53 protein-coding genes (2 of these 53 only partly in view) are annotated in these 55,978 nt (G+C 69.0%); 24 read left to right on the top strand and 29 right to left on the bottom strand.

The genetic code is table 11. The features are described 5' to 3' along the window. The 13 genes from AC07SQ_RS14990 to ssb form a co-directional block, all read right to left on the bottom strand. Positions 1 to 897, bottom strand: partial view of a VanW family protein gene (locus AC07SQ_RS14990; RefSeq protein ID WP_495273079.1) — the 5' end (the start) only. The gene continues 897 nt to the left of window position 1, outside the view; only the first 897 of its 1,794 coding nucleotides appear in the window; it begins with the start codon at positions 895 to 897; its stop codon lies beyond the left edge, outside the window. Further along, positions 894 to 1,499 carry a DUF6891 domain-containing protein gene (locus AC07SQ_RS14985; RefSeq protein WP_495273078.1) on the bottom strand — a complete coding sequence of 202 codons (606 nt, stop codon included), beginning with the start codon at positions 1,497 to 1,499 and terminating at the stop codon, positions 894 to 896. Before AC07SQ_RS14985 ends, AC07SQ_RS14990 begins: the two co-directional genes overlap by 4 nt. A gap of 301 nt (positions 1,500 to 1,800) precedes the next feature. Further along, on the bottom strand, positions 1,801 to 2,181 hold the full coding sequence (locus AC07SQ_RS14980; RefSeq protein ID WP_062480474.1) for a hypothetical protein: 381 nt from the start codon (positions 2,179 to 2,181) through the stop codon (positions 1,801 to 1,803). Positions 2,182 to 2,428: 247 nt separating this feature from the next. After that, positions 2,429 to 3,913, bottom strand: a complete 1,485-nt coding sequence (pdxR, locus tag AC07SQ_RS14975) for a MocR-like pyridoxine biosynthesis transcription factor PdxR (protein ID WP_495273077.1) — start codon at positions 3,911 to 3,913, stop codon at positions 2,429 to 2,431. 71 nt (positions 3,914 to 3,984) lie between these two features. Continuing rightward, positions 3,985 to 4,785, bottom strand: a complete 801-nt coding sequence (locus AC07SQ_RS14970) for an inositol monophosphatase family protein (protein WP_218005417.1) — start codon at positions 4,783 to 4,785, stop codon at positions 3,985 to 3,987. 13 nt (positions 4,786 to 4,798) lie between these two features. Beyond that, positions 4,799 to 5,518, bottom strand: coding sequence for an ABC transporter permease (locus AC07SQ_RS14965; protein ID WP_062480468.1), 720 nt, complete (start codon positions 5,516 to 5,518; stop codon positions 4,799 to 4,801). 2 nt (positions 5,519 to 5,520) lie between these two features. Next, the gene (locus AC07SQ_RS14960) at positions 5,521 to 6,213 is read right to left on the bottom strand and encodes an ABC transporter permease (RefSeq protein WP_062480466.1); all 693 of its coding nucleotides are present in this window, start codon (positions 6,211 to 6,213) and stop codon (positions 5,521 to 5,523) included. Positions 6,214 to 6,257: 44 nt separating this feature from the next. Continuing rightward, on the bottom strand, positions 6,258 to 7,046 hold the full coding sequence (locus tag AC07SQ_RS14955; RefSeq protein ID WP_495273076.1) for a transporter substrate-binding domain-containing protein: 789 nt from the start codon (positions 7,044 to 7,046) through the stop codon (positions 6,258 to 6,260). A 33-nt stretch (positions 7,047 to 7,079) separates the two neighbouring features. Further along, complete coding sequence (locus tag AC07SQ_RS14950) at positions 7,080 to 7,868, bottom strand: ABC transporter ATP-binding protein (protein ID WP_070063414.1); 789 nt, start codon at positions 7,866 to 7,868, stop codon at positions 7,080 to 7,082. A 33-nt stretch (positions 7,869 to 7,901) separates the two neighbouring features. Next, positions 7,902 to 8,681: an SDR family oxidoreductase gene (locus AC07SQ_RS14945; protein WP_070063415.1), complete on the bottom strand. Its 780-nt coding sequence runs from the start codon at positions 8,679 to 8,681 to the stop codon at positions 7,902 to 7,904. A gap of 14 nt (positions 8,682 to 8,695) precedes the next feature. Next, positions 8,696 to 9,466, bottom strand: coding sequence for a 2-keto-4-pentenoate hydratase (locus tag AC07SQ_RS14940; protein ID WP_495273075.1), 771 nt, complete (start codon positions 9,464 to 9,466; stop codon positions 8,696 to 8,698). 7 nt (positions 9,467 to 9,473) lie between these two features. Continuing rightward, positions 9,474 to 10,673, bottom strand: coding sequence for a pyridoxal phosphate-dependent aminotransferase (locus tag AC07SQ_RS14935; protein ID WP_495273074.1), 1,200 nt, complete (start codon positions 10,671 to 10,673; stop codon positions 9,474 to 9,476). A 359-nt stretch (positions 10,674 to 11,032) separates the two neighbouring features. Next, positions 11,033 to 11,581, bottom strand: coding sequence for a single-stranded DNA-binding protein (ssb, locus tag AC07SQ_RS14930; RefSeq protein WP_495273073.1), 549 nt, complete (start codon positions 11,579 to 11,581; stop codon positions 11,033 to 11,035). A 184-nt stretch (positions 11,582 to 11,765) separates the two neighbouring features. Here ssb and uvrA point away from each other — a divergent pair, with 184 nt between their 5' ends. Beyond that, a complete protein-coding gene (gene uvrA, locus AC07SQ_RS14925; protein WP_495273072.1) occupies positions 11,766 to 14,822 on the top strand; it encodes an excinuclease ABC subunit UvrA in 3,057 nt (1,018 codons plus the stop codon). 46 nt (positions 14,823 to 14,868) lie between these two features. Beyond that, positions 14,869 to 15,765, top strand: coding sequence for a DMT family transporter (locus AC07SQ_RS14920; protein ID WP_495273071.1), 897 nt, complete (start codon positions 14,869 to 14,871; stop codon positions 15,763 to 15,765). A gap of 2 nt (positions 15,766 to 15,767) precedes the next feature. Here AC07SQ_RS14920 and AC07SQ_RS14915 read toward each other — a convergent pair whose 3' ends face one another. From AC07SQ_RS14915 to AC07SQ_RS14905, 3 genes are read right to left on the bottom strand one after another with little or no spacing between them, the layout of a single operon-like run. Then, positions 15,768 to 16,535, bottom strand: coding sequence for a GntR family transcriptional regulator (locus AC07SQ_RS14915; RefSeq protein WP_172438465.1), 768 nt, complete (start codon positions 16,533 to 16,535; stop codon positions 15,768 to 15,770). Between the two features lies 1 nt (position 16,536). Next, a complete protein-coding gene (locus AC07SQ_RS14910) occupies positions 16,537 to 18,306 on the bottom strand; it encodes a glycerol-3-phosphate dehydrogenase/oxidase (RefSeq protein WP_495273070.1) in 1,770 nt (589 codons plus the stop codon). Continuing rightward, a complete protein-coding gene (locus tag AC07SQ_RS14905) occupies positions 18,303 to 19,790 on the bottom strand; it encodes an FGGY family carbohydrate kinase (RefSeq protein WP_495273069.1) in 1,488 nt (495 codons plus the stop codon). The genes AC07SQ_RS14910 and AC07SQ_RS14905 overlap by 4 nt, the downstream gene beginning before the upstream one ends. Before the next feature lie 180 nt (positions 19,791 to 19,970). Here AC07SQ_RS14905 and AC07SQ_RS14900 point away from each other — a divergent pair, with 180 nt between their 5' ends. The 12 genes from AC07SQ_RS14900 to AC07SQ_RS14845 all read left to right on the top strand — a co-directional run bounded on the left by AC07SQ_RS14900 (position 19,971) and on the right by AC07SQ_RS14845 (position 35,570). Next, positions 19,971 to 21,017 carry a substrate-binding domain-containing protein gene (locus AC07SQ_RS14900; RefSeq protein WP_056584185.1) on the top strand — a complete coding sequence of 349 codons (1,047 nt, stop codon included), beginning with the start codon at positions 19,971 to 19,973 and terminating at the stop codon, positions 21,015 to 21,017. After that, on the top strand, positions 21,014 to 22,549 hold the full coding sequence (locus AC07SQ_RS14895; RefSeq protein WP_495273068.1) for a sugar ABC transporter ATP-binding protein: 1,536 nt from the start codon (positions 21,014 to 21,016) through the stop codon (positions 22,547 to 22,549). The genes AC07SQ_RS14900 and AC07SQ_RS14895 overlap by 4 nt, the downstream gene beginning before the upstream one ends. Continuing rightward, positions 22,546 to 23,586, top strand: coding sequence for an ABC transporter permease (locus tag AC07SQ_RS14890; RefSeq protein ID WP_070063424.1), 1,041 nt, complete (start codon positions 22,546 to 22,548; stop codon positions 23,584 to 23,586). The genes AC07SQ_RS14895 and AC07SQ_RS14890 overlap by 4 nt, the downstream gene beginning before the upstream one ends. Continuing rightward, a complete protein-coding gene (locus tag AC07SQ_RS14885) occupies positions 23,583 to 24,581 on the top strand; it encodes an aldo/keto reductase (protein WP_495273067.1) in 999 nt (332 codons plus the stop codon). The genes AC07SQ_RS14890 and AC07SQ_RS14885 overlap by 4 nt, the downstream gene beginning before the upstream one ends. A gap of 50 nt (positions 24,582 to 24,631) precedes the next feature. Further along, entirely contained in the window at positions 24,632 to 25,483 is an 852-nt protein-coding gene (locus AC07SQ_RS14880; RefSeq protein ID WP_070063426.1) for a class I fructose-bisphosphate aldolase, read from the top strand. Between the two features lie 217 nt (positions 25,484 to 25,700). Further along, entirely contained in the window at positions 25,701 to 30,422 is a 4,722-nt protein-coding gene (locus AC07SQ_RS14875) for an Ig-like domain-containing protein (RefSeq protein ID WP_495273066.1), read from the top strand. A gap of 145 nt (positions 30,423 to 30,567) precedes the next feature. Beyond that, positions 30,568 to 30,807 (top strand): F0F1 ATP synthase subunit C, encoded by a 240-nt coding sequence (gene atpE / locus AC07SQ_RS14870; RefSeq protein ID WP_062476044.1) that lies wholly within the window; start codon positions 30,568 to 30,570, stop codon positions 30,805 to 30,807. 157 nt (positions 30,808 to 30,964) lie between these two features. Next, positions 30,965 to 32,170, top strand: a complete 1,206-nt coding sequence (locus AC07SQ_RS14865; protein WP_495273065.1) for an ABC transporter substrate-binding protein — start codon at positions 30,965 to 30,967, stop codon at positions 32,168 to 32,170. A gap of 16 nt (positions 32,171 to 32,186) precedes the next feature. Further along, positions 32,187 to 33,107, top strand: coding sequence for a branched-chain amino acid ABC transporter permease (locus AC07SQ_RS14860; RefSeq protein ID WP_062476050.1), 921 nt, complete (start codon positions 32,187 to 32,189; stop codon positions 33,105 to 33,107). Beyond that, positions 33,104 to 34,093: a branched-chain amino acid ABC transporter permease gene (locus tag AC07SQ_RS14855; RefSeq protein WP_095950698.1), complete on the top strand. Its 990-nt coding sequence runs from the start codon at positions 33,104 to 33,106 to the stop codon at positions 34,091 to 34,093. Before AC07SQ_RS14860 ends, AC07SQ_RS14855 begins: the two co-directional genes overlap by 4 nt. Next, positions 34,090 to 34,845 (top strand): ABC transporter ATP-binding protein, encoded by a 756-nt coding sequence (locus AC07SQ_RS14850; RefSeq protein WP_159273561.1) that lies wholly within the window; start codon positions 34,090 to 34,092, stop codon positions 34,843 to 34,845. The genes AC07SQ_RS14855 and AC07SQ_RS14850 overlap by 4 nt, the downstream gene beginning before the upstream one ends. After that, the gene (locus AC07SQ_RS14845; protein ID WP_070063431.1) at positions 34,842 to 35,570 is read left to right on the top strand and encodes an ABC transporter ATP-binding protein; all 729 of its coding nucleotides are present in this window, start codon (positions 34,842 to 34,844) and stop codon (positions 35,568 to 35,570) included. The genes AC07SQ_RS14850 and AC07SQ_RS14845 overlap by 4 nt, the downstream gene beginning before the upstream one ends. A 22-nt stretch (positions 35,571 to 35,592) precedes the next feature. Here the strand turns inward: AC07SQ_RS14845 and AC07SQ_RS14840 are convergent, their stop codons facing one another. From AC07SQ_RS14840 to gtdA, 12 genes are all read right to left on the bottom strand, one after another. After that, complete coding sequence (locus AC07SQ_RS14840; RefSeq protein WP_495273064.1) at positions 35,593 to 36,201, bottom strand: class I SAM-dependent methyltransferase; 609 nt, start codon at positions 36,199 to 36,201, stop codon at positions 35,593 to 35,595. A 17-nt stretch (positions 36,202 to 36,218) separates the two neighbouring features. After that, positions 36,219 to 36,923 (bottom strand): SDR family oxidoreductase, encoded by a 705-nt coding sequence (locus AC07SQ_RS14835; RefSeq protein ID WP_495273063.1) that lies wholly within the window; start codon positions 36,921 to 36,923, stop codon positions 36,219 to 36,221. A 33-nt stretch (positions 36,924 to 36,956) separates the two neighbouring features. Next, positions 36,957 to 37,595 (bottom strand): SMI1/KNR4 family protein, encoded by a 639-nt coding sequence (locus AC07SQ_RS14830; RefSeq protein ID WP_495273062.1) that lies wholly within the window; start codon positions 37,593 to 37,595, stop codon positions 36,957 to 36,959. 3 nt (positions 37,596 to 37,598) lie between these two features. Then, entirely contained in the window at positions 37,599 to 38,207 is a 609-nt protein-coding gene (locus AC07SQ_RS14825; protein ID WP_307589813.1) for a glutathione S-transferase, read from the bottom strand. Between the two features lie 43 nt (positions 38,208 to 38,250). After that, complete coding sequence (locus tag AC07SQ_RS14820) at positions 38,251 to 39,165, bottom strand: acyl-CoA thioesterase (protein WP_062476073.1); 915 nt, start codon at positions 39,163 to 39,165, stop codon at positions 38,251 to 38,253. A 95-nt stretch (positions 39,166 to 39,260) separates the two neighbouring features. After that, complete coding sequence (locus AC07SQ_RS14815; protein WP_390347192.1) at positions 39,261 to 39,956, bottom strand: hypothetical protein; 696 nt, start codon at positions 39,954 to 39,956, stop codon at positions 39,261 to 39,263. Between the two features lie 215 nt (positions 39,957 to 40,171). Continuing rightward, positions 40,172 to 41,533, bottom strand: a complete 1,362-nt coding sequence (locus tag AC07SQ_RS14810) for an FAD-dependent oxidoreductase (RefSeq protein ID WP_495273061.1) — start codon at positions 41,531 to 41,533, stop codon at positions 40,172 to 40,174. Further along, a complete protein-coding gene (locus tag AC07SQ_RS14805) occupies positions 41,533 to 42,510 on the bottom strand; it encodes a Bug family tripartite tricarboxylate transporter substrate binding protein (RefSeq protein ID WP_495273060.1) in 978 nt (325 codons plus the stop codon). Before AC07SQ_RS14805 ends, AC07SQ_RS14810 begins: the two co-directional genes overlap by 1 nt. A gap of 85 nt (positions 42,511 to 42,595) precedes the next feature. Next, positions 42,596 to 43,576, bottom strand: a complete 981-nt coding sequence (locus AC07SQ_RS14800) for a Bug family tripartite tricarboxylate transporter substrate binding protein (RefSeq protein WP_095743264.1) — start codon at positions 43,574 to 43,576, stop codon at positions 42,596 to 42,598. Between the two features lie 55 nt (positions 43,577 to 43,631). After that, positions 43,632 to 44,846, bottom strand: coding sequence for a 3-hydroxybenzoate 6-monooxygenase (locus AC07SQ_RS14795; RefSeq protein WP_495273059.1), 1,215 nt, complete (start codon positions 44,844 to 44,846; stop codon positions 43,632 to 43,634). A 16-nt stretch (positions 44,847 to 44,862) separates the two neighbouring features. Further along, positions 44,863 to 45,567 carry a fumarylacetoacetate hydrolase family protein gene (locus tag AC07SQ_RS14790; RefSeq protein ID WP_495273058.1) on the bottom strand — a complete coding sequence of 235 codons (705 nt, stop codon included), beginning with the start codon at positions 45,565 to 45,567 and terminating at the stop codon, positions 44,863 to 44,865. A gap of 72 nt (positions 45,568 to 45,639) precedes the next feature. After that, positions 45,640 to 46,722: a gentisate 1,2-dioxygenase gene (gtdA, locus tag AC07SQ_RS14785; protein WP_495273057.1), complete on the bottom strand. Its 1,083-nt coding sequence runs from the start codon at positions 46,720 to 46,722 to the stop codon at positions 45,640 to 45,642. Positions 46,723 to 46,859: 137 nt separating this feature from the next. Between gtdA and AC07SQ_RS14780 the strand changes: the two genes are divergently transcribed. The 6 genes from AC07SQ_RS14780 (at position 46,860) to AC07SQ_RS14755 (ending at position 50,885) form a co-directional block, all read left to right on the top strand. After that, positions 46,860 to 47,756, top strand: coding sequence for a LysR family transcriptional regulator (locus tag AC07SQ_RS14780; protein ID WP_062476092.1), 897 nt, complete (start codon positions 46,860 to 46,862; stop codon positions 47,754 to 47,756). 85 nt (positions 47,757 to 47,841) lie between these two features. Then, positions 47,842 to 48,291: an acyl-CoA thioesterase gene (locus tag AC07SQ_RS14775; RefSeq protein ID WP_062476095.1), complete on the top strand. Its 450-nt coding sequence runs from the start codon at positions 47,842 to 47,844 to the stop codon at positions 48,289 to 48,291. An 88-nt stretch (positions 48,292 to 48,379) separates the two neighbouring features. Next, entirely contained in the window at positions 48,380 to 48,856 is a 477-nt protein-coding gene (locus AC07SQ_RS14770; RefSeq protein ID WP_495273056.1) for a phasin family protein, read from the top strand. Positions 48,857 to 48,982: 126 nt separating this feature from the next. After that, positions 48,983 to 49,690, top strand: a complete 708-nt coding sequence (locus AC07SQ_RS14765) for a TetR/AcrR family transcriptional regulator (RefSeq protein WP_495273055.1) — start codon at positions 48,983 to 48,985, stop codon at positions 49,688 to 49,690. Between the two features lie 7 nt (positions 49,691 to 49,697). Then, complete coding sequence (locus AC07SQ_RS14760) at positions 49,698 to 50,546, top strand: tetratricopeptide repeat protein (RefSeq protein WP_172438466.1); 849 nt, start codon at positions 49,698 to 49,700, stop codon at positions 50,544 to 50,546. Between the two features lie 81 nt (positions 50,547 to 50,627). Beyond that, a complete protein-coding gene (locus AC07SQ_RS14755) occupies positions 50,628 to 50,885 on the top strand; it encodes an acyl-CoA-binding protein (RefSeq protein WP_062476104.1) in 258 nt (85 codons plus the stop codon). Positions 50,886 to 50,889: 4 nt separating this feature from the next. On the opposite strand, the gene AC07SQ_RS14750 is transcribed toward AC07SQ_RS14755, so the two are convergent. Then, complete coding sequence (locus AC07SQ_RS14750; RefSeq protein ID WP_495273054.1) at positions 50,890 to 52,128, bottom strand: CaiB/BaiF CoA transferase family protein; 1,239 nt, start codon at positions 52,126 to 52,128, stop codon at positions 50,890 to 50,892. 307 nt (positions 52,129 to 52,435) lie between these two features. Here AC07SQ_RS14750 and AC07SQ_RS14745 point away from each other — a divergent pair, with 307 nt between their 5' ends. From AC07SQ_RS14745 to AC07SQ_RS14730, 4 genes are all read left to right on the top strand, one after another. Beyond that, entirely contained in the window at positions 52,436 to 53,329 is an 894-nt protein-coding gene (locus AC07SQ_RS14745) for a helix-turn-helix domain-containing protein (protein WP_062476111.1), read from the top strand. A 121-nt stretch (positions 53,330 to 53,450) separates the two neighbouring features. Then, positions 53,451 to 54,371, top strand: coding sequence for an ABC transporter substrate-binding protein (locus AC07SQ_RS14740; protein WP_495273053.1), 921 nt, complete (start codon positions 53,451 to 53,453; stop codon positions 54,369 to 54,371). 49 nt (positions 54,372 to 54,420) lie between these two features. Next, positions 54,421 to 55,938 carry a sugar ABC transporter ATP-binding protein gene (locus tag AC07SQ_RS14735; RefSeq protein WP_495273160.1) on the top strand — a complete coding sequence of 506 codons (1,518 nt, stop codon included), beginning with the start codon at positions 54,421 to 54,423 and terminating at the stop codon, positions 55,936 to 55,938. Continuing rightward, positions 55,935 to 55,978: the 5' end (the start) of an ABC transporter permease gene (locus AC07SQ_RS14730; protein ID WP_495273052.1), read on the top strand. 937 nt of this gene lie beyond the right edge of the window; only the first 44 of its 981 coding nucleotides appear in the window; the start codon lies at positions 55,935 to 55,937; the stop codon falls past the right edge of the window. The genes AC07SQ_RS14735 and AC07SQ_RS14730 overlap by 4 nt, the downstream gene beginning before the upstream one ends.

Genomic DNA, 55,978 nt, shown 5'->3' with positions numbered 1-55,978 from the left:
GGAAGGCACGCGCCAGAACGCGAGCCGCAGTGGCACGGGCTGCATGCGCTGCGCCTGCGGATGCGCCTCGCGCAGGTGGCGTGCGAACTCCGGCGTCCAGCCATCGACGAGCACGGCGGTGCGCCCTTCGGCGCCGACATCGACCGGCGGACGGTGGCGAAAGCACGCCGTCTGGTCGCAGCTCAGGCAGCCGCGCGCCAGCGGCAGCGCGGTGGGCGTGTCGTCGTTCGTGCGCCGCAGCGTGACGGGCTCGGCCGGCACCGCCCGCGGCGTGCGCGCGCGGATGCGCACCACGAGCTCCGTATCGGTCAGCGCCACTTCGAGCCGCCAGGCGTGCCGGGCGCGCAGCTTGACGTCGACGTAGTTCCAGAACACCGTCGCATCGACGGCGTCGCTGTCCGGCATGTCGGCCTGCTCGATGCGTGCCGTGTGGCCGTGGCGCTCGACCAGTTCAAGCCCCGCGCGCACGGCCACCGTGGCGAGCGCGTTCGACAGCTGGCACAGCCCGCCGGCCAGCGTCGGCACCACGCAACCGCCGCGCACCTCGCGCCCGACCACGAAGCCGCGCCCGGCACCCGGTCGCCCCAGCTGGCGCCAGAAGCTCAGCACCTCGCCGGCCGGCACCTCGATGGCGTCGAAGGCCGGCCGCGCCACGCGCAGGTTGTGCACCTTGCCGGCAACCAAGGGGAATTCATCGGGCCGGCCGTCGGACCACAAGGGGGTTCGGTACTGCGCGAGCACCGGCGCATCGGCCAGTGCGTGTTGGCCTGTGGGCCAGCGCCGGGCCGAGGGCCGCAGGGTTTCGCGCAGGGCGTGGGCCGTGGCGAGCAGCCGCGAGCGCAGCCAGAAGTCGATCGCGTCGATGCGGCGCGGCGGCTGCCAGGCCTGCGCACTCACGCGGTGGGGCCTCGCTTGCGCCATTGGCCGAGGTCGGCTTCGATGCGCTCGTTGATGTTGCCGCTCCATTGCGCGCCGAAGCCGGCGTCGCGCAGCAGCTCGACGATGCGGCGGCCGACCACGACGGTGTTGGCTTCGCGCTGCGCGATCTCGGGGATCATGCCGCCGCTGAAGGCGAGGTACAGGCGGCCGTTGCGCACGGCGCCGTCCAGGTCCTGTGCGTGATAGAAGCAGCAGCCGCGGATGCCGGACTCGAGCCGGCCCGCCGCACGCCACTGCTCGCGCACGTCGTCGTGCCCGTCGGACAGCGTGTTGCCCGCGCGGTGCAGGGCAATGATCTTTTCGCTGCGCAGTTGCGCGAACACGGCCTCGAGCCGGTCGTACTCGGTCTGCGCGGGCCACTGCGCCTCGGCGGCGCGCTTGGCGGCGCAGGCGCGCGTGGTTTCGGCCTTGATCCAGGCGCGGTCCTCGGGCGTGAGCTCATCCGGATCGAGGTACTCGTCGGTGATCATCCAGCCGATGTCGGCATCGGCATGGAAGCCGCTCCACACCAGGTCGTGGATGCGTCCGCGCGTGTCTTCGGGGTCGAGAGTGAGGGCCATGCGTAGTGGGTCGTCGCTTGGTTGGCGACGGATCGTGCTTTCATTTTTCGCGGTCGGAACGACGCTCGATTCTCGCGTGTCCGCACCACGGCGATGCGTTAATGCGAAAGCATGCGCTCTGGCGGCCATCCCTCCCGCGCCCAAATCATGAGGGATGCGCAAGGCCAAGGCAATGTGACTTTCGGCCAAGAATTCACGGTCATGGCCCATGAAAAAAGCCGACCCTGCGTTGGCAGGGCCGGCTTTTCATGAAGACCTGGAACCTTCGCCGATCCCGTCGGCGAAGCGTTCTGGCTGTTGCTTACAGCGGCAGTGCGTCGCCGTGGGCGGCAGCGCGGGCTGCGGCACGAACCGCAGCGCGGTCGACGGTGCTGGCGACGATCGGGGCCACGCCCGACGAAGCGCCTTCGGCGTACGGGTCGGCGCTGTGTGCGGCGGCGACAGCGTCGGCACGCACGGCAGCGCGGCTGGCGGTCGACACGATCACTTGTGCGGGGCCTGCGTTGGCGCCGGTGGCGTAGGGGTTGGCGCTGTGTGCGGCCACGACGGCTTGGGCAGCAACGTCGGCGCGGCTGGCGGCCGAGGTCAGTTGATGCACGCCTTCATAGCTTTCGGCATGGGCGGCGCCGGCAACGGCCATCAGGGCAACAGCAACGGCGGAGAGGATCTTCGAGGCGGTCATTTGGATTTCTTCCTTCTTCAATTCAGTTCAAGTTCTTGCTTCGGATGTCGAACCGGTCTTGGGTGGGTCACCGCCCCTCTGTTCTTTTTCGGAGGGCGGCCACCTCGCTCGGGGCCCTGTTCACCCAGATCAGCTTTGAGGGCTGGTCCGTGAGATGAATTGTGCGCCTCGATCTAGGTAAAAACCCGTAGCAAAACGAACCGCGGTGTTCACGGATTCGAAACAATTGAAGGGCAGTGAGCGAGCCTCAGGCGTTCGCGACCGCACTGCCGAAGAGCGCCAACGCCGGGGCGATCCGCTCGGCGGGCGTGTTGCCGAACCCGAAGACGAAGCCGGTGCGGACCTGCTCGCTCAGGCAGTAGGCGGAGATCGCGGGCACGTCGATGCGGTGCGCCAGCAGCGCCTGGGAGACCGCCGCATCGTCGATCGGCGTGCGCGAGATGGCCGACAGGTGCAGCCCCGAGCCGGTGGTCGACAGCTCGAAATCGCGCCCCACCAGCGTCCTGAAGCAGTGCTCCATGAGCTGCGCGCGTTCGCGATAGCGCACGCCCATGCGCCGGATGTGGGCCGCCAGTTGCCCGCTCGCCATGAAGTCGGCCACCACGCCCTGGGTCGGCATGGAGGCCTTGAACGAGAAGATCTGCGTGGCGCAGGCGAAAGCGTCCGCCAGGTCGGGCGGGACCACCAGGTAGGCCAGGTTGAGCGCGGGCGAGATGGAACGGTTGAAGTTCCCGATGTAGATCACCCGCCCCCCGTGGTCCAGCGCCGCCAGCGGAGGCAGCGGCCTGCCGCGGAAATGGAAGGCGTTGTTGAAGTCGTACTCGATCACCCAGGCATTGCGCTCGTGCGCCCACTGCAGGAGCGAGAGGCGCCGCTCCAGCGGCATCGTGCTGCCGAAGGGGAACTGGTTAGTGGGTGACGCCACGATCAGCCGCGCGTCGGGCGCATGGCTGTCGAACCGGCTGCTGTCCAGGCCCTGCAGGTCGATGGGCACGGGCACCAGGTCCGCGCCGAAGCCCAACAAGGCGGCAAGCCGCGTGATGTAGCCCGGGTCTTCCACGATGATGCGATCGCCGTGGTCGGTCAGCACCTGGCCTGCCAGCACGAAGCCCTGCGTCGTGCCGTCGACCACGAGCACCTGGTCCGGCAGGCAGGAAATGCCGTGTGCCTCGCCCACATAGTCCGCGATCTGCTGGCGCAGTTCGGGCAGCCCCATCGGCGAGCCGTAGCCCAGCTCCGCGGCCGGCGCCGAGCGCCAGTACTGCGAGGAGACCTTGGCGAACTGCTCGAAGGGCAGCTGGTCGAGCGCGGGCACGGTCGGGCTGAGGTCGAACGTGGCATTGCGCTCGGGCGGCAGCGCCAGTTCGGACATCGCCTGCGCGCGCCGCGAGATGTGCCGGGGTGCCGGCGCGGCGACAGGGGCGTTCGACGGTGCCCCGGCCGGCGCGCTGCGCTCCTCGGGCAGCACGGCGGCAATGTAGGTGCCCGCCCCGACGCGGCCGCTGACATAGCCCTCGGCCAGCAGCCGTTCGTAGACCAGGACCACGGTGTTGCGCGACACGCCGAGTTCCGCGGCCAGCTGGCGGGTGGGCGGCAGCCGCGAGTTCTTGGAGATCCGCCCCTGCACGATGGCCTGGCGGATCTGCTCGAACACCTGGACGTGCAGCGGATCGGAGCCGCTGCGGTCCAGCGAGAGCGAACTCCAGGTCGGGTAGTTGAAGTGCCGCGGCATACGAGATCTCCATGCCGCCCATGCCGGACAGGGCTGCGGCGGCCTTCGAATATACGGCCCGTTCGCCCGCGCTAGGCGCCCGCAAGCATGCGCAGGACCTCCTCGTGGCGGCGGGGGTTGCCCGACGCGACCAGCCGATTGCCGGAATGGATGGTGAGCGGACGCCCCTCCCAATCGGTGATGACGCCGCCGGCGCCCTCGATCACCGGCACCAGCGCGCAGTAGTCGACCTCGCGGTGGCGGCCGCAGTCGATGCCGATGTCGATCGTTCCGTTGGCGATGCAGCCGTACGCATAGCAGCTCGATCCGTACACGCACCATTTGGCGGCGCTGCGCAGCGTCTCGAACGCCTCGCGCTCGCGCGGCCCGAAGGGCTCCGGGTTGCTGCACGACACCAGCGCATCGGCCAGCGACGGGCACTCGCGGCTGCGGATGCGCTGGCCATTGAAGGTGGACGGCTGGCCCTGCGCCCCGGCCCATCGGTCGTTGGTGATGGGGTGGTCGATCACGCCGATGATCGGCGTGCCGTGGCGCGCCAGCGAAATCAGCGTCCCGTAGATGGGAATGCCCGTGATGAAGGCCTTGGTGCCGTCGATCGGGTCGAGCACCCAGACGTACTCGGCATCGAGGTCCTGGCCCTCGAACTCCTCACCGAGGATGCCGTGCGAGGGATAGCGGTGGCGGATCAGCGTGCGCAGCGTCTGCTCGACATGCTTGTCCACGACAGTGACGGGGCTGTCGTCCTCCTTGGACTCGAAGCCCCTGCGGCTGTACAGGTTCTCGCGCAGGATGGCGCCGCTGGCGTCGGCCAGCCCATGGGCGAAGGCGAGGAATTCGGCCATCGCCGACTCTGGAACGGAAGAAGTGGACACGCGGTCTCCTGGATCAAGTGGGCATGGGCCCGGTGCCGTGCTGCGCCGGCAAGTGGCGAAGATGGCGAGACATGCGGTGCTCCAGCCGCCGCACCAGGTGGTTGGCGGCGAACGCGAAGGCAAGGTAGATCAACCCGGCCGCAATGAAGATCTCGTAGGGGGCGAAGGTGCGCGCCACCAGGGTGTTGGCCACGCCCGTCAGCTCCGAGAGCGTGATGGCGCTGGCCAGCGAGGTGCGCTTGATCGTCTTGATCACCTCGTTGCCGTAGGCCGGCAGCGCCAGCAGCATCGCCCGCGGCAGGATGACGTGGCGGTACAGCGCACCGAAAGACAGCCCGAAGGCCTGCCCGGCCTCGACCTCCCCGTGCGGCACCGCCTGGATCGCCCCGCGGAAGATGTGCACGGCGTAGGCCGTCGTGTTCAGCACGAAGGTGATGACGGCGCACCAGTACGGCTTGCGCAGGTAGGGCCAGGCCCAGCTGTCGCGCACCGCATCGATCTGGGCAATGCCGTAGTACACGATGAAGATCTGCACCAGCAGCGGCGTGCCCCGGAAGACCTGCGAGAACACCTCGACGGGCCAGCGCAGCCACCAGGCCTTCTGGACGCGCACGATGGCCAGCGGCACCGCCAGCAGCGTCGCGAGCACCATCGTGATCGCGAAGAGTTCCAGCGTGAGCAGCGCGCCCTGCCAGAGCACCGGAAGGCTCTCGACAATGAGTTCGACATCCATGGTCAGGCCGTCCTTTCGCCACGGGCGCCGCGGCGCTCGAGCTGATGCAGCACGAGCGAACTCAGCACGGTCAGCGTGAGGTAGATGGCGCCGGCGCTGAGGTAGAAGAACAGGGCGCGGCGCGTGTCGCTGGTGGCCAGTTCGGAGGCCTTCATCAGCTCGCTCAGTCCCACGATGGAGATCAGCGAGGTGTCCTTGAGCGTCGAGATCCAGATGTTGCCCAGGCCCGGCAGCGCCAGCCGCAGCATCTGCGGGCACTGGATCACGAAGAAGATCTGCAGGGTGCCCATGCCCACGGCCATGCCGGCCTCCACCTGCCCGCGGGGAATGGCCGTGAGCGCGCCGCGAAACACCTCCGAGGCGTAGCCGCCGAAGATCAGTGCCAGTGCAAACACACCCGCCGGATACGGCGGGATCTCGACCATGCCCGCGTCGGGCCTGACCAGCGCGAGCAGCCGGCTCAAGACCACCGTGCTGCCGAAGTACACCATCAGGATCAGCAGCAGTTGCGGGATGCCCCGTATCGCCGTGATGTAGGCCTCGGCCAGCCAGCGCACCGCCTTGAAGCGGGACAGGCACGCCGCCGCGCCCAGAAGCCCCAGCGCGATGCCGAACACCGACGACACCAGCGCCACCTCCACGGTCGTCCAGGCGCCCTGCGCGATGGTCGGCCCCCAGCCGTTGAACATGTCCATGGTGTCGTCAGAAATCGGTGAGCGGATTCGGTGGCGCGACGGCGTCAGTGCCAGACCGCGGGCAGCACACTGAAGCTCCAGTACTTCTGGTTGATCGCCTTGAAGGTCCCGTCGGCAAACATGCCCTTGAGCGCCGCGTTGATCTCGTCGCGCAGCGCCGTGGCCCCCTTGGGCAAGCCGACGGCCACGCCTTCGCCCAGGTACTTAGGCGCCTCGATCTCAGGACTGACGAACTCGTAGTTGCGCCCTTCCGGCTTCTCCAGGAAGTCGGTGCGAACCTTCATCGGACTCACGAGCATGAGGTCGATGCGGCCGGCCACGAGGTCCAGCAGCATGTTCTCGGCCGAGTCGTAGCGCGTGATCTCGACGCCGGAGAACTCGCCCGCAAGGTAGCTGTCGTTCGTGGTGGCCCGCTGCACGCCCACCACCTTGCCCTTGAGCGCGCCCGCGTTGGGCGTGTTGTCGGGCTTCATTGGGAGCAGCCCCCCGTTCTTGCGGCCCACGAAGCGCGCCGTGGAGGCCCGGTACGGAACGGAGAAGTCGATGCTCTTCTTGCGCGCCTCGGTGATCGACAGGCTCGACGTGACGACGTCGATCTTCCTGGAAAGCAGCGCGGGAATCAGGCCGTCGAACCCCAGGCAGACGAACTGCACGTTGGCGTTCATCCGCCGCCCGATCTCGCGGGCGATGTCGATCTCGAAGCCCTTCAGCTCGCCCGACGCATCGCGGTAGTTGAAGGGCGGATAGGTGCACTGCACCCCGGCCTTGATCTCGCGGCCCATGGCGGCGACGGAGCACGCGGCCAGCAGGCCTGCGAACAACCATTTTTTCATTTCGTCTCCAGTTCTTGGTTCGTGATGTCGTGGCTACAGAACGCTGTCGAGGAACTTGCGGCAGCGCTCGCTGCGCGGGTTGCCGAACACGTCGGCAGGCGCCCCGCGTTCCTCGATCTTTCCCTTGTGCAGGAAGGCGACCTCGGTCGAGACCTCGCGTGCGAACGCCATCTCGTGGGTGACCATCACCATGGTGCGCCCCTCCTCGGCCAGCAGGCGGATCACCTTCAGCACCTCGCCCACGAGCTCGGGGTCGAGCGCGGACGTGGGCTCGTCGAACAGCAGCAGCTTGGGCTCCATGGCCAGCGCGCGGGCGATCGCGCAGCGCTGCTGCTGGCCGCCGGAGATGTGGGCCGGATAGTGCCGAAGCCGGTCGCCGAGCCCGACCTTCGCCAGCAGCGCTTCGGCCCGCTCCGTCGCTTCGCGGCGCGACAACCCCAGCACCTTCATGGGCGGCATGGCCACGTTCTCCAGCACGGTCATGTGGCTCCACAGGTTGAAGTTCTGGAACACCATGCCGATGCCCGCGCGCAACCGGTTCACCTGGCTCTTGCTGGCAGGGCTCGCCTGCCCTGCCGACGACCGGCGCATGCGGATCTCCTCGCCATCGATGGCGACGGTGCCGGCGTCGGGCACTTCGAGCAGGTTGAGGCAGCGCAGGAAGGTGCTCTTGCCCGAACCGCTGGCACCGATGAGGGTGACCACGTCGTGCTCGTGGGCGCACAGGTCGATGCCGCGCAGCACGTCCAGCGCGCCGAAGCGTTTCTCGATGCCGGTGGCAGACACGATCTGCCTGCCCTGTTGTCGTTGGGGGTCGCTCAAGTGAGTTCCTTTTGAACGGTGCTGGCGCTTCGCCTAGAAGGTGCCGGGATAGGCCCCGCCGTCAAGCAGCAGATTCTGTGCGTTGATGTAGCCGGCATGGGCGCTGCACAGGAAGGCGCAGGCACGGCCGAACTCCATCGGATCGCCGAAGCGCGCGGCCGGGCTGCGGCCCTGCCATTCGGTCTGCTCGGCCTCGAACGATCGCCCCGACCCGGCCGCGGCAGCCTCCACCGTGGCGCGCAGGCGGTCGGTGGCGAACGAACCGGGCAACAGGTTGTTGATGGTGACGTTGCGATGCGCCGTGCGCCGCGCCAGGCCTGCCACGAAACCGGTGAGCCCGCTGCGCGCGCCGTTGGACAGGCCCAGGATGTCGATGGGCGCCTTCACCGAGGACGAGGTGATGTTGACGATGCGGCCGAAGCCGCGATCCATCATGCCGTCCACCGTCGCCTTGATCAGCTCGATGGGCGTCAGCATGTTGGCGTTGAGCGCCACCATCCAGTCGTCGCACGTCCATTGGCGGAAGTCGCCCGGCTTGGGGCCTGCGGCATTGGTCACCAGGATGTCCGGCGCGGGGCAGGCCTCGAGGACGAGCGCCCGCCCCTGCACCGTGGTGACGTCGGCGGCCACCGTGCGCACGTGCACGCCGGTGGCTTCGCGAATTTCATTGGCGGTGGCCTCGAGCGCCTGCGCGCCGCGCGCCACGATGGTGAGCGATGCGCCGTCTTCCGCCAGCGCGAACGCGCACGCCCGGCCCAGCCCCTTGCTCGCGGCGCACACCAGCGCCGTCTTGCCCTTGATACCCAGATCCATGGAGACCCCTTGCCTCAGATGAAGTTCGCGGCGACCGTGCCGAAGCGGTCGAACGAGGAATGCACCCGCATGCCCTGCGAGGCGCGGTACTGCCGTGTGAAGGACCCGGACATCACCTGCATCCCCGCCTCCAGCGCCAGGCCGAATTCGGCCAGCTTGTTCGCCAGCCACAGCACCGAGAGCAGCCCGCCGCCCTGCATGACCGCCGAGCCGGAGGCCGTCTCGCTGACGGCGCCATCGACCTGCACCGTCACGTTGGCGCCGGCCAGGTCGCGGTTGTCTGCCGTCAGCGGCACGGCCGCCCCCGTCACATAGGCCTTCTGCTGCGCGTTGTCCGCCATGGCCAGCGCCAGGTTGCCGGCGAACGGACCGCGGACCTCCACGATCTCCAGGGCCGGTGCCGCATGCGTCACGGCGGCAGCGACGTCCTCCAGGCTCACGCCGGGTCCGCGCAGCGTCTTGCCGATGGTCAGGCACAGCTCGTTCTCGAAGCCCGGCGCGATCAGCTCGGAAAAGCGATAGGCCTGGCCGCTCGCATGCCGGCCGCTTTCCAGCAGGTAGCCGAAGCAGGGCTCGTGCACCTGCTGCTGCACGCGCATGGCCTCGGCGGTGAGGCCGACCTTCCAGCCCGTCTGCCGCTCGCCCCTGGCCAGGCGCTTGTGCAACAGGGCCAGCTGCACTTCGTAGCCCTGCTGCAGGGAGAACTTCCCGGCCCATTCCGACGGCATGTGGCGTCCGTCCTCCATGGCTTGCCAAAGGGCGCCCGCAATGTCTTGGGTGTTCATCGCATCCTCATCGTGTGGTTGGGTGGTGTTCCAGGTAGGCGGCCAGGCGGCGAACGCCGTCGTCCAGGCGCGCCGTGCCGCTCGCGTAGCACCAGCGCAGGTAGCCTTCGCCCTCGGGGCCGAAGGCCACGCCGGGCGCCAGCCCCAGCCCGGCTTCGGCCACGAGCTGCTTGCAGAACGCGAGGCTGTCCGTCACGCCTTCGACACGGAAGAAGGTGTACATCGCGCCGCGGGCGGGCGCGGCGAGCTCGACCCCCGGCACGCTCCCCAGGCTCGCCGCCAGGTGGTCCCTGCCCTGGCGCAACCGCTCGACGGTGCGGGCAATGGTGTCCTCCCCGCGCGCCAGGGCGACCACCCCCGCCGCCTGCACGAAGGGCGGCGCGCAGGTGCTGCTGTACTCGATCAGCTTGCCGATGTCGCCCAGCATCGCGGGCGGCACGACGATCCAGCCCAGGCGCCATCCCGTCATGCGCCAGGCCTTGGAAAAGGAGTTGCAGCTGATGACCCGGTCCTCGGGCGTCGCGATGTCCAGGAAGGACGGCGCGCACGGCGCATCGAAGCTGATGCGCTGGTAGACATCGTCGCTGACGATCCAGATGCCCAGGCGCCGGCAGTGCGCGAGGATGGCTTCCTGCGACTCGCGCGAAAGGGTCCAGCCCGTCGGGTTGTTGGGCGCGTTCAGCAGCAGCGCGCGGGTGCCCGGCCGAAGCGCTTCCAGAAGGCGCTGCTCGTCGAGCACCCAGCCCGCCGCGGTGAACTGCAACGCGACGGTCTCGACGTGCGCGCCCAGCACCTTGGGCATCTCGACCAGGTTGGGCCACAGCGGCGTCACGGCCACGACGCGGTCGCCGGGGTTCAGCAGCGCCTGCAGGGCCAGCATCAGCGCATGCGTGCCCGAACTCGTCACCGCCACCCGTTCGACGCCGATCGGGCCATGCCAGCGCGACAGGTACCGGGCGATCTCCTCGCGCAACGCGGGCTCGCCCAGCGTCTGGACGTAGAAGGTGCGCCTGTTCTCGAGGGCTGCGATCGCAGCGCCGCAGATCTCGTCCGGCGTCTCCTCGTCGGGCTCGCCGAACCAGAAAGGCAGGATGTCCTTGCGGTCCATGCCCGCATTGGCGACCTCGCGGATCTTCGAGGACCGCAGGGCCTGGACTTCGGCGCGTGCGACGGTCGATGGCGGGCAGTGGGAGGCGGCGCTCTGCATGTCGTGCTTGTCTCGGTGTTCTATGGCCTGCATGCTCCGACGCCGCACGGTGCGGGACAAGGACCAATTCCGTGCGCCGAAGCGGACCAATCGCGGCGAACCGGCCGACAGCGATCCGTGCGGCCCCTGCGGCCACCCCGACGTCCGCAGACAGCGTGGCCGTGCGACGCCCTGCTTCTTCGCGACGGCCGACCATCTCCGGCGATGCGCTGCTGAACGGCGCTATTCAGCAAAACGGCCGGAGCCAACAGCACTTTCCCGGGCACGACCGCCCATGGAGAGAATTCGAAATAAAAAGGGCAAAAAAAAGCCTGCCTTCGAAAAGGCAGGCCTTCATTGAAAAGCTCGAGGAGCCGGTTTCAGAACGGAATGTCGTCGTCCATGTCGTCGAAGCCCGACGACGACTTGGCCGGAGCCTGGCGCGGCGCCGGTGCCGGGGCACGCGGTGCGGCTGCGGGCGCACGCGGGGCGTAACCGCCACCGCCACCACCTTGCGAGTAACCACCGCCGCCGCCCCCGCCTTGCGAGTAGCCGCCGTCGTCTTCCGGACCGCCCGACGGGCCGCCCTGGCCCTGGCGGCTGCCCAGCATCTGCATCTGGTCGGCGCGGATTTCGGTGGTGTATTTTTCGATGCCGTCCTTGTCGGTCCACTTGCGCGTGCGCAGCGAACCTTCAACGTACACCTGCGAGCCCTTGCGCAGGTACTGGCCGGCGATTTCGGCCAGGCGGCCGTTGAACACGATGCGGTGCCATTCGGTGGCTTCGCGCATCTCACCGCTTTGCTTGTCTTTCCAGCGATCGGTGGTGGCCACGGTGACGTTTGCGACCTGATCGCCGCTCGGGAATGTCCGCATTTCGGGGTCGCGCCCCAGGTTGCCGACGACGATGACTTTATTGACCGATGCCATATGCACTGCCCCTGATAAGTAGATGAAGGAGGAGGTTGAGAGGAACCCTCCATTCTGCCTGAGCCGAAATCGGCCCGGCGCTGGCCGGCCTGGGCGGGGGCGTCCGCCGCCGTCCATCCCCTGGTCATGACAGGCGAAGCCAGCCCCTCTATCATGTCCGGTTGCCCTCGGACGACCGCACCCCTTGAATTCACCCACCACTGAAGACACCCCGGAGCGTGACGCCTACCTTGGCGCCCTGCTCGCCCAGCAGCGCATCAGCATCCGCGGCGCGCGCACCCACAACCTGAAGAACGTCGATCTCGACATCCCGCGCAACAAGCTGGTGGTGATCACCGGCCTGTCGGGCTCGGGCAAGTCGAGCCTGGCGTTCGACACGCTGTATGCCGAGGGGCAGCGGCGCTACGTGGAAAGCCTCTCGGCCTATGCGCGGCAGTTCCTGCAGCTCATGGACAAGCCCGATGTCGACGTGATCGAGGGCCTGTCGCCCGCCATCAGCATCGAGCAGAAGGCCACCAGCCACAACCCGCGCTCCACCGTGGGCACGGTGACCGAGATCCACGACTACCTGCGCCTCTTGTACGCGCGCGCCGGCACGCCCTTCTGCCCCGACCACCACCTGCCGCTGCAGGCGCAGACGGTGTCGCAGATGGTCGACGCGGTGCTGGCCCTGCCCGACGAGCCCCGGCTGATGATCCTGGCGCCGGTGGCGCGCGAGAAGAAGGGCGAGTTCCTCGAGCTCTTCACCGAGATGCAGGCGGCCGGCTACGTGCGCTTTCGCGTCGACGGGCAGACCTACGAATACAACGACCTGCCCAAGCTCAAGAAGACCGAGAAGCACGACATCGACGTGGTCATCGACCGCCTGCGCGCGCGCCCCGACATGCAGCAGCGCCTGGCCGAGAGCTTCGAGGCCGCGCTGCGCCTGGCCGAGGGCCGCGCCATTGCGCTGGAGTTGGGCGCCGAGGGGTCGCCCGACAAGGAACACCTGTTCAACGCCAAGTTCGCCTGCCCGATCTGCCACTACTCGCTGTCGGAGCTCGAACCGCGCCTGTTCTCGTTCAACTCGCCCGTGGGCGCCTGCCCGAGCTGCGACGGCCTGGGCCACCGCGAGGTGTTCGACCCGGTGCGCGTGGTGGCGTTTCCGTCGCTGTCGATCGCCAGCGGCGCCATCAAGGGCTGGGACCGCCGCAACGGCTACTACTTCAGCATGGTCGAGAGCGTGGCCAAGCACTACAAGTTCGACGTCGACGCGCCCTTCGAATCGCTGCCGGCCTCGGTGCAGCAGACGCTGCTGCACGGCTCGGGCGGCGAAGAGATCAAGTTCAACTACACCATGGAGTCGGGCAACTTCGCGGGCAAGAAGCTCACGAAGAAGCACCCCTTCGAGGGGATCATCCCGAACATGACGCGGCGCTACCGCGAGACCGATTCGGTGATGGTGCGCGAAGACCTTGCGCGCTTTCGCAACCAGCAGCCCTGCCCCGACTGCGGCGGCTCGCGGCTGCGACGCGAGGCGCGCAACGTGTTCCTGGTGGACGACGCCGGGCATGTGGGCGCAAACGGCGGCGAGCCGCCGCGCATGGCCATCTTCGAACTCAGCCACCTGACGCTGCGCGACGCCTACGCCTGGTTCAGCACGCTCAAGCTGCGCGGCGCCAAGGCCGACATCGCCGACAAGGTGGTGCGCGAGATCGGCCTGCGCCTCAAATTTCTGAACGACGTGGGCCTCAACTACCTGAGCCTGGACCGCAGCGCCGAGACGCTGTCGGGCGGCGAGGCGCAACGCATCCGCCTCGCGTCGCAGATCGGCTCGGGCCTCACGGGCGTGATGTACGTGCTCGACGAGCCCAGCATCGGCCTGCACCAGCGCGACAACGACCGCCTCATCGGCACGCTCAAACACCTGCGCGACATCGGCAACAGCGTGATCGTGGTCGAGCACGACGAGGACATGATCCACGCCGCCGACCACGTGATCGACATGGGCCCCGGCGCCGGCGTGCACGGCGGGCGCGTGATGGCCCAGGGCACCTACGCCCAGGTGTCGGCCAACCCCGAGTCGCTCACCGGCCAGTACCTCTCGGGCGTGAAGAAGATCGAGGTGCCCAAGCACCGCACCGCCTGGCTGCCGGCCGTGAAGAAGCCGGCCTTCAACGAAGGCAAGAAACCCTCGCGCTTTCCGCAAAGCCCCGCGGCCGAACGCCGCGCGGCGCGCGAAGCGGCGCACCTGGCTTCGCAGACCGACCTGCAGGAGATCCGCGTCGTCGGCGCCACCGGCAACAACCTGAAGAACGTGAGCGTGGCCTTCCCCGTGGGCCTGCTGACCTGCGTGACGGGCGTCTCGGGCTCGGGCAAGTCGACGCTGGTGAACGACACGCTCTACACCGCCGTGGCGCGCACGCTGTACCGCGCGCACGAAGAACCGGCCGCGCACGAGTCGGTGGAAGGCATCGAGTACTTCGACAAAGTCATCAACGTCGACCAGTCGCCCATCGGCCGCACGCCGCGCAGCAACCCGGCCACCTACACGGGCCTGTTCACGCCGATCCGCGAGCTGATGGCCGAGACCAACACCGCGCGCGAGCGCGGCTACGGTCCGGGCCGCTTCAGCTTCAACGTGGCGGGCGGCCGCTGCGAGGCCTGCCAGGGCGACGGCGTGGTGAAGGTCGAGATGCACTTCCTGCCCGACGTGTACGTGCCCTGCGAGGTCTGCCACGGCCAGCGCTACAACCGCGAGACGCTCGAGGTCCAGTACAAGGGCCGGAACATCGCGCAAATCCTCGAGATGACGGTCGAGACCGCGCACGAGTTTTTGAAGGCCGTGCCGACCATCGAGCGCAAGCTGCGCACGCTGCTGGACGTGGGCCTCTCCTACATCAAGCTCGGTCAGTCGGCCACCACGCTGTCGGGCGGCGAGGCGCAGCGCGTGAAGCTCGCGCTCGAGCTCAGCAAGCGCGACACCGGCCGCACGCTCTACATCCTCGACGAGCCGACGACCGGCCTGCACTTCGCCGACATCGAGCTGCTGCTCAAGGTGCTGCACCAGCTGCGCGACGCGGGCAACACCATCGTCGTCATCGAGCACAACCTGGACGTCATCAAGACCGCCGACTGGCTCATCGACATGGGCCCCGAGGGCGGCGCCGGCGGCGGCACGGTGGTGGGCGAAGGCACGCCCGAAGACATCGCGGCGAACGAGGCGAGCCACACGGGCCGCTACCTCAAGCGCCTGCTGTAGCCGCACCGCCAGCACGAATGCGCGGGCCGCGCCACAATCGCGGCCCATGCCTTCCTTCACGCCGCGCCAGTTCGTTCTTCTTGTGCTCCTCACCCTCGCGTGGGGCTTCAACTGGCCGGTGATGAAGCTCGGCGTGGCCGACTACCCGCCGCTGGCTTTCCGCGCGATTTCGATCTGGCTGGGCGTGCCCGTGCTGGCGGTCGCGCTGGTGGTGATGAAGGTGCCGTTCCGCGTGCCGCGCAGCGCCTGGCCCGAGCTGGTGTGGCTGGGCGCGACCAACATGTTCGTCTGGCACGCCTGCATCATCCTCGCGGTGAAGGCGCTCTCGGGCGGGCGCGCCGCGATCCTGGGCTACACGATGCCGGTGTTCTCCGCCGTCATCGGCGCGCTGCTGTTCTCGGCCGTGCTCACGCGCCGCGCGTGGACCGGCGTGGGTGCCTGCGCCATCGGCGTCGGGCTGCTGCTGTGGCACGAGCTCACCGACTTCGCGGGCCGCCCCGGCTACGTGGCACTGGCGCTGGTGGCCGCCGCCACCTGGGCGCTGGGCACGCAGCTGCTGCGCCACACGCGCATCGGCCTGCCGACACTCACGCTCTCGTTCTGGATGACGGCCATGACGGCCGTGGTGATGACGGTGCTGTCGCTGCTGTTCGAGCGCGACCAGTGGCGCTCGCCGGGCGCCGTGACCTGGGGATCGATCGCCTACAACGCGGTGCTGATCTTCGGCTTCGCGCACGCGGCCTGGTTCTACCTGGCGCGCGGCCTGCCGCCGGTGGCCTCGACCCTGAGCGTGATGTTCATTCCCGTGCTCGGCGTGTTCAGCGGTGCCGTGTGGCTCGGCGAGGTCGTGCACTGGCAGGACTGGGTGGCGGTGGCGCTGATGATGGTCGCCATCGCCTCGGTGCTGCTGCCTTCGCGCAGCAGCAGCACCGCGAAGGCCTGAGCTCAGGTCGTCGTCTGCACGTGCAGGCGGCTGGTCTTGCAGCGGTGCAGCGCGCGGTAGTGCTCCAGCGGCCGGCCGTTGGCACCGTAGGCAATCGATTCGATGCGCAGCAGCGGCTCGGGCTGTGGCAGGTCGAGCAGGCGGCAGGTCTCGGCGTCGGGCAGCACGGCGTCGATCCAGCGTTCGGCGCGCACCAGCCGCACGCCGTACTGGCGGCGCAGCACGTCGTACAGCGAGCGGTCGTCCAGCCGCGTGCGGTGCAGGCCCGGCGCCAGGTCGGCCGGCACGGCCGTCTCGACCAGGAGGCGCAGTTCGCCGTCGACGCTGCGCAGGCGCTTGAGGCCGACCACCTGCGCGTCTTCGGTGAGGCCGAGCGCGGCGGCTTCCTGCGCGGTGGCGGCGCGCAGTTCCTGCACGAGGATCTGCGTGCGCACCGAGCGGCCCTTGCGCTCCATCTCGTCGGAAAAGCCCAGCACGGTGGAGACGAAATCCTCGTCGCGCTCGCGCGCCGACACGAAGGCGCCGCGGCCCTTGATCTTGTAGATGAGGTTGTTGCGCACCAGGTCGGCCAGCGCCTCGCGCACCACGATGCGCGAGATGCCGAACTGCTCGCCCAGCTCGGCCTCGGACGGCAGCTTGGCGCCGATGGGCAGCACGCCCTGCAGGATCTGCAGCCGGATGGCGTCGCGGAACTGCGCCCACAGCGGCGATTCGGAGTTGCGGTCGAGCGAGGTCGTCGACACGGTGTCGGGGGCGGTGGAAAGGGTCACGTTAGGTCGGGCCGAGGACGGGGCTGGCCATCAATGATGCATCGAAAGCGGAAGGCGCCGGCTCGTGGGCCGCCACCGGCTGCAGGCGCACGCCGTGCCGCTCGCGCAGGGCGGCAGCGCAGGCGCTGAGTTCCTGGTGCGCGCGAGCCGCGTCCCAGCCGAGGGCTTCGGCGGCCACGCCGGCGATCTCGGCGAGCGCCTCGTCGGTGACCAGCCCGCGGATGGCCAGCAGCGTGCGGCGGATCACGAGGTCGTCCAGGTGCACGACGCCGGTCTCCATGCACAGGTACGAGAGTTCGGCCGCCGAGTACTCGGGCGCATGGCGCAGCGGCGTGTCGCCCGAGGCCGCGAGGCGCTGCGCCAGCGGCAGCGCCTTCGAGCCGTAGCGGCGCAGCAGGCCCAGCGCGCGCGCGCGGTCCAGGCCCGAGCCTGCGGTCATCTTGTCGATGAAGCGCTCGGTGGCGGCCGCGTCGGCCGGCAGCTCGGCGCCGCCGCCGATGGGCAGCGACTCGGTCGAGGCGGTGCGCGAGCGGCCCAGGTGGCGCAGCACGTGGTCGGTGGCTTCTTCGGCCAGGGCGCGGAAGGTGGTCCACTTGCCGCCCACGAGGCCGACGATGGGCACGTCGCGCGTGGCGCTCGGCGGGTCGACCACCACCGAGTGGTCGCGCGAGATCTGGCCCGGCTTGTCGGCGTCGGAGCGCGCCAGCGGGCGCACGCCGACGTAGGTGTAGATCACATGCTGGCGGTCGAAGGCCATGTTCGGGAACACCTCGCGCAGCACGTCGATCAGGTAGTCGATCTCGGCCGGCTCGGTGACGATCTGGTCGGGGTCTTCCACCGGGATGTCGGTGGAGCCCACCAGCACGCGGTCGAGAAACGGATAGACGATGCACACGCGCCCGTCCACCGCCTCGAAGTAGGCCATGCGGCCTTCGAGCGCGTCGCGCAGCGCCGGGTGGTCGAGCACGAGGTGCGAGCCCTTGGTGCCCATCACGCGCGGGCCGGCGCCGCCGAGCACGGCCGCGCTGCGGTCGAGCCAGGCGCCGGTGGCGTTCACCACGGTGTCGGCCGTGACGCGCACCAGCGCGCCGGTGATCTCGTCGCGCAGCGTGAGGATGTTGCCCGCGCAGCCCGTCACGCGGCAGTAGTTGGACGCGACCGAGCGCGGCTGGTCGCGGCAGGCGTCGCCGATGAGCTCGAGGATCAGCCATTCGGGATGGCTGATCCAGGCATCGAAGAAGGTGGCGGTCCAGCGGATCGCGGCGCGGAACAGGCGGCGGTCGTTCGTCGGCACGCGGCTGATGCGGTGGCCCGGCATCACGCGCTGGCGGCGGCCCAGCAGGTCGTACAGGCGCAGGCCCGCGGCCACGGCCAGCAGGCCGCGCGTGCGCTGCGGCGGCGTGCGTCCGAAGAACTTGAGCGCGCTGCTCAGCAGCCCGCCGAAGAAGCTCGACAGCGGCACCACGGTCTTCAGCGGCTGCACCAGGTGCGGCGCGTTGCGCAGCAGCAGGTTGCGCTCGCGCGTGGCCTCGGCCACCAGCGAGAAGCTCCCGTTTTCCAGGTAGCGCAGGCCGCCGTGGATCATGCGCGAGGGCGCGCTGCTGGCGCCGGCGCCGAAGTCGCCCTTGTCGACGATGAGGCAATCGACGCGCTGCAGCGACAGGTCGCGGAACACGCCCACGCCGTTGATGCCGGCGCCGACGATCACCGTCGAAAAGTGGCGGCCCTCAAGAGAGGCTGGGCGGACAAAAGGCAGTTGCCACGCGCTCATGACGCACCGCCCGCGAGATGGTTGAAGACAGGAGACATGCGATCGATCAGTTCGTTGAATTCGGCGTTGAAATCGGCATGGGCCCGCGCGTCGCGCGCGTCGGGTTCGATGAGTTCGCAGGGCGCGCGCAGCGGGCTGGCGGGGCCCGCGTCGTCGAGGTCCTGCGACATCGCGGCATAGAGGGCGGCGCCGCGCGCGCCGGTTTCGTCGTCGGCGCAGCGCTCGACCGGATGACCCAGCAGCGCCGCGAGCAGACGCACCAGGCGCGCATCGCTGGCACCGCCGCCCAGCACGCTGGAGGCCGACACCGGCAGGCCCTGCGACGCCAGGCGCGCGGTGTGGCGCGCATGCAGCGCGGCCACGGCATCGACCACGGCGCGCGCCATGTCGGCGGGCGTGTGGTGGCTCTTGAGCCCGACGAAGCCGGCCGTGATGCCGCCCCCGCCGTTGATGAAGGGCAGAAAGCGCAGCCCGTTCGCCCCGAGCGGCACACCCATGGCCAGGTCGACCACGGCGCGCGCATCGGGCAGGCCGAGCGCGCCGGCCAGCCAGGCGATGTTGGCCATCGACGAGGGGCTGTTCTCCATGTACAGGCGCTCGCGCGTGCGGCCGAAGTTGACGAGCGCGGCGACCTCGGGTTGCGGCGCGATCACCGGGCCGATGACGGCGTTGACGCACCAGGTGCCCAGCACCGACACGGCGCGGCCCCGGTCTTCGGCGCCGATGGCGGTCATCGAGGCGAGCAGGTCGATGGCGCCCATCGCGACCGGAATGCCCACCGGCAAACCGCACAGCGCCGCTTCGGCTGCGCGCAGCCGGCCCATGGTCTGGCCGCTGGGCACCAGCGGGCCGAAGGCGCGCGGCCCGAGGCCATCGATGCCCGCGACCTCGAAGGCCAGGGGCGACCAGTCGCCGGTGGCCAGCGAGAGCAGGCCGGCGGTGCTGGCATCGCTCGCGTCGGTGGCGATCTCGCCGGTCAGCAGGAAGCCGAGGTAGTCCTTGGCGAACAGCAGGCGGTGCAGTTCGCCGCGCTGCACGGCGTCGGCGCCCAAGAGCTCGGCCGCGATCACGGTGGGCTGGCCGGGCCAGGGGCGGCAGCCCACGTCCGCGAACAGCCGGTCGCCGTGGCGCGCCGAGAGGGCGAGCGCGCGCGCATCGGCGCGCTGGTCGGTGGAGGCGACGGCGCGGCCGCCGACGAGTTCGTTGTGTGCATCGAGCGCGTACAGGCCCGCCCCGTGGCCGGTGCAGCCGATGGCGCACACGTCCGCCGCGCGCGGGCCGAGCTGGCGCGCCACGTCGCCGAGCACGTGGGTCAGCCCCGCGCGGATCGCCGCCGCGCCCACCTCGCACCCGCCGCCGGGCAGCCGCGCATGCCGCAGGGGCAGGCGCGACACGGCCAGGCTGCGCCCGCTCCCCGCGTCCAGGGCCAGCGCCTTCAGGCTGCTCGAGCCCATGTCGATGCCGATCAGTATTTTGGTCTTCATGTCATAACAGCTTCGGCGGAAAAAAAGGCTGTCACCAGTAGCGTTTCCCCTAGTTATCGGGAGAAACGACCCGCCATTACATTCTAGCCTGTCATAACAACTGTCGTGACACCACGGTCCACAGGTCCGCCACCCAACGGCGGGCCGAAAGCTCTGCCAGTCAACGTGAGGAGACAAAGAATGAGGCGTAATTTCCTGAAGTCCGCAGCCGCCGCCGGTATCGGCCTGGCCGGTGCGAGCGCGTTCGCGCAACAGCAAGCCGCGGCCCCCGCGGCAGGTGCCGGCCTGCGCGGCAATGCCAGCGACGTCTACGTGATGAACGTGATGGTCTCGGGCGTCGAGTACTGGTTCCCGGTCTACGAAATGATGAAGCAGCTCGGCCGCACGCTGGGCGTTCGCACCCGCTACACCGGCACGCCGGAGTACGACGTGAACAAGCAGCTCGCTTCGTTCGAACAGGAACTGGCGCGCAAGCCCGCCGGCATCCTGCTGCACCCGATGAACCCTGACCCGTTCATCGAACCCATCAACCGCGCCGCCGCGATGGGCATCCCGGTCGTGACCTTCGCGGCCGACTCGCCCAACTCCAAGCGCACCTCGTTCATCACCTCCGACAACGACCGCGAAGGCAACCAGGCCGCCGACGCCATCGCCGCATCGCTGAACGGCAAGGGCGAGTACGCCGTGCTCGAGAACCCGGGCCAGGACAACCACGACCGCCGCATCGCCGCGTTCGTCAACCGCATGAAGGCCAAGCACCCCGGCATGAAGCTGGTCGGCCGCGCCGCCAGCAACCAGGACCCGAACAAGGCCTACCAGGCCGTGCTGAGCCTGGCGCAGGCCAACCCGAACCTGGGCGCGCTGTTCATGCCCGAAGCCAACTCGGCGCTCGGCGCGGCGCAGGCCAAGGTCGAGACCAAGAAGAACATCAAGGTGATGTGCTGCGACGTCAACGCCAAGATCCTGGACATGATCAAGTCGGGCGACGTGTTCGGTGCCATCAACCCGAACCAGGGCATGCAGGGCTACATGGGCATGATGATGCTGTTCCTGGCCAAGAACCCCGGCCTCATCGACCCGATGAACGACGCCAAGCGCAACGGCACGAACCCGATGTCGGTGCCCTTCCTGGACAACGGCCTGGCCGTGGTGAGCAAGGCCAACGCCGACGACTTCTACTGGGACAAGTACCTCGCCCGCCGTGGCACCAAGGGAATCGGCGAGTGAGCACCCCTGCCGCATTGCTTGAACTGCGCGGCATCGCGAAGCGCTTCGGCGCTTCGCGCGCGCTCTCGGGCGTGGACTTCTCGCTGCAGGCCGGCGAGATCCACGCCCTGTGCGGCGAGAACGGCGCGGGGAAGTCGACGCTGATGAACATCATCGACGGCATCCACCAGCCCGACGAAGGCGAGATCGTGCTGTGCGGCCAGAAGGTCGTCATCGACGGTCCCGCCCACGCCATGCGCCTGGGCATCGGCCTGGTGCACCAGGAAATCGCCCTGTGCGCCGACGCCACCGTGGCCGAGAACATCTTCATGCCGGAAATCAACGCCGGCAAGCAGGCGTGGATGAACTTCTCCGCCTTGAACACGCGCGCCGCCAAGGTGCTGGCGCGCCTGGGCCAGGACATCGACCCGGCCGCGCTGGTGCGCGACCTGAGCATTTCGAGCCAGCAGCTGGTGGAGATCGCCAAGGCGCTCACGCTGGACTGCAAGGTGCTCATCCTCGACGAGCCCACTGCCGCCCTCACCGACAACGAGTCGGCCGCGCTCTTCCGGGTGCTGCACGACCTCAAGGCGCAGGGCATCGGCATCATCTACATCAGCCATCGCATGGCCGAGATCTTCACGCATTGCGACCGCGCCACCGTGCTGCGCGACGGGCGCAACGTGCACAGCGGCCCGCTCGAAGGCATGACGCCCGACGAGCTGGTGCGCCGCATGGTCGGGCGCGACCTGGGCAACTACTACCCGCCCAAGCAATCCGCCGCCGCTGCTGACGCGAACGCCGGCCCCGTGCTCGAAGTCGACGGCATCGCCGACGACGACCGCGTGCACGGCATCTCCTTCACGCTCCAGCGCGGCGAGATCCTCGGCATCGCCGGCCTCATGGGCGCCGGACGCAGCGAGCTGGCCGAGACCGTGTGCGGCCTGCGCCCCGCGCGGCGCGGCGCCGTGCGCCTCAACGGCAAGACGCTGGCCATCCGCAAGTACAGCGACGCGCTGCGCGAAGGCATTGCCTACCTCAGCGAAGACCGCAAGGCGGCCGGCGTGTTCCTCGACCTGCCGATTGCGCAGAACATCTCGTCGATGGCGCTGCGCCGCGTGAGCTCGGCCCTGGGCCTGCTGCAGCGCGCCACCGAGCACCGGCTCGCGGTGCAGCTGGGCGCCAAGCTCAACCTGAAGTCGGACGGCGTGGCGATCGAGGTGTCGAGCCTGTCGGGCGGCAACCAGCAGAAGGTGGCGATCGCCAAGCTGCTGGCCACGCAACCCGCGGTGCTGCTGATGGACGAGCCCACGCGCGGCGTGGACGTGGGCGCGAAATCCGAGATTCATCACATCCTGCGCGACCTGGCCGACCAGGGCGTGGGCGTGGTGGTGATCTCTTCCGAACTGCCCGAGATCATCGGCCTGTGCGACCGCGCACTGGTGATCCGCGAAGGGCGATTGGCGGGCGAACTGGCCCATGACGAGATGACGGAGGAAGCCCTGCTGCGGCTGGCCTCCGGACTTTGCGAACCCGAAGAGGCAATGGCATGAACTTTCCGACCAGAATCGACGCAGGCGCCGCGGCCACGGCCACGGCCGGCTCCCTGCAACCCCGCCGAACAGGAGACCCCGTGAAGCAGGCCAACAAGCTCACGAGCATGCGCGAGGCCGGGCTGGTGCTGATCATCGTGGCGCTGTGCGTTGCGATGAGCTTCGCATCGCCCTACTTCCTCACCTGGGACAACGTGCGCGCGATGCTGCTGTCCTTCTCCATCGAAGGCATCGTGGTGGTGGGCATGACCATCCTGCTCATCGTCGGCGGCATCGACCTGTCGGTGGGCTCGGTGGTGTGCTTCGCGATGGTGGTGACGGGCAAGCTCTTCCTCATGGGCATGGACCCGTGGCTTGCGAGCCTGGTGGCCATTGGCGCGAGCGGCCTCATCGGCGCCATGATCGGCGGCTGCGTCACGCGCATCGGGCTGAACCACTTCATCGCCTCGCTGGCCTTCATGGTGATCGTGCGCGGCCTGTGCCTGGCGCTCACGCAGGGCACGCCGCAGTCGCTGTTCTCGCTGCCGGCCGAGTTCAAGTTCATCGGCCAGGGCACGCTGTTCGGCGTGCCGGCCGTGATCCTGATCTTCCTGGCCATCGTGATCGTGAGCGACTTCGTGCTGCGCCGCTCCACCCTGCTGCGCCGCGTGTTCTACACCGGCAGCAACGAGAAGGCCGCGCTGTACGCCGGCATCCGCGTGGGCCGCGTGAAGTTCTGGGTCACGGTGCTGTGCTCCGCCTCGGCGGGCCTGGCCGGCGTGATCTACACGGCGCGCTTCGGCGCCGCCACGCCGACCTTCGGCATGGGCATGGAACTCAACGTGATTGCCGCGGCCGTGATCGGCGGCGCCAGCCTCAAGGGCGGCTCGGGCACGGTGCTCGGCGCCGTGCTCGGCCTGGCGCTGCTGTCGGTGGTGACCAGCTCGCTGATCCTGCTCGACGTGTCGCCTTACTGGCAGGACGTGATCAAGGGCTTGATCCTGCTCGCGGCCGTGACCATCGACCACATCCTGAACACGAGAAAGACCAAGCGATGAGCAGCGCAACACAGATGAAGAAGACCACCCTGGGCCCCTCGGGCATCGAAAGCTCGGCCATCGGCCTGGGCACCTGGGCCATGGGCGGATGGATGTGGGGCGGCGGCGACAACGCCGCTGCCGTGATCGCCATCCAGGCCTCGCTCGATGCGGGCGTGAACCTGATCGACACCGCACCGGCCTACGGCCTGGGCCGCTCCGAGAGCATCGTCGGTACCGCGCTCAAGGGCCGTCGCCACGAGGCCGTGATCGCCACCAAGTGCGGCCTGGTGTGGCACACGCAGCAGGGCACGCACTTCTTCGAGGAAGACGGCCACCCGGTGTACCGCTACCTCGGGCGCGATTCGATCTTCCACGAGTGCGAAGAGAGCCTGAAGCGTTTGCAGACCGACTACATCGACCTGTACATCACGCACTGGCAGGACCACACGACGCCCGTGGCCGAGACCATGGACGCGCTGCTGGCGCTCAAGAAGCAGGGAAAGATCCGCGCCATCGGCGTGAGCAACGCGACGCCCGAAATTCTTTCGGAGTACCTGAAGCACGGCCCCGTCGATGCGGCGCAGGAGCTCTACAGCCTCATCGACCGCGGCATCGAGACCACGCTGGCGCCGCTGTGCGCCGAGCACAACGTGGCGGTGCTGGGCTACTCGTCGCTGGCGCTGGGCCTGCTGGCCGGGCCCATCGACCCCGCGCGCGAGTTCAAGGGCGACGACCAGCGCGCCACCAACCCGCGTTTCAGCGAAGCCAACCGCGCCAAGCTGAAGGCCTTCTTCGACACGCTAGAGCCGCTGCGCATGCACCTGGGCTGCTCCTTCGGCCAGATGATGATCGCCTGGACCGTGGCCCGCGGCACCGTCTCGGTGGCGCTGTGCGGTGCGCGCGTGCGCCAGCAGGCCATTGAAAACGCCGGCGCCGGCGCGGTCGTTCTCGACGGCGAAGCGCTGCAGCTCATCGACGCTGCGGCCAAGCGCCACCTGGACGCGCTCGCCTGAGCGCGCCTTTTTCCTCCCTTCCTTTTTCCTCAACACGGAGTTCTTCCTTCATGTCGAAAGACAAGACCGCGCGGCTCAACCGCCTGCTGCACAACGGCCGCTGCCTGGACATCGCCCTGGACCACGGCGTGTGCAACGAACCCACCTTCCTGGACGGCCTGGAGGACATGCCCGGCGTGATCGACAAGCTCGTGGCCGCGAAGCCCGACGCGATCCAGCTCAACTACGGACAGTCCGACCTGCTGCAGGACCGGCCCGGGCGCGATCGCCCCGCGCTGGTGATGCGCCTGGACATGGGCAACCCCTACAACGCCGTGCACCACCGCGTGATGTGGGCCGTGCTGCAGAACCAGGACGACCCGGTGCTGCCCGCCGTGCAGCGGGACGCGGCCTGCGTGGTCGTCAACCTGTTCATGCTGCCCGACGAGCCCGACCTGTTCCGCCAGTGCGTGCAGAACATCGCCCGCGTGCGCGCCGACTGCGACCGCTACGGCATGCCGCTCATGATCGAGCCGCTCGTGATGCAGGCGCCCACCGCCACCAGCCGCTACATGGTGGACGGCGACGCCGAAAAGATCGTCACGCTCACGCGCCTGGCGCGCGAGATGGGCGCCGACATCGTCAAGGCCGACCCCACCACCGACGCCACCGACTTCCACCGCGTGGTGCAGGCCGCGCGCTGCCCCGTGCTCGTGCGCGGCGGCGGGCGCGAAGACCTGCAGCAGGTGTTCGCGCGTTCGCGCGTGCTCCTGGACCAGGGCGCCGTCGGCATGGTGTACGGCCGCAACGTCTACCAGCACGCCAACCCCTCGGCGGTGGTGAGCGCACTGATGGCCATGATCCACGACGGTGCCAGCGCCGAAGCGGCCTGGAACCTCTACGAATCGGGCGGCGTGAAATAAGAGCGCCCCGGCGCTGACGCCTTCCACGCGGAAGGCGCCGGCGCCAACCAGCGGGAGAGCAAGACAGAAGAAGAAGAAGAAGTGGACGGCGGACAACGCATGCGTTGCCCGCCGGGGGCGCGCCTGCGCGTGCGCTTTCCCAGCAAGCGACCGAGTGACTCGAGAGAACCAAGGACAAGAGGGTTCCCTGCGAACTTCAAACAACCTGGAGGCGACGATGAAGATCCGGTATTTCCTGATGGCGTTCCTGGTGCCGTGCGTCACATTGCTGACGCATGCGGCAATCACCGGGGTCAGTCCGATGACGACCCTCAACAAGATGGCCACGGCGGCTGCCGCTGTCGTGGCCGACCCGCTCCCGCTGCAGGGGCCGGGCCTGGGCAACCTCACCTACACCTCGGCGGAACTGTTCAAGCCGGTGTCGATGATCACCAGCGCCGCGCACCCGCTCGACCCGGCGCACAGCGACGCCTACGAGGCACGCGACGTGCCCGCCACGTACCCGGGCCGCAAGGACTACGGCATGAACGCCGGCATCATGGTCAACGGCTACTTCCTCACCTCCTTCGCGCCGGACAGCGGCCTCGGCCCCGGCGGCTTCCTGCTGTACGACGTGTCGAACCCGCGCCAGATCAGGCTCGTCAAGAAGATCTACGAGCCCGATGACGCGACAGGCGGTCGCACCAAGGAATTCCGCGAGACCCATTCCTTCGGCACCGCGAAGATCGGCGGCAAGACCTACGTGGTGCTGCCCAGCATCAACGGCGTCGAGTTCTGGGACTTCACCGACATCAACGACATCAAGCAGGTGAAGAAGCTGGCGCTGCCCGGCGTCAACTCGGGCGACTACGAGAACGTGTCCTGGCAGCTGTGGTGGCAGGCGCCCTACCTGTACGTGGCCTCGGCCGGCCGGGGCATGTTCATCGTCGACGCGACGGACCCCGCGAACGCGGTGGTCGCCAACCGCGGCGCCGGCAAGCCCAACCCGGTGCCCACGGGCGAACTCGGCGGCTTCCGCCTCGGCCCGATCTTCACGATGGGCAACCACATGGTGCTGACCGCGATGGAAAGCAACGGCGGTTTCGCGAGCCTGGACATCTCCGACCCGCTCAACCCCAAGGTGCTCGATTCCATCGCCGGCGCCACGCCGTTCTATTACGCAACCTGCTTCGACGGCAAGAGCGTGCACGCCTCCGCGCGCGGCAGCGGCGCCAAGATGTACAGCTACGACCTGAGCGACCGCTCGCGCTTCGTGGCCGAGGACAACCGGCTCGTCATCGACGAGCAGCTGTATTGCGCCACGCAGGACAACTACGTGATCCAGGGCGCGCAGACGCGCATCCACAAGGTGGACGTGAGCAACCCGCTCAACCACGTGGAGGTGGGCCGCGGCAGCATCCTGCGCGAGGACGACCCGAACTTCTCGCACTCGGACAACGGCCAGGTCGCGATGTTCGGCAACCTCGTCTTCGTGGGCAACGACCACGGCTCGGGCAGCGGCTTCGTCGTGCACGCGGTGGACCCCGACACCACCAAGCCCGAAGTGAAGCAGGTCTCGCCCGCCAACGGGGCGAAGCAGCAGGCCCTCAGCTCGCGCATCGGCCTGGGCATGACCGACAACATCCTGCCGGAGAGCGTGAACAGCAACACCTTCATCGTGCGTCCGGTGGGCGGCAACACGCTGGCGGGCACCTACAGCGTGCAGCTGGGCATCGTCAACTTCCATCCCGCGCAGCCGCTGCTGCCGGGCACGAGCTATGAGGTGTTCCTGCCGGCCAACGGCGTGAAGGACTATGCGGGCAACGCCATCGGCGCCGACTACCGCTCCACCTTCAACACCGGCAACGCCAGCGACATCAACCTGATGCACCACTGGCCGCTGACGGGCAACCTGGGCGACCAGATCGGCGCCAACAACGGCACGCCCGCCACCGGCGACGCGTTCGAGAGCATCGGCCTGAACTTCGCGAACCGCACCGCCGGCGTGCCGCTGAAGAACGACACCGTGGCCAGCGCGCTGGGCGGCACCGCCACGCTGAGCTTCTACATGAAGACCACGCAGGCCGGCGCTGCCAACTCGTGGACCGCGCCCGGCATCTTCGGTCGCGACCAGTCGGGCGGCACCGACGACGTGTTCTGGGGCTGGCTGGACACCGGCGGGCGCATCAAGCTCTCGGTGGGCAATGACGGCGGCACCACCTCCACCGCGGCCGTGAACGACGGCAACTGGCACCACGTCGTGCTCACGCGCGACGCGGCCTCGGGCGCGCAGGCGGTGTACGTGGACGGCGTGAAGACCACCTCGACCGGGCCGACCGGCACCAAGGGCCTGTCGACCAAGTTCCAGGTCATGGGCCAGATCCAGGGCAACACCGCGCTCTTCAAGGGCACGCTGGCCGAGGTGCGCGTGTACGGCCGCGTGCTCGGCCAGGCCGAGGTGGACACGCTGCGCGGCCAGGCCATCATCGGCGACCCGGGCCTGGGCGGCGGGCCCAAGCTGGTCAATGGCCAGCTGAGCTTCAACCCCGCGACGCTCGGCGCCAGCGGCGTGCAGTTCCGCTGGAACTTCGGCAACGGCACGCAGACGGCGTTCTCGAATCAGCCGAACACCAGCTACACCTACACCACCCCCGGCCACTACACGGTGACCCTGACGGTGAAGGACAGCAGCGGCCGCGAGACCTACTACACCTACAACGTGACCGTCATCGCGCCGGTCACCGCGACCGCGCCCACGCACACGACCAACATCGCGGGCGATGCGAGCCGGGTGTACTCGGTGAACCCCGACAGCGGCACGGTGGCCGCCATCGACGCGCAGACCCTCGCCAAGCTGTGGGAAGTGCGCGTCGGCGACGAGGCCAAGACGCTGGCCGTCGGCCCCGACGGCCGCATCTGGGTCGCGGTGCAGGGCGAGGACAAGCTGGTGGCGCTCAACGCCGCCGACGGCTCGCAGTCGGTGTCAATCCCGCTGGCCTACGGCAGCGGCCCGTACGGCGTGGCCTTCACGCCCAACGGCGCCAAGGGCCTGCTCACGCTGGAAAGCAAGTCGGTGCTCATGAGCTTCGACCCCAGCAACGGCGCCACCACCGGTGCGCTGGCGCTCGAGGGCGGCGTGCGCGGCATCGCCGTGAGCGCCGACTCGCAGGTGGCCTACGTCACGCGCTTCAAGTCGAAGATGACGGGCGGCCAGCTGCACAAGGTGAACCTGCAATCGCTGACCGCGCTGCAGACCATTCCGCTGCCGGTGGACACCACGACCGTCGACACCGAGAGCCGCGCGCGCGGCGTGGCCAACTACCTGAGCCAGGTGGTGATCTCGCCCGACGGCTCGCGTGCCGTGCTGCCTTCGAAGAAGGACAACATCGTGCGCGGCCGCTTCCGCGACGGCAAGGACCTGCCGCACGACCAGACGGTGCGTTCCATCCTGTCGCAGGTGAACCTGCAAAGCGCCGCCGAGGTGTTCTCCGAGCAGATCGACTTCGACGACCGCGCCCCCGCGCGCGCCGCGCTGTACTCGCCCGCCGGCGACTACCTGTTCGTGGCGCAGATGGAAGGCAACCGTGTCGCCATCGTCGACAGCTACACCCGCGCGGTGCGCGGCGAGATCAACGCCAGCAGCGCCCCGCACGGCCTGTACCTCGATGCGGCGCGCAAGCGGTTGTTCGTGAACAACTTCCTGGCGCGCTCGGTGTCGGTGCACGACGTGGCGAAGGTGCTGTCGGCCGAGACCAACGCGGCGATCTTCCTGCAGAACGTGGCCACCGTGGCGCAGGAGCCGATGGCGGCCGCGGCGCTGCGCGGCAAGCAGGTGTTCTACAACGCGGCCGACCGGCGCATGAGCAAGGACAACTACATCTCCTGCGCCAGCTGCCACGCGGACGGCGGCGACGACGGCATGGTGTGGGACTTCACCCAGCGCGGCGAAGGCCTGCGCCGCACCATCAGCCTGCAGGGCCGGCGCGGCACCAGCCACGGCAAGCTGCACTGGACGGCCAACTTCGACGAGGTGCAGGACTTCGAGAACGACATCCGCAACGAGTTCGGCGGCACGGGCTTCCTGAGCAATGCCGACTGGACCGCCACGCAGGCCCCGCTGGGTGCCCCGAAGGCCGGCAAGAGCGCGCAGCTGGACGACCTGGCCGTGTACCTGGGTTCGCTCAACAAGTACATGCGCAGCCCGGCGCGAGCCGCGGACGGCAGCCTGAGCGTGGACGCGGTGCGCGGACAGACCGTGTTCAACACGGCCCAGTGCGCCACCTGCCACACGGGCGCCACCTTCCGCGACGGGTTGCGGCACGACGTGGGCACCATCCAGGCCTCGTCGGGCAAGGGCAGCAACCAGCCGCTGGCGGGTGTGGGCTTCGACACGCCGACCCTGTCGGGCACCTGGAACACCACCGCGTTCTTCCACAACGGCCAGGCGGCCACGCTGCAGGACCTGCTCACGGGCGGCCACGGCAACGCCTCCAGCCTGCCGGCGAACGACGTGGTGGCGCTGCGCGAGTACGTGCGCTCGCAGGACACCGCCCCGGCGGTGGTCACGCGGCTGCGCTCCGACCTCAACCCGACGATGTGCGTGAACATCAAGGGCGCATCGACTACCAGCGGCGCGACGGCGGTGCAATGGCCGTGCGGCAACGCGGGCAACGAGAAGTTCACGATGACGCCCGTCACCGGCGGCTACGTGCAGTTCATCGCCGAGCACAGCGGCCTGTGCCTGGCACAGAACGGCACGGCGACCACGAACGCGGCCGTGGTGCAGGTGGCCTGCTCGTCGGGCAACACGGCGCAGTGGAGCCTGGTGGGCGGCACGGTGCGCAACCGCGCCTCGGGCTCCTGCCTGGACGTGCCGAACGGCTCGACCACGCAGGACACGGCGCTGATCACCTGGACCTGCAACGGCGGCAACAACCAGAACTGGACTCAGCTGCCGTAAGCACCTCGCTTCGCGCCTGAGCCCAGGCCGGCCGTTTCGACGGCCGGCCTTTTTTTCGTCTGGCGCATGACCTCTCGCGTCATGGATTCGATGCACCCGTTCTGGAACAGTGGGTCCATCGATTCATCAACCAGGAGAAAAAACCATGACCGGCTTCAACATCCTCCCGCTCGCCGTCGCCCTGCTGATCGGCATTGCCGCACTGGGTTCGTGCATCGGCATCGCGCTGGTGGGCCAGAAGTTCCTCGAAGGCACGACGCGCCAGCCCGAGCTGGTCGACACGCTGCAGACCAAGTTCTTCCTGGTCGCCGGCGTGACCGACGGGGCCTTCATCATCGCAACGGGCATCGGCCTCTGGTTCGCCACCGCAAGTCCGTTCGGTTGACGTTTGCGTAACCTTTCGCGAGGGTCCGGCGCGGCGAAGGCGACACGGTTCACTGGCACCATTCGTGCTAGTACCGTTGACACCGAATTGTTTACGGCTAAAGTATTTAACTATCAACAGTTCAGTTGTCTCAACCCTTCCCTAGCCGGAGAACCCGATGCGCCCCACGTTCCTGAAATCGCCCGCGCTGCCGCGCACCCTGATCTCGCTGCTGCTGTGCGGCGCCGCCCTCGGGGCCTCGGTGTCGGCCGTGGCCGCGCCGGTCAAGGTGGGTTTGGCCCTTGACATCTCGGGGCCTTTCGCGGCCCTGGGCGCCGAGGCGCGTGACGGCTTCGCGCTCGGCATCAAGCAGCTGAACGGCAAGCTCGGTGGGCAGGACGTGGAGTTCGTGCAGGCCGACATGGCCGGCAGCCCCGACCAGGCCAAGCAGCTGGTCGACCGCATGATCCAGCGCGACAAGATCGACATCTTCAGCGGCCCCATCGGCTCCAACGTGGCGCTGGCCGTGGGCCCGACGCTGTTCAACGCCAAGGTGCCCTACCTGTCGGCCAACGCCGGCCCGAGCCAGTTCGCCGGTGCGCAGTGCAGCCCCTACTTCTTCGGCACCGCCTACCAGAACGACCAGTTCCACGAGGCCGCCGGCAAGTTCGCGCAGGACCGCGCGTTCAAGAAGATCGTGCTCATCGCCCCCAACTACCCGGCCGGCAAGGATGCGCTGGGCGGTTTCAAGCGCCAGTTCAAGGGCCAGGTGGCCGACGAGCTGTACACCAAGCTGGGCCAGATCGACTACGCCGCCGAACTCGCGCAGCTGCGCGCGGCCAAGCCCGATTCCATCTACTTCTTCCTGCCCGGCGCGATGGGCATCAACTTCATCAAGCAGTTCGTGGGCGCGGGCCTGTCGAAGGACATCACGCTGGTCACCAGCGGCTTCTCGGCCGACGAGGACGTGATCGGCGCCGTGGGCGAGCCCATGCTCGGCCTGTTCAACACCTCGCACTGGGCGCACGACCTGGACAACGCCGCCAACAAGGCCTTCGTGGCTGCGTTCCGCAAGGAATACAACGGCCGCTACCCCTCGGTGTACGCCGCGCAGGCCTATGACGCGATCCTCGCGATGGACGCCGCCGTGAAGCAATCGGGCGGCAACGCGCAGAACCGCGACGCCGTGGTCGCCGCCCTCAAGAAGGCCAACTACGCCTCGACGCGCGGCACCTTCAAGTACGCGAACAACCACTTCCCCATCGAGAACTTCTACCTGCGCGTGATCGGCAAGGACGCGCAAGGCAAGGTGACGAACAAGCTGATCAACACGGTTCTCACGAACTACGGAGACAGCTACGCCGCCAAGTGCAACATAAAGTGATGCGGCTCGTCTTTCCATGAGCGGCATCCTCGTCCTCGAGCAATTGCTCAACGGCATCGGCTACGGCCTGATGCTCTTTCTTCTGGCGGCGGGCCTCACGCTGGTGTTCGGCATCATGGACGTGCTGAACCTGGCGCACGGCTCGCTGTTCATGGCCGGCGCCTACGTGGCGGCCGAGGCGCACACGCGCACCGGCTCGTTCGCCGCCGCCATCGTCGTCGCGGTGCTCGTCACCGTGGTGGTGGCGCTGCTCATCGAGGTGCTGCTGATGCGTCGCCTCTACAAGCGCGACCACCTGGCGCAGGTGCTCGCCACCTTCGGCGTGATCCTGGTGGCCGACGACATCGTCAAGATGATCTGGGGCCCCTCGCCCGTGATGGCACCCACGCCGGCCGCGCTCTCGGGCCCGGTCGAGCTGATGGACGGCCTGCCCTACCCCTCGTACCGCCTCGTGGTGCTCGCGGGCGGCCTGCTGATGGCGCTGGCGCTGTACGTGCTGGTGAACCACACGCGCATCGGCATGCGGGTGCGCGCGGGTGCGTCCGACCGGCCGATGGCCGAGCTGATGGGCGTGCGCGTGGGCCGCATCTTCAACGGCGTGTTCCTGCTCGGCGCGGCACTGGCCGCGCTGGCCGGCGCGCTCATGGGCCCGATCGTCGCGGTGCAGGTGGGCATGGGCGAAGCCATCCTGATTCCGGCGCTGGTGGTGCTGGTGATCGGCGGCATCGGCTCGGTGCGCGGCGCCTTCGTGGCCGCGCTGCTGGTCGGCGTGGTCGACACCATCGGCCGCGCCTTCGTGCCGATGCTGCTGCGCGCCACGCTGCCGCCCGCCACGGCGGCCGACCTGGGGCCGCTGTTCGCCGAGGTGGCGATGTACGCGCTCATGGTCGTCGTTCTGATCTTCCGGCCCTCGGGCCTTTTCTCCGCCCGCGCATGAAACCCTCGTCACGCACCTTCGGCCTCGGGCTGCTCCTCGTGGCGCTCGCGGCCTTTCCGCTGGTCGCGCCGCTGTTCGGGCTCGACTTCTACATCGGCTTCGTGCGGCGCGTGCTCGTCGTCGCACTGGCCGCCGCGAGCCTGAACTTCATCCTCGGCTTCGGCGGCATGGTGGCGCTCGGGCACGCGGGCTTCATCGGCATGGGCGCCTACACGGTGGTGGCGCTCAGCGATGCCGGCGTGATGTCGGCCTGGATCCTGTGGCCGCTGGCCGCGCTGGTGGCGGGCCTGGTGGCCGCGCTGATCGGCACGGTGGCGCTGCGCACGCGCGGCGTGTACTTCATCATGACCACGCTGGCCTTCGCGCAGATGCTGTACTTCGTCGTCGTGTCGCTGCGCAAGTACGGCGGCGACGACGGCTACACGCTCATGTCGCGCCCCACGCTGCTGCCGGGCCTCGACCTGGGCAACGAATCGACCTTCTACTGGGTGGTGCTCGTGGTGGTCGCGCTCGCGCTGTGGTGGCTGCACCGCGCCACGCAGGCGCGCTTCGGCCACGCGCTGATGGGCATCCGCGACAACGAGACGCGCATGCGCGCACTGGGCTACCCGGTGTTCCGGCTGCAGCTCGTGGCCTTCGCCATCGCCGGCGCGATCGCCGGGCTGGCCGGCGCGCTGCTGGCCGGCGGCAACGGCTTCGTGAGCCCGGCCACGATGCACTGGACGCAGTCGGCCACGCTGGTGGTGATGGTCGTCATCGGCGGCCTGGGTCGCAGCTGGGGCGGGCCGGTGGGCGCCGTGGTCTGGCTGGTGCTCGAGGAAGCGCTCAAGCAGCACACCGAGCACTGGCACATGCCGCTGGGCCTGCTGCTGATCGCCGTCGCCCTCTGGGCCCCGCGCGGCCTGGCCGCACTGTCGACGAAACGCCGCACGGTCGCAGCAGCAGCGGCTTCCGCTGCAACGGCCGCAGGGAGCGCCAAGCCATGAGCCTGTTCAGAATCGAAGGGTTGGTCAAGCGCTTCGGCGGCCTGCTGGCGACCGACCATGTGAGCCTCACGGTGGAGCGCGGCGAGGTGCATGCGCTCATCGGTCCCAACGGCGCGGGCAAGACCACGCTGGTGAACCTCATCACCGGCCTGCTGGAGGCCGACGCGGGCCGGCTGATGCTCGACGGGCAGGACATCACGGCCTACAAGGACCACCAGCGCGTGGCCGCCGGCATGTCGCGCTGCTTCCAGGTGACGCGCGTGTTCGCCAAGGAAACGGTGCACGACAACCTGATGCTCGCCGCGCAGGCCCATGCGGGCAGCAGCCTGCGCTTCCTGGCGCCGCGTGCGAACGAACGCGACCTGGTCGACCGTGCCCACGCACTGGCCGACCGCGTGGGCCTGGGCAGCGAGCGCCACCGCATCGCGGGCACGCTGCCGCATGGCGCGCAGCGCGCGCTCGACGTGGCATTGGCGCTGGCCGCCGAACCCAAGCTGCTGCTGCTCGACGAGCCGATGGCCGGCATGGGCCCCGACGAGTCGGCGCGCATGGTCGATCTCATCGAGTCGCTGCGCGCATCGATGGCCATCCTGCTCATCGAGCACGACATGGACGCCGTGTTCCGTCTTGCCAACCGGCTCACGGTGCTGGTGCAGGGCAAGGTGCTGATGAGCGGCACGGCCGACGAAGTGCGGGGCCACCCCGATGTGCAAGCCGTGTACCTCGGCACCGAAGCAGAAGGACACGCATGAGCACGACGACCACAAAATCCACCCTGCTCGAGGCCACCGCCATCGAAGCCGGCTACGGCGCCAGCCAGGTGCTGTTCGGCATCGACGTGCGCGTCGGCGCGGGCGAAGTGATGGCGCTGCTGGGCCGCAACGGCATGGGCAAGAGCACGCTGCTGAAGGTGCTGACCGGCACGATCGCGCCGATGCGCGGCGGCGTGCAGTTCTGCGGCGCGGCCATCGGCGGCCACCGGCCCGACGCCATCGCGCGGCGCGGCATGGCCATCGTGCCCGAGGGGCGCCACGTGTTCCCCAACCTCAGCGTGGACGAGCACCTGCGCGCCTTCGCACGGCCCCGCCCCGGCAGCGCGCCGCGCTGGACCGTGGAGGCGCTGTACAAGCTCTTTCCGCGCCTGTCGGAGCGCAAGGCCAACGCAGGCAACCAGCTCTCGGGCGGCGAGCAGCAGATGCTGGCCATTGCGCGCGCGCTGTCGACGCACCCGCGCCTGCTGATCCTGGACGAAGCCACCGAAGGCCTGGCGCCGGTGATCCGCGAGGAGATCTGGCACTGCATCGCCACGCTCAAGTCCGAAGGCGAGGCGATCCTGGTGGTCGACAAGTACGTGCAGCGCCTGCTGCCGCTGGCCGACCGCCACGTGATCCTCGAACGCGGGCGCGTGGTGTGGCAGGGCGACTCGGCCGCGCTCGATGCCGACCGGTCGCTGTGGACGCGCTACCTGGGCGTGTGAGCCGGCGTTCGTCCGTTCGCTGCTAGCGCGGACGGCACGCCAGGAAGTTGGCCCACGTCACGTCGTCGCGGCCGATCCACTGGCTGTCCCATTGCAGGTGAAGGCCCGCCGCGGCCAGCGCGTCGGCGAACGCGTCTTTCGGCCAGTACACGGTCTGGTAGTCGCCGAGGGTCTCGCCTTCGCCGATGCGCATGGCCGCGAGAAAAACCCCGCCGGGCGTGAGTGCGTCGAACACCTTGCGCAGCACCGGCGCGATCTGCGCGCGATCGACATGGATCAGCACGCACATCGCCAGGACCGCGTCGCAGGGCCCGCCCAGCGCATCCGTGACGACATTGAGCAGCTCGCCCTTCTTGCCGCGCTCGGCCTGCAGGTCGAGAAACGCCTGGACCGCATCGGTGCGCCTCACGACGCCGCCCAGGGATTCGACGAAGTCGGCGTCCTGCCCCGACCCGGAGCCGATCTCGAGCACGGTGCCGCCGGCGGGCACGCGCTGCATCATGCGGCGCACCGCCTCCTCGATCTCGGGCGGCCGGTGGCCCGCCACGATCGCGTTGTAGTCGCGCGCGGACGCTTCGTAGGACGCAAGGGTGCGGTCCATGTGCTCGCGCACCGGGGTGGGGGCGGTCATGGGCGCCTTTGCCGGGTTCAGACCGAGCGCGTGATGCCGCCGTCCACGCGCAGGTTCTGCCCGGTGATGTAGCCCGCGCCCTCGGAGGCCAGGAAGCCGATGGTGGCGGCGATCTCGGCGCTGCGGCCGTAGCGGCCCATCGGGATGCGTTCGCGAAACACTTCTTTCTCGGGCAGGCTGTCGATGAAGCCGGGCAGCACGTTGTTCATGCGCACGTTGTGCTTGGCGTACTGGTCGGCGAAGAGCTTGGTGAAGGCCGCGAGGCCGGCGCGGAACACGCCCGAGGTCGGGAACACCGGGTCGGGCTCGAAGGCGGCGAAGGTCGAGATGTTGATGATCGCGCCGCCGCCCTGCTTCACCATGTGCGGCGCCACGAGGCGCGCGGGGCGCACGGCGCTCAGGAAGTAGACGTCCATGCCGCGGTGCCAGTCGTCGTCGCTGATCTCCAGGATCGGTGCGCGCGGGCCGTGGCCGGCGCTGTTCACGAGCACGTCGATGCGGCCCCATTCGGCCATGACCTTGTCCACGAGGCGCTGGATGTCGTCGTTCGACTGGTTGGAGCCGGTCACGCCAAGGCCGCCGAGTTCCTGCGCCAGCGCCTCGCCCTTGCCCGACGAGGACAGGATGGCCACGCGAAAGCCGTCGTCCGCGAGCTTGCGGGCCGCGGCGGCGCCCATGCCGCTGCCGCCGGCGGTGACGATGGCTACTTTCTGATCTGACATGGTGGGTTCCTCCTTCGGATGAAACCCCGTAGCCTACCCCTCGATGTCCCAGCGCGCTTTCACGGGGAAAGGCGCGCTGTCCTGCAGGGTGAAGCGCTTCAGGTCTTCCTCGAACTCGGCCTGCGGCATCAGCGAGGGCACCTGCTCGGGCCTGGCGCGCGGGCCCGTCTTGAAGGGCCGCGACACCAGCGGCTGCCGGCTCAGCGCCCGCAGGTAGGCGGCGGTTTCCGTGTCGTCCATGAAAGCCGTGACGGTGGCCACGTCGGCCGCGATGCGCTCGGCCATCTCGGGCTCGGACAGGTCCCAGTCGCCGAGGTAGCTCAGGTCGACGAAGGCTTCCAGGAATTTCGCGCAGACGAAATCGGCGAACGAGCCGTGGCCGACGCTGCTTTCCTCGTCGTCGTGCCACACGAAGGCCACGCCCACGGCGCCGCCGTCCAGCGGCACAAGGCAGTAGGCGTCGCCCGCGCCCGATTGCGCAAAGGGCAGGAAGCGGCGGCCGTCCTGCCACTTGGCATCGAGCCACTCATCGAGGTCGTTGGCCGCCTGCTCGGCGTCCAGCCACTCGAAGTCGGGGAAGCCGACCAGATCGGGCGGCCCGCTGGCAAGGAGCTGTTGCAGCAGCGGGGGAATTTCGATGCCGGTGCGGCACGAGAGATCGTCGAACGTCATCGCTCAGGCCGTCGGCAACGTGGCCTGCATCGACGGCCGGTGGTTGAACACGGCGAACCACTTCGCGCTGTTCGGCGCCTGGGCGCGCCAGTCCACCGAGGGGAAGCGGAAGTCCATGTAGCCCAGCGCGCAGCCGAAGGCGATGGTGCCGATGTCGACGCGATCGCCGAACGACGGCGCCGCCGCCTCCAGCCATTCGAGGCCGGTACGCACCTTGTCGAGCTGGCCGTCGGTCCAGTCGCTCCAGCGCAGCGCCTCGGGGCGCAGCATGGTCTCGTAGCGCGCGAGCAGCGCGGCGCCGGTCATGCCGTCGGCCAGCGACAGCTCGGTCAGGCGCGCCCAGCGCGCGGGCCCGCTGGCCGGGAACAGGCCGCCGGCATGCATGGTGTCGAGGTACTCGCAGATCACGCGGCTGTCGAACAGCGCCTGGCCGTCGTCGGTGAGGAAGGTCGGCACCTGGCCCAGCGGGTTGGTCGGCAGGATGCGGGCGTCGCGCTTCACCGGGCCGGCCGCGCTGGGCAGCTTCTCGATGCGGTCGGCCACGCCCAGCTCGTGGGCCACGACCATGCACTTGCGCACGAAGGGAGACGCGGGAGAGAAGAAGATCTTCATGGCCGGAGTGAGCGAGTAGGTGTTGAAAAAAGAGGCAGGCCGTTCAGCCCGTGATCGGCGTGCGCGGCGATCCCGGCTTGCGGATGCGCAGCATGCCCTCTTGCGCCGCCGAAGCCACGAGGCGGCCGTCGCGCGTGTAGAGGCTGCCGCGGCACAGGCCGCGCGCGCCGCCCGCGCTGGGCGAATCGACCACGTAGAGCAGCCAGTCGTCGAAACGGAAATCGCGGTGGAACCACATCGCGTGGTCCAGGCTGGCGGGGCGCACCTGGCCGCTCATGAAGCTCAGGCCGTGCGGCAGCATCGCGGCGCGCAGCAGGCCGTGGTCGGAGGCGTAGGCCAGCAGCGCGCGGTGCACCGTCAGGTCGTCGGGCAGCGGCGCGATGGCGCGCATCCAGATGGCGCTCTGGTTCTCGGTGGGGCGCACCTCGGGCCGCAGCAGGTCTTCGGGGTCGACGCGCCGGTACTCGATGCCGTGCGGCTGGATCGCCTTGGAGCGCCAGGGTTCGGGCAGGCGGTCACCGAGCGCGATGCGCTGGTCGAGTTCGCTGGTCAGGCCCTCGGGGCCTTCGACGGCGGGCATGGGGAACTGGTGCTCGACGCCCTCGTCCACGGTCTGGAACGAGGCCGACATCTCGAAAATGATGCGGTCCTGCTGGCGCGCCACCACATGGCGCGTGGTGAAGCTGCGGCCGTCGCGCACGCGGTCGACGCTGTACTCGATGGGCGCGTGCTCGCCGGGCAGCAGAAAGTAGGCGTGCATCGAATGCACCGGGCGCTCGGCGCCCACCGTGAGGCTGGCGGCCATGAGCGACTGGCCGAGCACCTGGCCGCCGAAGACGGCGGGCGTGCCGATGTCCTCGCTCTGGGCCAGGAAGCGGTCGCCGCCCAGCGGTTCGAGCTGCATGAGGGCGACGAGGTCGGCAACGAGGCGGGCGGCAAGGACGGGTTCGGGGGTCATCGGGGGAAGGGATTCGGCGCAGAAAAGCAATCCACGACGATAGCAAAGGCCGGGCCCGCGCGCTGTCGCGGCCCGGTCAGCGGCGCCCGGCGGGCCTACTTGAAGAAGCAGATGTCCAGCATCAGGCGCAGGCTGCAGCCGTGGTCGGTGCCGCCGTCCACCATGCGCACCGGCACGCCGCCCAGCAGCATCGCGCCGTCGGCGCCGTACGCCAGCGGCGAACGCGCGGCCTGGCTGAAGGGGCCGCTGAGCGTTTCCTGCTCGACGTACTTCAGGTACTGGCGGCGCGAAAAATCGACCGTGTCGGCCGACTTCAGCGCCACCGCCGCGTAGCGCTTGCCGTAGACCGTGCCGAAGTAGCGCAGCACCGGCCCGGTGCGGTCGCCGTACTTCACCTCGGCCTTCGCGAAGCCGGTCTGGACGAGGAAGTTGCGGTCTTCGGGGGTCAGGTCGGCGTCGAAGGCCATCAGCACGTACTGGCCTTCGAAGCTCTGGTTGCGCGCCACCTTCAGTTCGCCGATGAGCGCGGGCGTGACCTTGGTGCGGCCGTCCCAGCGCAGCAGCGCGGCCACGGACGGGTCGCCGTCGAACACGTAGTGGTACTTGTCGCCGGCGATGGCGACCTTGCGGCCGTCCTTGGCCGCCACGAAGCTCAGCACGCGGTCCTTGCCGTGGACGGGGTCGCCCTCGGGGGTGCTGGCGCAGCCCACCTGCAGCAGGCCGAAGGCGGCGCAGGCCAGCGCCAGGAAGAAGCGACGCACGGGCGTCGACAGCGAAGAAGAAAGAGGCACGGTGTGTCCGGGGTTCGAGTTCATCCAGCCCCGGACTCTAGCGCCGCGCCGCGCTCAGAAGGTGTGAATGAATCCGGCGTGGCCGAGCAGCCTGCCCAGGCGCGCCCCCTCAAGGCGCAAAGCGCAGCCATAGCCGGGCTATGGCGAGCATTTGCAACGCAGAGGGGGCGTGTCTGGGCGGGATGAGCGGGCATGGCGGATTCGTTCACACCTTCTCAATGGTCCAGGTCGACGCCGTCGGCCACCAGCTTTTTCTGCAGCGCCGCCACGTCGATCGCCGCGAAGCGCCCGCCGCCCAGCGAGGCCGCCGCGGTGCCCGCCGCCTGCCCCATCACGAAGCAGCCGCCGCTGGCGCGCGCGGCCGACTGGCCTTCGTGCGTCATCGAGGCGCAGCGCCCGGCCACCAGCAGGTTGTCGAGCGTCTGCGGCACCAGCATGCGCCACGGCAGGTGGTTGTAGGCGTTGGCTTCGTCGCGCGGGAAGGCCCACTCGATGCGGCCGTCGGCGTGCATTTCCATCGGCCAGGCGTTCAGGCCGATGGTGTCGTCGAAGGTGGCCGAGCCGAGGATGTCCTCGCGGCCCAGCGCGTACAGGCCCTGGATGCGGCGCGTCTCGCGGATGCCGACCTGCGGCGCGATCTCCACGATGGCCGACGGCGCGAAGCCCGGCACCTCGGCCTGCAGGAACTTGAAGTACGCGGCGATCTGGCGTCGGCCTTCGAGCTCGCCGTCGCTGAGCTCGCGCGCATCGACGCCGTTCATCGCGCGGCCTTCGGCGTTGCGGATCTGCGTGACGTTGGCACGCCATTCGCGCGGGTCCTTGTTGGGCCGCAGGATCGCGCCTTCGCGCGGAAAGCTGTACTTGCCCGGATGCTGCTGCTCGGCGCGCGCCATGAAGCCGTTGATGGCCGAGAACTCGCCCACCGCTTCCAGCGCGGCCGGCGCGTCGACCTGGCCGATGCGGAACATGGTGGTCGGGAACAGCCCGCTGCCGTGGCCGTCGCCCACTTCGAAGGGCACGCCCGCGAAGGCCGCCACGTCGGCGTCGCCGCTGGCGTCGATGAAGGCGTTGGCGCGGATCGCCTGGCGGCCCGATTTCGTTTCGACCACCAGCGCGGCGATGCGCGCGCCATCGTGCAGCACCGCCGCGGCATACGCGTGGAACAGCATCTGCACACCGGCCGCTTCGAGCAGCTGGTCAGCGGCCAGCTTGTAGGCCGAGGTGTCGTACGAGCGCACGCAGATGCGCCCGCCCATGCCGTTCTGCGGCGCGTTCATGCCGTTGAAGCCGGCGATGCGGTCGATGAGGTCGTCGACCACGCCGCGCACCAGCTGCGTCATCTCGCCGCGGCGCTTGCCGTACAGGCCCGCGAAGTTGGTCACGCCGCCCGCGGTGCCCATGCCGCCGAGAAAGCCGTAGCGCTCCACCAGCAGCGTGCGCGCGCCGTGGCGCGCGGCGCTCACGGCGGCGGCAATGCCGGCAGGGCCGCCGCCGACCACGACCACGTCGAAGTCGCCGAACACCGGCAGCGCGCGCGCCGGTTCGGTCAGGGTGTTGTGCTGCGTCGTCGCCGTCATCACTGCAGTTTGATCCCGCGCGTGGAAATGATCTTGCTCATGATCGCCGCCTCTTCCTTCACGCGCGTGCGCATGCCGTCCGGCGAGGTGCCCACGGCCTGCCAGCCTTGCTCGAAGAGCTTGCGGCGCACGTCGGGGTCTTTCATGACGATCTCGATCTCGCGGCTGATGCGCGCCTGCGCGGGCTTCGACAGGCTGGCCGGGCCGAGCAGCGCCACCCACACCTCGAGGCTGAAGTCCTTCACGCCGGCGTCGGCCAGCGGGGCGATCTCGGGCACCAGCGCGCTGCGCCCGCCCGTGAGGCCCACGGCCTTGAGCTTGCCGGCGCGGATCTGCGGCATGGCCACGCCCGGCGGGATCAGGCCCATCTGCACCTGGTCGCCCAGCATGCCGGTGACGACCTGCGGGTTGCCCTGGTAGGGCACGTGCTCGGGCTTGAAGCCGTTCACGCGGCTCTTGAGCAGCTCCATGCCCAGGTGGCCGACCGAGCCCACGCCCACCGAGCCGTAGTTCCACTTGTCGCCGGCCTGGCGCGCGGCGTCGAAGAAGGCGGTGCCCGAGGGCAGGCTGTTCTGCGCCACGAGCACCAGCGGCGCGGTGGCGATCAGCGACAGGTAGGTGAAGTCCTTCGCCGGGTCGTACGGCAGCTTGGGGTACAGCATCTTCGACGACGTGAGGTTGCCGTTGATGACGATGCCCAGCGTGTGGTCGTCGGTGGCCTTGGCCACCTGGTCGGCCGCGATGTTGCCCGAGGCGCCGGCCTTGTTGTCCACCACGACCGGCTGGCCCAGCGCGCGGGACAGCGGCTCGGCGATGGTGCGCGCCGCGATGTCGGGCGTGGAGCCGCCCGGGAAACCCACCAGCAGGCGGATCGGCTTGGTCGGCCACGCGGGGGTGTCGGCGCTGGCGGACAGCGGCAGCGCCGCGGTGGCGGCCAGGCCGCAGGCGATCAGGAGGACTCTCTTGGTGGCTTGCATGGAAAAAGACAGTTAAAAGGTAAACAAAAATGCAAAGAGAGCCAGCTTAACTGGCGCGCCGAGCCCAGGGCAAGGCGCCCCCTCGTCAGTCGAGGCTGATGTTGCCCCGGCGCACCAGCTCCCCGTACACCTTCGACTTGGCCTCGGCGTTGCGCTCGATCTCCTCGGGCGACCAGGCCAGCGGCTCGAAGGCGAAGGTGTCGAAGCGGGCGCGGATGTCCGGGTCGGCGATGACCTTGGCCACGTCGGCGTTGATCTTGGCCTTGACGGCCGCCGACACGCCCTTGGGCGCCAGCAGCGACACGAAGGAGTTGACCTCCAGCGAGGCCGGGCCGCCGGCCTCGGCCATGGTGGGCACGTCGGGCATCTGCGGGATGCGCTTGGGCGCGGCCACGGCGATATAGCGCAGCTTGCCGGCCTTGTAGATGCCCTGGCTCGACGGGATGCTCGCGAAGGCCCACGGCACCTCGCCGGTGCCCACGTTGGAATACAGCTGCGACACCTCGCGGTACGGCGCGTGCCGCATGCGGATGCCCGTGAGCGCCTCGAGCTGCTGCGCGCCCAGGTGGCCCGGGCTGCCGACGCCCCACGAGCCGTAGACGATGCCTTCGGGGTTGGCCTTGGCGGCGGCAATCAGGTCGCCCATGGTCTTCCACTTCGACTCGGTGCCCACGGCCACGAAGAAGGGCGTGCGAAACAGCGAGGCGACCGGATCGAAGTGCTGCAAGGTCACGAAGTTGCGCGACTTGTACAGGTGCGGCAGCGCGGCGATGTGCTCGCTGTCCAGCTGCAGCAGCGTGTAGCCGTCGGGCGCGGCGCGGCGCGCCTGGTCGATGGCGATGAAGCCGCCGCCACCGGGCCGGTTGTCGACCACCACGCGCTGGTTCCACAGGCGCGAGAGCTTGTCGGACACGAGCCGCAGCACCGCGTCGGGGCCGCTGCCGGCCGCGAACGGGGTGATCAGCGTCACCGGCTTGCTCGGGTAGTCGCTGCCCTGCGCCCAGGCGCCGGAGGCGGCGGTCAGGGCCAGGACGGCGGTCGTCAGCAATGCGCGCGGAAAGTTCATGGGTTGTCTCCTGGGCCTTCGGCCTCGTTGGTAGGGATATTGCAGAAAAACCGTGTCAGCGCGGCGCGGGCGCATCGCCCAGGCAGTGCTCGGGTCGCCAGGCGTACAGCCATTCGACCGCATCGTAGAAGCGTTCGGGCGTGCGCCCGGTCCACAAGCTGTTGCGCACCAGGCGCTCCACGCCCTGGGCGTGGTACAGGCGCCCCATCTCGCGCACCGACAGCACGACGCGCGCGCAGCGTGCGATGCGGGCCTGTTCGTAGCGCTGGAAGGCGGCGGTCATGTCGAAGTCGCAGGCCTTCACGGCCTCGCCGAGCGTCACGGCGTCTTCGAGCGCCATGCAGGCGCCCTGCGCGAGGTACTGCATCATGGGATGCGCCGCGTCGCCCAGCAGCGTAGCCGGGCCGTCGCTCCAGCGCTCGACGGGGTCGCGGTCGGCGGTGCTCCAGCGGCGCCACGAGGTCGGGCGATCGAGCAGCTGGCGCGGGCGCGCATGCACGCCTTCGAAGTACGACAGCACCTCGTCCTTGCTGCCGTCGGTGACGCCCCACTCTTCTTCTTCACGGCTGTGGAAGGTGACGACCAGGTTGTACTGCTCGCCGTGGCGCAGCGGGTAATGCACGAGGTGGCAGTTCGGGCCGGCCCAGACCACGGGCGCGTTCCATTGCAGGTCGGCGGGCATGTCGGCCGCGGGCACGACGGCGCGGTAGACCACGTGGCCCGACACGCGCGGCGCGTCGCCGATGAGCTTGGCACGCACCACCGACTTCACGCCGTCGCAGCCGACGATGGCGTCGGCCTGGAAACGGCGGCCGTCGCGCGTGACGGCCGTGACGCCGTGCGCGCCGATGTCGATCGCCTCGACCTGCGCCGAGGTGTGGAAGCGGATCAGCGGATGCTGCTTCACGGCCTCATGGATCGCGCCGTGCAGGTCGGCGCGGTGGCTCACGGCGTACGGATTGCCGAAGCGCGCGCGGAAGGCCTCGCCGACGGGCACCGAGGCGACTTCACTGCAGTCGACCGCGTCCATCATCACGAGCCGGTCGGTGAACACCGAGCTGCGGCGCACGGCCTCACCCACGCCCAGCGCGTCGAGCGCCGCGAAGGCGTTGGGGCCGAGCTGCAGGCCGGCGCCGATCTCGCCGATGACGGCGCTCTGTTCGAGCAGGTCGATGGCCACGCCCAGGCGTGCGAGCGCGAGCGCGGCCGCCATGCCGCCGATGCCGCCGCCGACGAGCAGCACGGAGGGAGGATGCTTCGAGAGGGTCATGCGCGGGCCGGGAAACTCAGTCGATGCGCACGGTGAGGGACGGCAGGCGCTCGATGCTGACCTTGATCGTCTGGCCCGGCTTCACCGCGCCCACGCCTTCGGGCGTGCCCGTGAAGATCAGGTCGCCGGGCTGCAGCGCGAACAGCGTCGAGAGGTTGGCGATGACCTCGTTCACCGACCAGATCAGGTGCGTGATGTCGCTGTTCTGGCGCACCTGGCCGTCGACCTCGAGCGTGATGGCGCCGGCGTTGATCTCGCCCACGTCGGCCAGCATGCGCAGCGGCGCGATGGGGGCCGAGAAGTCGAAGGCCTTGCCGATCTCCCAGGGGCGGCCGGCTTCGCGCATCTTCATCTGCAGGTCGCGGCGCGTCATGTCCAGGCCCACGGCGTAGCTGTGGATGTGGCTGGCGGCCTGGTCGACAGGAATGTCCTTGCCGCCCTTGCCGATGGCGACCACCAGCTCGGCTTCGTAGTGGTAGTTGCTCGTGAGCGAGGGGTACGGCACGGCGCCGATGGTGCCTTCGGCCACGGGCACGACCGAGGCGTCGTCGTTCGGCTTGCAGAAGAAGAACGGCGGTTCGCGGTCGGGGTCGAAGCCCATCTCGCGCGCATGCGCCGCGTAGTTGCGGCCCACGCAGTAGACGCGGCGCACGGGGAACTGCTGGTCGGAGCCGACGATGGGCAGGCCGACGATGGAAGGGGGCGTGAAGACGAAGGACATGGAAGCTCCTGCCGCACGGGACGGCACATCAGACAAACAACAAGAAAAAGAAGGAAGAGGGTCGCCGCGCTTTCAGGCGTCTTCGAGAAAGGCTTCGCGCAGGATGCCCATGGCCTGCTGCACGGGGCGGTCGGAAAAACTGAAGAGCACGGTGTCTTCGTTCGGCGACGACAGACGCAGCGGCGCCCACGAGGGCACGACGAAGGTGTCGCGCGGGCCGAAGTCGAAACGCTGGCCGGCGATCTCGGCCGTGCCGTGGCCTTCGACCACGCTGTAGACGGTGCCGTCGGTGGCGCGGTGCGCCTGGCCCGCGAAGCCCTTGGGCAGCAGCTGCAGCTGGGTCGAGATGGTCGGCATCGGCGAGCCGCCCGTCAGCGGGTTGATGTAGCGCAGCTTGTGGCCGAGCCAGGCGTCGGGCGCTTCCTGCTTCTGCAATTGCGCCAGCGCCTCGCGGCTGCGCAGGTAGGGGTAGTTGAAGATCGGCGAGGTGGCCGAGGTGTGGTCGTGCCGCACCGGCACCATGTTGTGGCCGAAGCGCGTCAGGCTGTGGCCTTCGGGCCGCGCCACGTGCTGCACCTTGGCGTCGTCGTTCTCGGCGAAGCCGGCGTCGAAGAAGCGCAGCATGGGAATGTCGAGCCCGTCGAGCCAGACCACCGGCTCGGTCACGCCTTCGATGCCTTCGTTGCCGTGGTCGTGCCAGGCCCACGAGGGCGTGATGATGAAGTCGCCGGGGTGCATCGTCGTACGCTCGCCGCCCACGGTGGTGTAGGCACCCTTGCCGTCGACGATGAAGCGCAGCGCCGACTGCACATGGCGGTGCGACGGTGCCACCTCGCCCGGCATGATGAGCTGCAGGCCGGCGTAGATCGACTGCGTGATCGACGCGTTGCCGGGCAGCGCCGGGTTCTCGAGCACCAGCACGCGGCGCACGGCCTCTTCGGCGGTGATGAGGTCGGCCGACTCCATGAGCAGCGGGCGGATCTCGTCGTAGCGCCACAGCGCGGGCACGCACGGGCTCGCGGGTTCGCGCGGCACCAGCACGTGCAGCGACTCCCACAGCGGCGAGAGGTTCAGCGGGCGGATGCGGGCGTAGTAGTCGCGGCGCTCGGCGGCGTTGGCCGGTGCGCTGGCGGCATGGGAAGAAGCGGGGTTCATGGGGTCGGTGTCTCCGTTGGCGGCATTGTTGACCCGCACCACTATTTCCTCAAGACCGCGTGCCAATACACGGAATTCGAAATTTCGATAATGGTGCCTTTCGCTTTCGCCTTCAGGGCTCCAGCCCGCCTCATCCCATGTCCAAGCTCGATCTCGAATGGCTCGCCGTGTTCGACGAGGTCTACAAGACCGGCAACGTCACCAAGGCCGCCGAGCGCCTGGGCATGGCGCAGGCGGCCGCCAGCACGGCGCTGAACAAACTGCGCGCGCACTTCGACGACCGCCTGTTCACCCGCACCGCACAGGGCATGCAGCCCACGCCGCACGCCGAGCGCATCTACCCGAACCTGCGCGAGGCGCTGGCGCAGCTGGCGCAGGCCCAGGGCAACCGCAGCAGCTTCGAGCCGGCGCGCGCGCAGCGGCGCTTTCGCATCTGCATGACCGACATCAGCGAGGTGGTGCTGCTGCCCGGCCTGCTCGACCACCTGCGCCATGCGGCGCCGGGCGTGCACATCGAGACCGAGATCATCTCCACCCACAGCGGCCGCCGCCTGCAGGACGGCGACGTCGACCTGGCCGTGGGCTTCATGCCGCAGCTGGACGCGGGCTTCTACCAGCAGGTGCTGTTCATGCAGAACTTCGTCTGCCTGGCGGCGCAGAATCATCCGCGCATCGGCGCCAAGCTCACGCGCAAGCGCTTCGAGGAAGAAGCGCACGCGGTGGTGTCCAGCTCGGGCACGGGGCACGCCATCGTCGACACCACCATCGCGCGCCTGGGCCTCAAGCGCAACGTGGTGGTGCGGCTGTCGAGCTTCCTGAGCGTGGCGCGCATCGTGGCCCACACCGAGCTGATCGTGGTGGTGCCGCGCATCCTGGGCAACGTGCTGGCCACGCAGGAGCCGGTGAAGGTGCTGGCGCCGCCCTTCACGCTGCCGGCCTACGCCGTCAAGCAGCACTGGCACGAGCGCTTTCATGCCGACCCGGGCAACGCCTGGCTGCGCCGCACGCTGGCCCAGCTGTTCAGCGGCAGCTGAACAGCGGCGGGCGAGCGCCAAAGGACGCCCGGGCGCTCGCATAATCGCGGCTCCCCACCCACAGCCCACAGAAAAAAGGCGCCCCATGTCTTCCATCACCCTCCGATTCCTGGCCGAACCCAGCACCGTCAACTTCGGCGGCAAGGTCCACGGCGGCACGGTCATGAAGTGGATCGACGAGGCCGGCTACGCCTGCGCCACCAGCTGGGCCAAGCGCTACTGCGTCACCGCCTTCATCGGCAGCATCCGCTTTCACCGGCCGATCATGATCGGCGACCTGGTCGAGGTCGAGGCCCGCCTGGCCTACACCGGCAAGACCAGCATGAACATCTCGGTCGAGGTGCGCAGCGGCGACATGAAGGGCGGCGTGATGGAAAAGACCACCGAATGCCTGATCGTGTTCGTCTCGGTCGACTCGCACGGCCGGCCGCTGCCGGTGGAAGCCTTCGTGCCCGGCACCCCCGGCGAAATGGCGCTGGCCGAGCGCGCCAAGGCGCACCTGGACGCCAGCCGCGCCGCCGGCGGCACGCCCTGATCACGGGCGCGGGGATAGGCGGCGCGCCCTAACCACAGCGCGCCCGGGCGGCTAGAGTCGTGTGATTGCATCCCAAGGAACACACCGCATGGCCACCTCCCGAGACGACGACAGCAACGACAAGACCGACCGCATCAAGGACTCGGCCCAGCAGATCTGGCTGGCCGGCCTCGGCGCCTTCGCCAAGATGCAGCAGGAAGGCAGCAAGGCCTTCGAGGCGCTGGTCAAGGACGGCGCCGGCATGCAGAAGAAGACCCAGCAGGCCGCCGAGGAAACCCTGGCCCAGGCCCAGCAGCGCATGGCCGGCTTCGCCAGCGAGTTCGGCACCAAGGCCGCCGGCCAGTGGGGCAAGCTCGAGAACATCTTCGAAGACCGCGTGGCGCGCGCGCTCGAAAAGCTCGGCGTGCCCTCGGCCGCCGACGTGGCCGCACTGCAGGCGCGCGTCGAGGCGCTCGAAGCCCAGCTCAAGCAGCGCGACGCAAAGACCTTGCCCGTGCGCGCCTCGCGCAAGGCCGCACCGGCCCCCGCCGCCAAGAAGACCCTGCGCCGCACCAAGGCCGGCTGACATCGTTCTGTAATTGCGGCACTGCACAAAAATTCAGCGCCGCAAAACATGTCCCGCACCGTTCATGGTGCAGCGCACATGCGCTAGAGTGCCCCCAAGACCAAGAGAAACCACGGGGGCACCGACATGGCAAAGAAGGCGCCACGCCGCACTGCGCAACGCATCCTCGAAGCCGCATTGGATTTGTTCAACCGCTTCGGGGAACCGAACGTGTCGACCACGCTGGTGGCCGGCGAGCTGAACATCAGCCCCGGCAATCTCTACTACCACTACCCCGCCAAGGAAGAGCTGATCAACAAGCTCTACGAAGGCTACGAAGCCGAGCTCAACGAGCTGCTGCACGCCAGCGAAGGCGTGCACGACGTGGAGGACGCCTGGTTCTTCATGCACAGCCTGTTCGAGCTGATCTGGCGCTACCGCTTCCTGTACCGCGACCTCAACGACCTGCTGAGCAAGAACCGGCACCTGGAGACCCAGTTCCAGCTCGTGCTCAAGAACAAGGCACGCGCCATCCGCCAGCTGATCGCCGGCCTGAGCCGCGCCGGCCACCTGGAGATCGACGCGCACGAGGTCGACACGCTGGCCCAGAGCATGGTCGTGGTGCTGACCTACTGGCTCAGCTACGAGTACGTGCGCAACCCGCGCCAGGCGCTGGAGCCCGCGCACGCGCAGGGCGCGCTGATGCGTGGCGGCCACCACACGCTGCACCTGCTCGCGCCCTACCTCGCACGCGACCAGCGCCGCCACCTGCTGGCGCTGAGCAATGCCTACAACGGCGAAAGCGCCGCCAGCAACCCCAGCCCCGTGCCACCGACTGTCGATATGGCGGCCTAGAACATCCATGCCCCACTCCGATTTCAAACCGCTCTCGCTGCTGTCCGCCGGCCCTGCCGCGGCCACGGCCACCGCCGGCACCGAACCCTGGACGCCCCTTCCCTACCCCGACGTGCCCCGCTACGACGCGCGCAGCCTGCTCGCCCACTGGCAGCGCCTGCACGCCGGCCACGCACTGCCGCCGCCCGCGCCCGACGCGCCGCTGGCCGAAGGCTGGGCGCTGTACCACAGCGGCGAGTTCGAACGCGCCGCCGCCCTCGGCTTGCGCCACGGCCCCGACGGCCTGGCGCTCGCCAACCAGGCGACCGCCATCTACGCCAACTACCTGGAGCCGCGCGAGGCCGTGCGGCTCGCCATGTTCCGCCAGGTGATCGAACGCGCCGGCGCACAGGTCGCGGCCGAACCCGACAACTGCCAGGCGCTGTACTGGCAGGCCTACGCGCTGGGCCGCTACAGCCAGGGCATCAGCGTGGCGCGCGCCCTGGCGCAGGGCCTGGGCACCAAGCTCAAGGGCGCGCTGGAGCACGTGATCGAACTGCAGCCGGAGCACGGCGACGCGCACCTCGCGCTGGCCGCCTTCCACGCCGAAGTGATCGACAAGGTCGGCGCGCTGGTTGGGCGCATGACGTACGGCGTGCGCGCCGAAACCTCGATCGAGCTGTTCGAGCGCGGGCTGGCGCTGCATCCGCAGTCGGCGGCCGGGATGATGGAGTACGCGCGTGCGCTGCTGATGCTGCACGGCGAGTCGCGCCTTGGCGAGGCGAACGGGCTGTACGAGAAGGCGGCAGCGCTGACGCCGGCGGATGCGCGGGAGCGGTTGGATGTGGAGCTGGCGCGGGCGGGGCTGACGGACTGAAAGGCCCGAATGCTCGCAATTGGTACCACTTGGTACCAATCCATTTAAGATGCGCGGTTTCCGACCTTCTTCCCGACCGCCATGTCCGACCTCAACGCCCAATTCGAAGCCGCCCAGGCCAACTCCAAGCTGCTGGCCGAGCGCCCCGACAACCCGACGCTGCTGAAGATCTACGCCCTGTTCAAGCAGGCGACCGAAGGCGACAACACCGCCAAGAAGCCCAGCTTCAGCGACATCGTCGCGCGCGCCAAGTGGGACGCGTGGACCGCCCAGAAGGGCGCCACCGCCGACGAGGCGAAGCAAAAATACATCGACCTGATCGAGTCCCTCCGAGGCTGACCGATCAGCCGACGATCCCGCGTTCCTGCAGCGCGGCGATCTGCTCGGCGCTCAACCCGATCTCCTCCAGCACCGCCTGCGTGTCCGCCCCCAGCGCCGGCGCATTGCGCCGGTGGCCGGCCGGCGTGAGCGACAGCTTGGGCACGAAGCCGGGCACCGCGAGCGCGCTGCCGTCGGGCATCTTCACCTCTTGCAGCATGCCGCGCGCGGCGTAGTGCGGGTCGGCTGCGATGTCGGCGATGGTGTAGATGCGCCCGGCCGGCACGTGCGCCGCATCGAGCGCGGCCAGCACCTCGGTCACCGTGCGCTGCGCGGCCCAGTCGCCGATGGCGGCGTCGAGCATCCCGACCTGCGCCACGCGCCCGGTGTTGCCGGCCAGCGCCGGGTCGGCCGCGAGGTCCGGCCGGCCGATGCAGGCCATGAGCCGCTTGAAGATGCTGTCGCCGTTGCCGGCGACGATGGCGTAGCCGCCGTCCGCGCAGCGGTAGGCGTTGGTGGGCGCAATGCCCGGCAGCGCGCTGCCGGCGGCCTCGCGCACCGCGCCGAATTCGGCGTACTCGGGCAGCAGGCTTTCCATGCAGTTGAAGACCGCCTCGTACAGCGCGACGTCGACCACCTGGCCCCGCCCCTTCGGAAATTCGGCGCTCACGGTGGCGTGGCGATGCTGCATGGCCATCAGCACGCCGATCACGCCATGCAGTGAGGCCAGCGTGTCGCCGATCGACACGCCCACGCGCACCGGCACGCGACCCGGTTCGCCCGTGAGGTGGCGCAGCCCGCCCATGGCCTCGGCCACCACGCCGAAGCCGGGGCGGTCGCGGTAGGGGCCGGTCTGGCCGTAGCCGCTGATGCGCAGCATCACGAGCGCGGGGTTGGCGGCCAGCAGTTCGTCGGGCCCGAGGCCCCAGCCTTCCATCGCGCCGGGTCGGAAGTTCTCGACCAGCACGTCGGCCTCGGCCGCGAGCTGGCGCACGATGGCCTGCGCCTCGGGCTGGCGCAGGTCCAGCGCCAGCGAGCGCTTGTTGCGCGACTGCACCTGCCACCAGACGGAGGTGCCGTCCTTCAGCAGCCGCCAGGTGCGCAGCGGGTCGCCTACGCCGGGCGGCTCGATCTTGACCACGTCGGCGCCGAAGTCGGCCAGCGTGCGCGCCGCGAAGGGGCCGGCGATCAGTTGCCCGAGTTCGACGACCTTGAGGCCGGCCAGCGGACCCGCGGCCGGAGGGGAAAGAGAGCTTTGCGTCATGGCTTTCGAGTGTGCCGTGCCGCCCCGGATACCGCGTCGGGCCGGGAAAACACCTATGAAATCTTGACACGGCGCGAAGCGGCTCTTTTGCACCGCAGCAATTGCGCTCCGGCATGCGCCACGCCCCGAGGAGAAAGGGGTTTGCTGCAGCGCAGCGCGTCGTCGCGCCCTTCACTACCAGGCAGGACCGCGACTCAAAAAAGTATCAGTTGCGCACCCCAACGCTGGTTGTTGGCATCCGGAGCGATTCGTACAGTCCGCCTCACCCCCAACCCGGGGCCACACCACAGAGGAAAGACCGCCGGCCATGCAACCCGATCTGGAAATCGTCGAAGTCCAAGGTGACGAATCGTTCACCGCCTGGGCGCACGGCTATCCGTATCGCACGGTGCGCTGGCACTTCCACCCCGAGTACGAGATCCAGCTGATCGTCGAGACCCAGGGCGTGTACTTCGTGGGCGACCACGTCGGCCACTTCGAGCCGGGCAACCTCGTGTTCATGGGCCCCGACCTGCCGCACAACTGGATCAGCGACGTGCCCGCCGGCCAGAGCGTCGAGCGCCGCGGCATCGTGATCCAGTTCCCGGCCGCGCTGGTGCGCAACATGGCGGCCACCTTCCCCGAGTTCCGCCGCATCGAGCCGCTGCTGGCCGAGTCGGCCTCCGGCCTGCTCTTCTCGGCCGCCACCGCCGCCGCGGCCAAGCCGATCATGGAAGCGCTGCTCGAGGCGCGCGGGCTGCGCCGCGTGGTGCTGCTGCTGTCGCTGTTCGAACTGCTGGTGGCCAGCGACGACCGCCAGCGGCTGGCCAGCCCCGCGTTCACGCCCGACCCGAAGGCCTTCATGTCGCACGCGATCAACAACGTGCTGGCCCACATCGCCGCCAACCTGGGCGACGAGCTGCGCGAGCCGATGCTGGCCGAGCTGGTGGGCCAGAGCCCGAGCGCGTTCTCGCGGTCGTTTCGCAAGCACACGGGGCAGTCGTTCGTGCGCTACGTGAACCGGCTGCGCATCGGCCGCGCCTGTGAACTGCTCGCCAACAGCGACAAGCCCGTGCTCGACGTCTGCATGGACGTGGGCTTCAACAACGTGTCGAACTTCAACCGGCAGTTCCTGCTGCACAAGCGCATGCCGCCGACCAAGTTCCGCCACTTCCATCGCATGCAGCTCGCTGCATCGCGCGCCGCCAACAGCCCGCCGTAGCGCGCCGCCCCCCGTGTTCCCCGCGTCGTTCCTGGCGCGGCGCCTTGCGCGCCGCGCGGGGCGACCCTTTGCCCGCGTTTTTTGCAGACCGTCACACAACCAACCTCAAGGAGACAACCCAATGAAGAGCTTTCTCAAAGCCACCGCCCTCGTCGCCGCCCTGGCCTGCGGCACCACCGCCGCACTGGCCCAGGCGCCCAAGCAGCCGCTGCGCATCGGCATGACCTTCCAGGAACTCAACAACCCCTACTTCGTGACGATGAAGCAGGCCCTGGAAGAAGCCGCCGCCAGCATCGGCGCCACCGTGGCCACCACCGATGCGCGCCATGACGTGGCCAAGCAGATCGGCGACGTGGAAGACATGATCCAGAAGAAGATCGACATCCTGCTGCTGAACCCGACCGACTCGGCCGGCGTGCAGTCGGCGGTGCGCTCGGCCAAGAAGGCCGGCGTGATCGTGGTGGCGGTCGACGCCAACGCGCAGGGTCCGGTCGATTCCTTCGTGGGCTCCAAGAACCTCGACGCCGGCCGCCTGGCCTGCGAGTACCTGGCGAAGAACATCGGCGAGAAGGGCGACGTGGCCATCCTCGACGGCATCCCGGTCGTGCCGATCCTGGAGCGCGTGAAGGGCTGCCGCGAAGCGCTGGCCAAGTACCCCGGCATCAAGGTCGTGAGCACGCAGAACGGCAAGCAGGAGCGCGCCACCGCGCTCACCGTGACCGAGAACATCCTGCAGGCGAACAAGAACCTCAAGGGCGTGTTCAGCGTGAACGACGGCGGCTCGATGGGCGCCCTCGCCGCCATCGAAGCCAGCGGCAAGGACGTGAAGCTCACCAGCGTGGACGGCGCGCCCGAAGCCATCAAGGCGATGCAGAAGGCGGGCTCGAAGTTCATCGCCACCACCGCGCAGTACCCGCGCGACCAGATCCGCCTGGCCATCGGCATCGCGCTGGCGAAGAAGTGGGGCGCCAACGTGCCCGCGGCCGTGCCGGTCGACGTGAAGCTCATCGACGCCGAAGGCGCCAAGACCTTCAGCTGGTAAGTTGCCGGACGCGCCGCCCGTGACCGTCACGTACGAACCACCCCGGGAGATGCTGCGGCTGGAAGGCGTGTCCAAGCGCTTCCCGGGCGTGAAGGCCCTGTCGAACATCGACCTCTCGGTGCGCCAGGGCGAGGTGCACGCGCTGCTCGGCGAGAACGGCGCGGGCAAGTCGACGCTGATGAAGATCCTCGGTGGCATCCACCAGGCCGACGAGGGCCGCATCGTCATCGACGGCACCGAGTGCCACTTCGCCGGCTACGGCGACGCCATCGCGGCGGGCATCGGCATCATCTTCCAGGAGTTCAGCCTGGTGCCGTACCTGAACACGGTGGAGAACATCTTCCTGGGCCGCTACCTCACGAACCGCTTCGGCCTCATGGACCAGGCGGCGATGCAGCGCGAAGCCCGCGCGGTGTTCGACGAACTGGGCGTGCAGATCGACCTCGGCGTGCCGATCTGCCAGCTCTCGGTGGCGCAGCAGCAGTTCGTCGAGATCGGCAAGGCGCTGTCGCTGAAGGCGCGGCTGCTGGTGCTCGACGAACCCACCGCCACGCTCACGCCCAACGAGGCCGAGCACCTGTTCAAGGTGATGCGCGCGCTGCGTGCCAGGGGCGTGGCGATGATCTTCATCTCGCACCACCTCGATGAAATCTTCGAGGTGTGCGACCGCATCAGCGTGCTGCGCGACGGTGCCAACGCCGGACACGCCGACGTGGCCGCCACGACCGTGGACGCGCTGGTCGAGATGATGGTGGGCCGGCGCATCGAACAGAGCTTCCCGCCCAAGCCGCAGCCCGCGCCGAACGGCCGCAAGGTGCTCGAGGTGCCCGAGATCCAGCTCGTGAAGGACGGCCCGGTCAACCGCTTCGACCTGCACGCGGGCGAGATCCTCGGCTTCGCGGGGCTGGTGGGCTCGGGACGCACCGAACTCGCGCTGGGCATGATGGGCGCCGACCGCGCGCACCGCAAGACGGTGCTGCGCAACGGCCAGCCCGTGCGCCTGGACGACCCGACGCAGGCGCTCGCGCACGGCATCGGCCTGCTGCCCGAAAGCCGCAAGGTCGAAGGGCTGATCACCGACTTCACGATCCGCTTCAACATCTCGCTGAACAACCTCGGGCGACACCGCCGCGCGGGCGTGGTCGACACGACTTCCGAGAAACGCGCGGCCGATGAACTCTCGCGCCGCGTGGGCGTGAAGGCGCCGGGCATCGACACCCGCGTGGCCACGCTGTCGGGCGGCAACCAGCAGAAGGTGGTGATCGCGCGCTGGCTCGGCCACGACTGCGAGGTGCTGATCTTCGACGAGCCCACGCGCGGCATCGACGTGGGCGCCAAGGCCGAGATCTACCAGCTGATGCGCGAACTCACGCGCCAGGGCAAGTCGATCCTGATGATCTCCAGCGAGCTGCCCGAGATCGTCGGCCTGTGCGATCGCGTCGCCGTTTTCTCGGGCGGCGCCATCGTGGCCACGCTCACGGGCGACGCGATCAACGCGGGCGAAATCATGCGCCACGCGACATCGTCTTCTCCCTCCCTTCCCTCTTCCTCCGGAAGCCCCTCATGACTGCCACCGCCACCCATCCCACGCCGCCCGTGCCCGCGGG

The sequence above is a fragment of the Variovorax sp. GW821-FHT06D12 genome (assembly GCF_059419205.1).
The sequence above is the reverse complement of the archived record's forward strand: the minus strand, read 5'-3'. Positions and strand labels throughout refer to the sequence as shown.

Bases quoted from the DNA above. Each gene is read 5' to 3' on its own strand.
- AC07SQ_RS14860 (WP_062476050.1), top strand. From the start codon at position 32,187: ATGAGCGGCATCCTCGTCCTCGAGCAATTGCTCAACGGCATCGGCTAC.
- AC07SQ_RS14805 (WP_495273060.1), bottom strand. From the start codon at position 42,510: ATGCAAGCCACCAAGAGAGTCCTCCTGATCGCCTGCGGCCTGGCCGCC.
- AC07SQ_RS14795 (WP_495273059.1), bottom strand. From the start codon at position 44,846: ATGACCCTCTCGAAGCATCCTCCCTCCGTGCTGCTCGTCGGCGGCGGC.
- AC07SQ_RS14865 (WP_495273065.1), top strand. From the start codon at position 30,965: ATGCGCCCCACGTTCCTGAAATCGCCCGCGCTGCCGCGCACCCTGATC.
- AC07SQ_RS14945 (WP_070063415.1), bottom strand. From the start codon at position 8,681: ATGGATCTGGGTATCAAGGGCAAGACGGCGCTGGTGTGCGCCGCGAGC.
- AC07SQ_RS14825 (WP_307589813.1), bottom strand. From the start codon at position 38,207: ATGAAGATCTTCTTCTCTCCCGCGTCTCCCTTCGTGCGCAAGTGCATG.
- AC07SQ_RS14810 (WP_495273061.1), bottom strand. From the start codon at position 41,533: ATGACGGCGACGACGCAGCACAACACCCTGACCGAACCGGCGCGCGCG.
- AC07SQ_RS14800 (WP_095743264.1), bottom strand. From the start codon at position 43,576: ATGAACTTTCCGCGCGCATTGCTGACGACCGCCGTCCTGGCCCTGACC.
- AC07SQ_RS14760 (WP_172438466.1), top strand. From the start codon at position 49,698: ATGCCCCACTCCGATTTCAAACCGCTCTCGCTGCTGTCCGCCGGCCCT.
- AC07SQ_RS14935 (WP_495273074.1), bottom strand. From the start codon at position 10,673: ATGCAGAGCGCCGCCTCCCACTGCCCGCCATCGACCGTCGCACGCGCC.
- AC07SQ_RS14835 (WP_495273063.1), bottom strand. From the start codon at position 36,923: ATGTCAGATCAGAAAGTAGCCATCGTCACCGCCGGCGGCAGCGGCATG.
- AC07SQ_RS14745 (WP_062476111.1), top strand. From the start codon at position 52,436: ATGCAACCCGATCTGGAAATCGTCGAAGTCCAAGGTGACGAATCGTTC.
- AC07SQ_RS14820 (WP_062476073.1), bottom strand. From the start codon at position 39,165: ATGACCCCCGAACCCGTCCTTGCCGCCCGCCTCGTTGCCGACCTCGTC.
- AC07SQ_RS14765 (WP_495273055.1), top strand. From the start codon at position 48,983: ATGGCAAAGAAGGCGCCACGCCGCACTGCGCAACGCATCCTCGAAGCC.
- AC07SQ_RS14955 (WP_495273076.1), bottom strand. From the start codon at position 7,046: ATGAAAAAATGGTTGTTCGCAGGCCTGCTGGCCGCGTGCTCCGTCGCC.
- AC07SQ_RS14910 (WP_495273070.1), bottom strand. From the start codon at position 18,306: ATGAGCGCGTGGCAACTGCCTTTTGTCCGCCCAGCCTCTCTTGAGGGC.
- AC07SQ_RS14920 (WP_495273071.1), top strand. From the start codon at position 14,869: ATGCCTTCCTTCACGCCGCGCCAGTTCGTTCTTCTTGTGCTCCTCACC.
- AC07SQ_RS14775 (WP_062476095.1), top strand. From the start codon at position 47,842: ATGTCTTCCATCACCCTCCGATTCCTGGCCGAACCCAGCACCGTCAAC.
- AC07SQ_RS14790 (WP_495273058.1), bottom strand. From the start codon at position 45,567: ATGTCCTTCGTCTTCACGCCCCCTTCCATCGTCGGCCTGCCCATCGTC.
- ssb (WP_495273073.1), bottom strand. From the start codon at position 11,581: ATGGCATCGGTCAATAAAGTCATCGTCGTCGGCAACCTGGGGCGCGAC.
- AC07SQ_RS14830 (WP_495273062.1), bottom strand. From the start codon at position 37,595: ATGACGTTCGACGATCTCTCGTGCCGCACCGGCATCGAAATTCCCCCG.
- AC07SQ_RS14740 (WP_495273053.1), top strand. From the start codon at position 53,451: ATGAAGAGCTTTCTCAAAGCCACCGCCCTCGTCGCCGCCCTGGCCTGC.
- AC07SQ_RS14885 (WP_495273067.1), top strand. From the start codon at position 23,583: ATGAGCAGCGCAACACAGATGAAGAAGACCACCCTGGGCCCCTCGGGC.
- AC07SQ_RS14840 (WP_495273064.1), bottom strand. From the start codon at position 36,201: ATGACCGCCCCCACCCCGGTGCGCGAGCACATGGACCGCACCCTTGCG.
- AC07SQ_RS14940 (WP_495273075.1), bottom strand. From the start codon at position 9,466: ATGAACACCCAAGACATTGCGGGCGCCCTTTGGCAAGCCATGGAGGAC.
- AC07SQ_RS14960 (WP_062480466.1), bottom strand. From the start codon at position 6,213: ATGGACATGTTCAACGGCTGGGGGCCGACCATCGCGCAGGGCGCCTGG.
- pdxR (WP_495273077.1), bottom strand. From the start codon at position 3,913: ATGCCGCGGCACTTCAACTACCCGACCTGGAGTTCGCTCTCGCTGGAC.
- AC07SQ_RS14750 (WP_495273054.1), bottom strand. From the start codon at position 52,128: ATGACGCAAAGCTCTCTTTCCCCTCCGGCCGCGGGTCCGCTGGCCGGC.
- AC07SQ_RS14880 (WP_070063426.1), top strand. From the start codon at position 24,632: ATGTCGAAAGACAAGACCGCGCGGCTCAACCGCCTGCTGCACAACGGC.
- AC07SQ_RS14965 (WP_062480468.1), bottom strand. From the start codon at position 5,518: ATGGATGTCGAACTCATTGTCGAGAGCCTTCCGGTGCTCTGGCAGGGC.
- AC07SQ_RS14900 (WP_056584185.1), top strand. From the start codon at position 19,971: ATGAGGCGTAATTTCCTGAAGTCCGCAGCCGCCGCCGGTATCGGCCTG.
- AC07SQ_RS14980 (WP_062480474.1), bottom strand. From the start codon at position 2,181: ATGACCGCCTCGAAGATCCTCTCCGCCGTTGCTGTTGCCCTGATGGCC.
- gtdA (WP_495273057.1), bottom strand. From the start codon at position 46,722: ATGAACCCCGCTTCTTCCCATGCCGCCAGCGCACCGGCCAACGCCGCC.
- AC07SQ_RS14985 (WP_495273078.1), bottom strand. From the start codon at position 1,499: ATGGCCCTCACTCTCGACCCCGAAGACACGCGCGGACGCATCCACGAC.
- AC07SQ_RS14850 (WP_159273561.1), top strand. From the start codon at position 34,090: ATGAGCCTGTTCAGAATCGAAGGGTTGGTCAAGCGCTTCGGCGGCCTG.
- AC07SQ_RS14855 (WP_095950698.1), top strand. From the start codon at position 33,104: ATGAAACCCTCGTCACGCACCTTCGGCCTCGGGCTGCTCCTCGTGGCG.
- AC07SQ_RS14875 (WP_495273066.1), top strand. From the start codon at position 25,701: ATGAAGATCCGGTATTTCCTGATGGCGTTCCTGGTGCCGTGCGTCACA.
- AC07SQ_RS14735 (WP_495273160.1), top strand. From the start codon at position 54,421: ATGCTGCGGCTGGAAGGCGTGTCCAAGCGCTTCCCGGGCGTGAAGGCC.
- AC07SQ_RS14905 (WP_495273069.1), bottom strand. From the start codon at position 19,790: ATGAAGACCAAAATACTGATCGGCATCGACATGGGCTCGAGCAGCCTG.
- AC07SQ_RS14780 (WP_062476092.1), top strand. From the start codon at position 46,860: ATGTCCAAGCTCGATCTCGAATGGCTCGCCGTGTTCGACGAGGTCTAC.
- atpE (WP_062476044.1), top strand. From the start codon at position 30,568: ATGACCGGCTTCAACATCCTCCCGCTCGCCGTCGCCCTGCTGATCGGC.
- AC07SQ_RS14755 (WP_062476104.1), top strand. From the start codon at position 50,628: ATGTCCGACCTCAACGCCCAATTCGAAGCCGCCCAGGCCAACTCCAAG.
- AC07SQ_RS14770 (WP_495273056.1), top strand. From the start codon at position 48,380: ATGGCCACCTCCCGAGACGACGACAGCAACGACAAGACCGACCGCATC.
- AC07SQ_RS14845 (WP_070063431.1), top strand. From the start codon at position 34,842: ATGAGCACGACGACCACAAAATCCACCCTGCTCGAGGCCACCGCCATC.
- AC07SQ_RS14890 (WP_070063424.1), top strand. From the start codon at position 22,546: ATGAACTTTCCGACCAGAATCGACGCAGGCGCCGCGGCCACGGCCACG.